At 34.2% G+C, this 57671-nt stretch carries 50 protein-coding genes, 2 tRNA genes and 1 pseudogene (2 of these 53 only partly in view); 29 read left to right on the top strand and 24 right to left on the bottom strand.

Annotated elements, in window-relative coordinates; all coding sequences use genetic code 11:
* From JOOMADRAFT_RS05155 to JOOMADRAFT_RS05190, 8 genes are all read left to right on the top strand, one after another.
* Positions 1 to 436: the 3' end of a 1-acyl-sn-glycerol-3-phosphate acyltransferase gene (locus JOOMADRAFT_RS05155; RefSeq protein WP_008611790.1), read on the top strand. It extends 704 nt beyond the left edge of the window; only the last 436 of its 1140 coding nucleotides appear in the window; its start codon lies off the left edge, out of view; it ends in the stop codon at positions 434 to 436.
* Entirely contained in the window at positions 426 to 1445 is a 1020-nt protein-coding gene (locus tag JOOMADRAFT_RS05160) for an asparaginase (protein ID WP_008611791.1), read from the top strand. Before JOOMADRAFT_RS05155 ends, JOOMADRAFT_RS05160 begins: the two co-directional genes overlap by 11 nt.
* 70 nt (positions 1446 to 1515) lie before the next feature.
* A tRNA-Ser gene (locus JOOMADRAFT_RS05165) sits at positions 1516 to 1603 on the top strand.
* A gap of 76 nt (positions 1604 to 1679) precedes the next feature.
* Positions 1680 to 2483 carry a MotA/TolQ/ExbB proton channel family protein gene (locus JOOMADRAFT_RS05170; protein ID WP_008611792.1) on the top strand — a complete coding sequence of 268 codons (804 nt, stop codon included), beginning with the start codon at positions 1680 to 1682 and terminating at the stop codon, positions 2481 to 2483.
* 24 nt (positions 2484 to 2507) lie between these two features.
* Positions 2508 to 2927, top strand: coding sequence for a hypothetical protein (locus JOOMADRAFT_RS05175; protein ID WP_008611793.1), 420 nt, complete (start codon positions 2508 to 2510; stop codon positions 2925 to 2927).
* Positions 2928 to 2946: 19 nt separating this feature from the next.
* Complete coding sequence (locus JOOMADRAFT_RS05180; protein ID WP_008611794.1) at positions 2947 to 3567, top strand: ExbD/TolR family protein; 621 nt, start codon at positions 2947 to 2949, stop codon at positions 3565 to 3567.
* A 20-nt stretch (positions 3568 to 3587) separates the two neighbouring features.
* Positions 3588 to 4070 carry an ExbD/TolR family protein gene (locus JOOMADRAFT_RS05185; RefSeq protein WP_008611795.1) on the top strand — a complete coding sequence of 161 codons (483 nt, stop codon included), beginning with the start codon at positions 3588 to 3590 and terminating at the stop codon, positions 4068 to 4070.
* A gap of 123 nt (positions 4071 to 4193) precedes the next feature.
* Positions 4194 to 4889, top strand: coding sequence for a porin family protein (locus JOOMADRAFT_RS05190; RefSeq protein WP_008611796.1), 696 nt, complete (start codon positions 4194 to 4196; stop codon positions 4887 to 4889).
* On the opposite strand, the gene JOOMADRAFT_RS20135 is transcribed toward JOOMADRAFT_RS05190, so the two are convergent.
* The 13 genes from JOOMADRAFT_RS20135 to JOOMADRAFT_RS05255 form a co-directional block, all read right to left on the bottom strand.
* The gene (locus JOOMADRAFT_RS20135; protein ID WP_157136655.1) at positions 4884 to 5213 is read right to left on the bottom strand and encodes a hypothetical protein; all 330 of its coding nucleotides are present in this window, start codon (positions 5211 to 5213) and stop codon (positions 4884 to 4886) included. The two genes, JOOMADRAFT_RS05190 and JOOMADRAFT_RS20135, sit on opposite strands and share 6 nt — an antisense overlap.
* Positions 5214 to 5488: 275 nt before the next feature.
* The gene (rpoN, locus tag JOOMADRAFT_RS05200; RefSeq protein ID WP_008611798.1) at positions 5489 to 6946 is read right to left on the bottom strand and encodes an RNA polymerase factor sigma-54; all 1458 of its coding nucleotides are present in this window, start codon (positions 6944 to 6946) and stop codon (positions 5489 to 5491) included.
* A gap of 91 nt (positions 6947 to 7037) precedes the next feature.
* The gene (gene asnS / locus JOOMADRAFT_RS05205) at positions 7038 to 8471 is read right to left on the bottom strand and encodes an asparagine--tRNA ligase (RefSeq protein ID WP_008611799.1); all 1434 of its coding nucleotides are present in this window, start codon (positions 8469 to 8471) and stop codon (positions 7038 to 7040) included.
* A 470-nt stretch (positions 8472 to 8941) separates the two neighbouring features.
* Entirely contained in the window at positions 8942 to 11326 is a 2385-nt protein-coding gene (locus JOOMADRAFT_RS05210) for an efflux RND transporter permease subunit (protein WP_008611800.1), read from the bottom strand.
* A gap of 45 nt (positions 11327 to 11371) precedes the next feature.
* The gene (locus tag JOOMADRAFT_RS05215; RefSeq protein ID WP_008611801.1) at positions 11372 to 13891 is read right to left on the bottom strand and encodes a DUF5686 and carboxypeptidase-like regulatory domain-containing protein; all 2520 of its coding nucleotides are present in this window, start codon (positions 13889 to 13891) and stop codon (positions 11372 to 11374) included.
* Between the two features lie 102 nt (positions 13892 to 13993).
* The gene (frr, locus tag JOOMADRAFT_RS05220) at positions 13994 to 14548 is read right to left on the bottom strand and encodes a ribosome recycling factor (RefSeq protein ID WP_008611802.1); all 555 of its coding nucleotides are present in this window, start codon (positions 14546 to 14548) and stop codon (positions 13994 to 13996) included.
* Between the two features lie 45 nt (positions 14549 to 14593).
* The gene (gene pyrH / locus JOOMADRAFT_RS05225; RefSeq protein ID WP_008611804.1) at positions 14594 to 15301 is read right to left on the bottom strand and encodes a UMP kinase; all 708 of its coding nucleotides are present in this window, start codon (positions 15299 to 15301) and stop codon (positions 14594 to 14596) included.
* Between the two features lie 285 nt (positions 15302 to 15586).
* The gene (tsf, locus tag JOOMADRAFT_RS05230) at positions 15587 to 16411 is read right to left on the bottom strand and encodes a translation elongation factor Ts (protein WP_008611805.1); all 825 of its coding nucleotides are present in this window, start codon (positions 16409 to 16411) and stop codon (positions 15587 to 15589) included.
* Between the two features lie 192 nt (positions 16412 to 16603).
* Positions 16604 to 17401, bottom strand: coding sequence for a 30S ribosomal protein S2 (gene rpsB / locus JOOMADRAFT_RS05235; RefSeq protein ID WP_008611806.1), 798 nt, complete (start codon positions 17399 to 17401; stop codon positions 16604 to 16606).
* Between the two features lie 208 nt (positions 17402 to 17609).
* A complete protein-coding gene (gene rpsI / locus JOOMADRAFT_RS05240) occupies positions 17610 to 17996 on the bottom strand; it encodes a 30S ribosomal protein S9 (RefSeq protein WP_008611807.1) in 387 nt (128 codons plus the stop codon).
* A complete protein-coding gene (rplM, locus tag JOOMADRAFT_RS05245; RefSeq protein WP_008611808.1) occupies positions 17996 to 18451 on the bottom strand; it encodes a 50S ribosomal protein L13 in 456 nt (151 codons plus the stop codon). The genes rpsI and rplM overlap by 1 nt, the downstream gene beginning before the upstream one ends.
* A gap of 265 nt (positions 18452 to 18716) precedes the next feature.
* Positions 18717 to 21548: a DNA polymerase I gene (polA, locus tag JOOMADRAFT_RS05250; protein ID WP_008611809.1), complete on the bottom strand. Its 2832-nt coding sequence runs from the start codon at positions 21546 to 21548 to the stop codon at positions 18717 to 18719.
* Between the two features lie 89 nt (positions 21549 to 21637).
* Positions 21638 to 22633 carry an isoaspartyl peptidase/L-asparaginase family protein gene (locus tag JOOMADRAFT_RS05255; RefSeq protein WP_008611810.1) on the bottom strand — a complete coding sequence of 332 codons (996 nt, stop codon included), beginning with the start codon at positions 22631 to 22633 and terminating at the stop codon, positions 21638 to 21640.
* 114 nt (positions 22634 to 22747) lie between these two features.
* Between JOOMADRAFT_RS05255 and JOOMADRAFT_RS05260 the strand changes: the two genes are divergently transcribed.
* From JOOMADRAFT_RS05260 to JOOMADRAFT_RS05270, 3 genes are all read left to right on the top strand, one after another.
* Positions 22748 to 23470: a copper homeostasis protein CutC gene (locus JOOMADRAFT_RS05260; RefSeq protein ID WP_008611811.1), complete on the top strand. Its 723-nt coding sequence runs from the start codon at positions 22748 to 22750 to the stop codon at positions 23468 to 23470.
* Positions 23471 to 23535: 65 nt separating this feature from the next.
* Positions 23536 to 24777 (top strand): metallophosphoesterase, encoded by a 1242-nt coding sequence (locus JOOMADRAFT_RS05265; RefSeq protein WP_008611812.1) that lies wholly within the window; start codon positions 23536 to 23538, stop codon positions 24775 to 24777.
* Between the two features lie 88 nt (positions 24778 to 24865).
* Positions 24866 to 25162 carry a thioredoxin family protein gene (locus tag JOOMADRAFT_RS05270; protein ID WP_008611813.1) on the top strand — a complete coding sequence of 99 codons (297 nt, stop codon included), beginning with the start codon at positions 24866 to 24868 and terminating at the stop codon, positions 25160 to 25162.
* Positions 25163 to 25178: 16 nt separating this feature from the next.
* On the opposite strand, the gene JOOMADRAFT_RS05275 is transcribed toward JOOMADRAFT_RS05270, so the two are convergent.
* Positions 25179 to 25661: a PIN domain-containing protein gene (locus tag JOOMADRAFT_RS05275; RefSeq protein WP_008611814.1), complete on the bottom strand. Its 483-nt coding sequence runs from the start codon at positions 25659 to 25661 to the stop codon at positions 25179 to 25181.
* Complete coding sequence (locus JOOMADRAFT_RS05280) at positions 25658 to 26425, bottom strand: hypothetical protein (protein WP_008611815.1); 768 nt, start codon at positions 26423 to 26425, stop codon at positions 25658 to 25660. Before JOOMADRAFT_RS05280 ends, JOOMADRAFT_RS05275 begins: the two co-directional genes overlap by 4 nt.
* 36 nt (positions 26426 to 26461) lie before the next feature.
* On the opposite strand from JOOMADRAFT_RS05280, the pseudogene JOOMADRAFT_RS20485 reads away from it, so the two are divergent.
* Positions 26462 to 26569: pseudogene (locus JOOMADRAFT_RS20485) on the top strand (thioredoxin); the annotation flags it as partial.
* Between the two features lies 1 nt (position 26570).
* On the opposite strand, the gene JOOMADRAFT_RS05290 reads toward JOOMADRAFT_RS20485, so the two are convergent.
* Together JOOMADRAFT_RS05290 and JOOMADRAFT_RS05295 are read right to left on the bottom strand one after the other, a co-directional pair.
* Complete coding sequence (locus JOOMADRAFT_RS05290) at positions 26571 to 27209, bottom strand: polysaccharide deacetylase family protein (RefSeq protein WP_008611816.1); 639 nt, start codon at positions 27207 to 27209, stop codon at positions 26571 to 26573.
* 366 nt (positions 27210 to 27575) lie between these two features.
* The gene (locus JOOMADRAFT_RS05295) at positions 27576 to 30956 is read right to left on the bottom strand and encodes a protein O-mannosyl-transferase family (RefSeq protein ID WP_008611817.1); all 3381 of its coding nucleotides are present in this window, start codon (positions 30954 to 30956) and stop codon (positions 27576 to 27578) included.
* Positions 30957 to 31143: 187 nt separating this feature from the next.
* Between JOOMADRAFT_RS05295 and JOOMADRAFT_RS05300 the strand changes: the two genes are divergently transcribed.
* Positions 31144 to 31215: transfer RNA gene (locus JOOMADRAFT_RS05300), tRNA-Gln, on the top strand.
* 62 nt (positions 31216 to 31277) lie between these two features.
* Here the strand turns inward: JOOMADRAFT_RS05300 and JOOMADRAFT_RS20715 are convergent.
* The 5 genes from JOOMADRAFT_RS20715 to JOOMADRAFT_RS05325 form a co-directional block, all read right to left on the bottom strand.
* Entirely contained in the window at positions 31278 to 31571 is a 294-nt protein-coding gene (locus JOOMADRAFT_RS20715; protein WP_008611818.1) for a type II toxin-antitoxin system RelE/ParE family toxin, read from the bottom strand.
* Positions 31564 to 31809, bottom strand: coding sequence for a hypothetical protein (locus tag JOOMADRAFT_RS05310; protein ID WP_008611819.1), 246 nt, complete (start codon positions 31807 to 31809; stop codon positions 31564 to 31566). The genes JOOMADRAFT_RS20715 and JOOMADRAFT_RS05310 overlap by 8 nt, the downstream gene beginning before the upstream one ends.
* 149 nt (positions 31810 to 31958) lie before the next feature.
* Complete coding sequence (locus JOOMADRAFT_RS05315) at positions 31959 to 32912, bottom strand: ISAon1 family transposase (protein ID WP_008611820.1); 954 nt, start codon at positions 32910 to 32912, stop codon at positions 31959 to 31961.
* Positions 32913 to 32925: 13 nt separating this feature from the next.
* Positions 32926 to 33285 carry an ISAon1 family transposase N-terminal region protein gene (locus JOOMADRAFT_RS05320; protein WP_008611822.1) on the bottom strand — a complete coding sequence of 120 codons (360 nt, stop codon included), beginning with the start codon at positions 33283 to 33285 and terminating at the stop codon, positions 32926 to 32928.
* A gap of 14 nt (positions 33286 to 33299) precedes the next feature.
* A complete protein-coding gene (locus JOOMADRAFT_RS05325; RefSeq protein ID WP_008611824.1) occupies positions 33300 to 35768 on the bottom strand; it encodes a S9 family peptidase in 2469 nt (822 codons plus the stop codon).
* A gap of 535 nt (positions 35769 to 36303) precedes the next feature.
* On the opposite strand from JOOMADRAFT_RS05325, the gene rimP reads away from it, so the two are divergent.
* The 3 genes from rimP to infB all read left to right on the top strand — a co-directional run bounded on the left by rimP (position 36304) and on the right by infB (position 41106).
* Positions 36304 to 36765, top strand: coding sequence for a ribosome assembly cofactor RimP (gene rimP, locus JOOMADRAFT_RS05330; RefSeq protein ID WP_008611825.1), 462 nt, complete (start codon positions 36304 to 36306; stop codon positions 36763 to 36765).
* 13 nt (positions 36766 to 36778) lie between these two features.
* Positions 36779 to 38011, top strand: coding sequence for a transcription termination factor NusA (nusA, locus tag JOOMADRAFT_RS05335; RefSeq protein ID WP_008611826.1), 1233 nt, complete (start codon positions 36779 to 36781; stop codon positions 38009 to 38011).
* Between the two features lie 149 nt (positions 38012 to 38160).
* Entirely contained in the window at positions 38161 to 41106 is a 2946-nt protein-coding gene (infB, locus tag JOOMADRAFT_RS05340) for a translation initiation factor IF-2 (RefSeq protein ID WP_008611827.1), read from the top strand.
* A 69-nt stretch (positions 41107 to 41175) separates the two neighbouring features.
* Here the strand turns inward: infB and JOOMADRAFT_RS05345 are convergent, their stop codons facing one another.
* Entirely contained in the window at positions 41176 to 41580 is a 405-nt protein-coding gene (locus JOOMADRAFT_RS05345; RefSeq protein WP_008611828.1) for an SPOR domain-containing protein, read from the bottom strand.
* 212 nt (positions 41581 to 41792) lie between these two features.
* On the opposite strand from JOOMADRAFT_RS05345, the gene JOOMADRAFT_RS05350 reads away from it, so the two are divergent.
* From JOOMADRAFT_RS05350 to JOOMADRAFT_RS05385, 8 genes are all read left to right on the top strand, one after another.
* Positions 41793 to 43079 (top strand): c-type cytochrome, encoded by a 1287-nt coding sequence (locus JOOMADRAFT_RS05350; protein ID WP_040879936.1) that lies wholly within the window; start codon positions 41793 to 41795, stop codon positions 43077 to 43079.
* An 86-nt stretch (positions 43080 to 43165) separates the two neighbouring features.
* Positions 43166 to 46285: a TAT-variant-translocated molybdopterin oxidoreductase gene (locus tag JOOMADRAFT_RS05355; protein WP_008611830.1), complete on the top strand. Its 3120-nt coding sequence runs from the start codon at positions 43166 to 43168 to the stop codon at positions 46283 to 46285.
* Positions 46286 to 46320: 35 nt separating this feature from the next.
* Positions 46321 to 47805, top strand: coding sequence for an NrfD/PsrC family molybdoenzyme membrane anchor subunit (gene nrfD, locus JOOMADRAFT_RS05360; protein ID WP_008611831.1), 1485 nt, complete (start codon positions 46321 to 46323; stop codon positions 47803 to 47805).
* A gap of 4 nt (positions 47806 to 47809) precedes the next feature.
* Positions 47810 to 48334, top strand: a complete 525-nt coding sequence (locus JOOMADRAFT_RS05365) for a DUF3341 domain-containing protein (RefSeq protein WP_008611832.1) — start codon at positions 47810 to 47812, stop codon at positions 48332 to 48334.
* Between the two features lie 9 nt (positions 48335 to 48343).
* Positions 48344 to 48934: a c-type cytochrome gene (locus tag JOOMADRAFT_RS05370; RefSeq protein WP_008611835.1), complete on the top strand. Its 591-nt coding sequence runs from the start codon at positions 48344 to 48346 to the stop codon at positions 48932 to 48934.
* Between the two features lie 34 nt (positions 48935 to 48968).
* Entirely contained in the window at positions 48969 to 50342 is a 1374-nt protein-coding gene (locus JOOMADRAFT_RS05375; RefSeq protein ID WP_040879551.1) for a quinol:cytochrome C oxidoreductase, read from the top strand.
* A gap of 32 nt (positions 50343 to 50374) precedes the next feature.
* Positions 50375 to 51439, top strand: coding sequence for a cytochrome c oxidase subunit II (locus tag JOOMADRAFT_RS05380; protein WP_008611838.1), 1065 nt, complete (start codon positions 50375 to 50377; stop codon positions 51437 to 51439).
* Between the two features lie 42 nt (positions 51440 to 51481).
* A complete protein-coding gene (locus JOOMADRAFT_RS05385; RefSeq protein WP_008611839.1) occupies positions 51482 to 53302 on the top strand; it encodes a cytochrome c oxidase subunit I in 1821 nt (606 codons plus the stop codon).
* A 265-nt stretch (positions 53303 to 53567) separates the two neighbouring features.
* Here the strand turns inward: JOOMADRAFT_RS05385 and ahcY are convergent, their stop codons facing one another.
* The gene (ahcY, locus tag JOOMADRAFT_RS05390; RefSeq protein ID WP_008611840.1) at positions 53568 to 54884 is read right to left on the bottom strand and encodes an adenosylhomocysteinase; all 1317 of its coding nucleotides are present in this window, start codon (positions 54882 to 54884) and stop codon (positions 53568 to 53570) included.
* Positions 54885 to 55079: 195 nt separating this feature from the next.
* On the opposite strand from ahcY, the gene JOOMADRAFT_RS05395 reads away from it, so the two are divergent.
* The 5 genes from JOOMADRAFT_RS05395 to JOOMADRAFT_RS05415 form a co-directional block, all read left to right on the top strand.
* Positions 55080 to 55721: a 4'-phosphopantetheinyl transferase superfamily protein gene (locus JOOMADRAFT_RS05395; RefSeq protein WP_008611843.1), complete on the top strand. Its 642-nt coding sequence runs from the start codon at positions 55080 to 55082 to the stop codon at positions 55719 to 55721.
* A gap of 252 nt (positions 55722 to 55973) precedes the next feature.
* The gene (locus tag JOOMADRAFT_RS05400) at positions 55974 to 56234 is read left to right on the top strand and encodes a thiamine-binding protein (protein WP_008611845.1); all 261 of its coding nucleotides are present in this window, start codon (positions 55974 to 55976) and stop codon (positions 56232 to 56234) included.
* Complete coding sequence (pnuC, locus tag JOOMADRAFT_RS05405) at positions 56218 to 56856, top strand: nicotinamide riboside transporter PnuC (protein WP_008611846.1); 639 nt, start codon at positions 56218 to 56220, stop codon at positions 56854 to 56856. The genes JOOMADRAFT_RS05400 and pnuC overlap by 17 nt, the downstream gene beginning before the upstream one ends.
* Positions 56811 to 57398 (top strand): AAA family ATPase, encoded by a 588-nt coding sequence (locus JOOMADRAFT_RS05410; protein WP_008611847.1) that lies wholly within the window; start codon positions 56811 to 56813, stop codon positions 57396 to 57398. The genes pnuC and JOOMADRAFT_RS05410 overlap by 46 nt, the downstream gene beginning before the upstream one ends.
* Positions 57373 to 57671, top strand: partial view of a DUF4301 family protein gene (locus JOOMADRAFT_RS05415; protein ID WP_008611848.1) — the start only. Its footprint extends 1264 nt past the window's final position; only the first 299 of its 1563 coding nucleotides appear in the window; it begins with the start codon at positions 57373 to 57375; the stop codon falls past the right edge of the window. Before JOOMADRAFT_RS05410 ends, JOOMADRAFT_RS05415 begins: the two co-directional genes overlap by 26 nt.

Raw genomic sequence — 57671 nt, forward strand, 5'->3', positions numbered from 1 at the left:
GCCAGAATTAATGGCGAAGCATAAAGAAATAGAATATATAAAGTCTAATAATGAAGATTTTAATAGTATTTTAAAAGGAATTACTGGTAGGAAAAGACATATTCATATTTCTGCAGGGAAAGTTTTTTCTGCCGAATTAGATGAAATTAAGAATAGTGGAGAGCCAAATAATAAGCAGTTTCAAATGTTGGCAGATACTATTGATGCCGAAATATATAAAAACTATAAGCTATGGCCTTCTAACTATTTAGCTTATGATTTGCTCAATAATACAACTAAGTTTTCAGAATTTTATTCAGACAAAGAAAAGCGTCAATTTAAAAGACGGATTAAACGTCGTGTCCAAATAGGGGATAAAATTGAATTGGAAAATTTTTTAAGAATGTATGCTCACCCAGTTACAAACCATTTAAAATATAAAGTAAGTGCAAGCTAAAATTTTACTTATTTATACAGGAGGAACTATCGGGATGGTGAAAGACTTTGAAACAGGAGCTCTCCATGCATTTAATTTTGACGAATTGTTAAAACGGATTCCAGAGTTATCTCTTTTAGATTGTAATATTGATACCATTTCTTTTGAAGAACCTATAGATTCTTCAAATATGAATCCAGATTCTTGGGTTCAGATTGTAGAAGTAATCGAGAGAAATTATGAAACTTACGATGGTTTTGTAGTGCTTCATGGAAGTGATACCATGAGTTATACATCTTCGGCTTTAAGTTTTATGCTTGAAAATCTATCTAAACCTGTAATTTTTACAGGGTCTCAACTTCCAATAGGAGATTTAAGAACCGATGCGAAGGAGAATTTAATTACTTCCATTCAAATTGCCTCATTAAAACAAAATGGCAGTGCCGTTATTAGAGAAGTATGCTTGTATTTTGAATATAAACTGTACAGAGCTAACCGAACGACCAAGATAAATGCAGAGCATTTTCAGGCGTTTGCTTCTTTAAATTACCCCGCAATTGCAGAAAGCGGAGTTCATTTAAAAGTGCATCATGAATATTTATTGAAGTCAACTCGAAAGAAGTTGAAGGTTCATAAACAAATGGATGCGAATATTGCTTTAGTAAAGCTTTTTCCTGGCATTAATGAAAATACTTTAGGTTGCTTATTAACAAACCCAACTACAAAAGCTATAGTATTAGAAACTTACGGAGCGGGAAATGCTCCTACCGAGAAATGGTTTGACGATTTGTTAAAAAAAGCTATTAAATCGGGAAAAATAATTGTAAATGTTACACAATGTTCTGGAGGAAGTGTGATAATGGGACAGTATGAAACGAGTTCTCACCTAAAAAAAGCGGGTGTAATTAACGGGAAAGATATTACAACAGAGGCTGCAATTACAAAATTAATGTATTTACTTGGGAATAATATTCAAGCTAAAGTGTTCAAAACCATATATGAAACGTCTTTAAGAGGCGAGATGAATTAAAATTAACTACATAAATTTTAAGAACTAAAAAAAAATTCGTTATTTGGCACTCTAAAGCTATATGTAATATAGAGAGGTGGCCGAGTGGTCGAAGGCGCACGCCTGGAAAGTGTGTATACGTCAAAAGCGTATCGAGGGTTCGAATCCCTTCCTCTCTGCTGTAGTTTTTAATGTTTAATAACATTTTTTTTTTATCTTTAACCCTATTAACGAACAAATTTAAGTTTAGAAGAAATGAAAAGACTATTCTCTATGCTGGCAATTGCCGGATTATTGGCTTTTAACGCAACAACTGCCAACGCAAAGGATTTAACGCCAGTTATGGCTGATCAAATCTCAGAAATTGTTGCTATCGACGATGCTGCAACAGCATTAGTACAAGACGACGCAGCTCCTGCTGCAGAAGAAAAAGGCTTCCAACAAGTCCTTAAGGAAAAGTTTATCCAAGGGGGTGCAGGCTTTATGGGTATTGTACTATTATGTTTAATTTTAGGACTAGCTGTGGCTATTGAAAGAATTATTTTCTTGAATATGGCTACTACAAACACAAAAAAGCTTACTCAAAAAGTAGAAGATGCATTAGCGTCTGGTGGAGTTGAAGCTGCAAAAGACGTTTGTAGAAACACAAGAGGTCCTATTGCATCAATTTATTATCAAGGTTTAGACAGAGTTGACGAAGGTGTTGATGCTGCTGAAAAAGCTGTAGTAGCTTATGGTGGTGTGCAAATGGGTCAATTAGAGAAAAACGTTTCTTGGTTGTCTTTATTCATCGCAATTGCACCGATGTTAGGATTCATGGGTACTGTAATCGGGATGATTCAGGCATTCGAAAAAATTAGTGCTGCTGGTGGACTAGATGCATCTCTTATTGCAGGAGATATTCAGGTTGCCTTATTAACAACAGTATTTGGTCTTATTGTGGCTATTATACTTCAGATTTTTTATAACTACATTATCGCAAAAATCGATAGTATAGTAAACAGCATGGAAGATGCTTCAATCATCTTAGTAGACATGTTGGTAGATCACAAAAAATAATAAGCATTTAATTTAATTTAAGATATGTATAAAATAGCTAAAATATTAGCGATAATACTTAGTGTAATTGGATTAGTGCTGTGGGTTTTAATAGTACAATCTGATGACAACGAAGGTGTTATTAGCTTAATGATAAGCCTAGGATTATGGCTAACCGTTATTATAGCAGGAATTACACTTGTACTTTCTCTTATGGGGCTAGCCTCAGACGGAGATAAATTAAAGAAAGCATTAATTTCTGTTGCTGCTTTTGCTTTAATTATAGTAATAAGTTATGTTGTATTTGCTACAGGAAAAGATGTAAATCTTCAACAAATGGCAGATAGAGGCATCGAAGTTACTGAAGGAACTGTAAAAACTGTAGGAGCAGGTTTATGGTCTTTCTATATTCTAGCAATTGTAGCGGTAGTTGCAATGGTAGTAGGAGGATTTAAGAAACAATAATTAAAAAAATAATAATAATATGGCAAGAAGAGGAGCACCGCCTGAGGTTAACGCAGGTTCAATGGCAGACATCGCTTTCCTACTCTTGATCTTTTTCTTGGTAACAACTACCATTGAAACAGATGCAGGATTAGATCGTAAGTTGCCACCAATCGAGCCGCCAGAAAATCCGCCAATTATTAAGCAGAAAAATATTTTTACGGTAGTTGTTAATAAAAATAACGACTTACTTGTAGAAGAAGAAGTGATGGATCTTAAGAACCTTCGCGAAGCTGCTGTAAAATTTTTGGATAATGGTGGAGGTACAGGAGAAAAAGGAGAGTCTTGCGACTATTGTCAAGGCCCAAAAAATCCTGAGTCTTCAGATCACCCTAGTAAAGCTATCATCTCTTTGCAGAATGATAGATTGACAGAGTATGGGACATATATAGCAGTACAGAATGAATTGGTAGCTGCATATAATCAATTGAGAAACAGAGAAGCGCAAAGACTTTATGGTAGAGATTTTACGGAAATGAATGATACTTATTTAGATCCTAAAACTTCAGACGCTATTAAAGATGATCTGAAACCAAAGTTAGAGCGTATTCAGAAAATGTATCCTCAAAAATTATCTGAGGCTGAACCAAAAAATAACTAATTAAATTAGTATAAGCTATTATGGCAAAATTCACAAAGAAAAAGAAGGGGGATTTACCAGCGGTTTCAACCGCATCATTGCCGGATATCGTTTTCATGTTGTTATTTTTCTTCATGACCGTTACCACAATGAAAGATAGTTCCCTTATGATTAAAAATGAATTGCCTTATGCTGATCAAGTTCAAAAACTTGATAAAAAAGACAGGGTAATTTATATCTATGCAGGTAAACCTAGTCCTCGTTACCAAGATAAATTTGGAACAGCAGCAAAAATTCAGTTAAATGATAAATTTGCAGATGTTTCTGAGGTAGCAAACTACGTACTTGCTGAGAGAGCTTCAAAGCGTGAAGAGTTACAAAATGTACTTACAACTGCTTTGAAAGTTGATAACGAAACCAATATGGGACTCGTATCGGATATTAAACAAGAATTGAGAAAAGTTAATGCATTAAAAATTAACTATACTACCAGAGGTGGTACTGCTTTTCAAAACTTGAAATAATCCATTTCAGTTAAACTTATATTTAAAAAGCGCTTCTATCTTTAGATTTGAAGCGCTTTTTATCTTCAATACAATTCCTTTTTCTATTACCTTTACTGCTACATAAGTTTAAATTAGTTTTCATTGAAGCGTATAGTTTTCCTTTTTCTGTTGTTTTTAAACTCTATAATATGGGCGCAACAAGATTCTCTTTTTGTTGTAGAACCAGACGATAAGTATGTAGAAGATCAGTTTTACTTCGGAATTAATTACAATCTTTTAGTAAGTGCTCCAGATAATGCTAGTCAAAGTAGTTTTTCTTATGGTATTATGGGTGGTTTTATTAAAGATATCCCTATCAATAAAAGACGTAATATTGGATTTGGAGTTGGTGTAGGATTATCTTTTAATGCTATTTATAGCGATTTATTAGCTACTCAAGCAGAAAATGGAAGTATATCTTATCAAATAGTTCCAGACGATATTTCTTACAATAGAAATAACCTTACCATGAATTTTGTTGAATTTCCAATTGAGTTTCGTTGGCGATCTTCTAAAGCAGATGATTATAGATTTTGGCGAATTTATTCTGGAATAAAACTTTCTTACTTAATCTCTGGAAATTCAAAATTTGTTGCCGATACAGAAACCATAAAATTTTCCAATAAAGATATTAGAGATATGCAATATGGTGTTTATTTTAGTTTTGGGTATAATACCTGGAACTTCTATGCGCAATATGATCTTTCTAACATTTTTGAAGATAATACCTATACAATTGACGGAGATTTAATGGATACTCAAATCTTTAAAGCAGGATTAATCTTCTATATTTTATAGCCAGTATCCAAAGGTTAAGAATTGGGTAATAACACCTATAAAACATCCTATAATGATTTCTGGATACGTATGAGATTTTAAATAGAGTCTTGCGGTAGCTACTATTCCAGTAATTAAAACTAATAGTGATAACCCTAAGGTAATGTTTATTTCATAATGAAAAGACAAGCCTAAAATAAAGGTTGTTAAGCCGCAAATTCCCATCATATGCATGCTTGCTTTGAAATTGAAGTAAATCATTATTAAACAGCTTAAAAGAGCTCCTAAAATGCCAATAAAGTAATAATACAACTCAATTGAAAAATCAAACGTAGTAATTTTCATTATTGTGATGTAAATTACTATAATGAAAATGTAAAGAGGAATCTTCCGTTCTTTAATATGAGTCAGTCCGTTATTTGTAATCCATCCTAAATTTCTTAGCAGTAAGAAAAATATAAAAGGAATTATTACTGTTAATATTAAAATAGCAAGTAATATTAATCGCTTAGCTTCGGGTGGGTTAAATTTTGGGGTGATAAAAAAATAAAGAATCGAACCTACTAGCGGAAAGAATAAGGGATTAAAAATATGACTAATTAATTTTGAAAATATTCGCATTAAATTTCTTTTCTTAGACGCGCAACAGGGATGTGGAGTTGCTCTCTGTATTTAGCTACAGTTCTTCTTGCAATTGGATATCCTTTTTCTTTTAAAATAGCAGCTAACTTATCGTCGGTTAGGGGTTTTCTTTTCTCTTCTTCATTAATTACAGTTTCTAATATTTTTTTAATTTCTCTAGTGGAAACATCTTCCCCTTCATCATTCTTCATTGATTCAGAGAAAAATTCTTTTATTAGTTTAGTCCCGTAAGGAGTGTCTACATATTTACTGTTTGCAACTCTAGAAACAGTAGAAACATCCATTCCAATTGTATCGGCAATATCTTTTAAAATCATAGGGCGAAGTTTGCGTTCGTCTCCTGTTAAAAAATATTCTTCTTGATAATGCATAATACAATTCATAGTTACATAAAGCGTTTCTTGACGTTGTTTAATAGCGTCTATAAACCACTTTGCAGCATCTAATTTTTGTTTGATAAACTGAACGGCATCTTTTTGAGATTTTGATTTAGTTTTAGTGTCTTTATAGCCTTTCAGCATATTATTATATTCTCTAGACACATGAAGTTCTGGAGCGTTTCTTCCGTTTAATGTTAGCTCTAGTTCTCCGTCAACAATTCTAATGTTAAAATCTGGGACTACATGTTCTACAATTCTATTATTTCCAGAATAAGAGCCTCCTGGTTTTGGGTTTAGACGCTCTATTTCATGTATTGCGTCTCTGAGTTCTTCTTCAGTGATATCGTATTTTTGAATTAGACGGGTGTAGTGCTTTTTTGTAAACTGTTCAAAAGATTTGTCTAATATTTCATAAGCAAGGTCTACACTTTGTGTAGGTTCTTTTCTTTCAAGTTGAATTAATAAACACTCTTGAAGGTTTCTGGCGCAAACCCCAGCAGGATCTAATTGTTGTGTTATATGAAGGATTCGTTCTACTTGTTTTTCTTCTGTAAATACATTCTGAGTAAAGGCAAGATCGTCTACTATGTCTGGTATTGCTCTTCGGATGTAGCCGCTCTCATCTACACTTCCTACTAAAAATTCAGCAATATCACGTTCTTCATCATTCAGTCTAAAAGTATTTAACTGGTTTAATAAATGCTGATGAAAAGAAGTTCCCGCAGCGTATGGAACCGATTTTTCATCGTCATCACTACTGTAATTATTTGCTTGGAGCCTATATTCTGGCACTTCATCGTCACTTAAATATTCGTCTACATTTATATCTTCAGCATTTATAGATTCGTTGTCGTAATCGTCTTGCTGTGAATTATCGATATCGTCATTCTCAAAATCATTATCATCCTTACCACTTTCTAATGCAGGATTTTCTTCAAGCTCTTGTTTTAAACGCTGTTCAAAAGCTTGTGTAGGCAGTTGAATCAATTTCATTAATTGAATCTGCTGCGGAGATAATTTCTGCGATAATTTAAATTGTAACTGCTGCTTTAGCATATATTTTTTAACCTTTATATAAAAATAAAAAAACTAGCTATATGAAATGTGTTCATATGCTAGTTTTATTACTGTTTACTGTTAATTTATTCTAAAATTCGGCGTTTTGTGGTGTTCTAGGGAAAGGAATTACGTCTCTAATGTTTGTCATTCCTGTTGCAAATAACACTAAACGCTCAAATCCAAGTCCGAATCCACTGTGTGTTGCCGTCCCAAATTTTCTAAGTTCTAGGTACCACCAAAGCTCTTTTTCATCAATTCCCATGGCTTCCACTTTTTCTTTTAAAACATCATAACGTTCTTCTCTTTGGGCGCCACCAACAATTTCTCCAATACCAGGGAAGAGAATGTCCATTGCTCTAACCGTTTTCCCATCTTCATTGGCTCTCATGTAAAAAGCCTTTATGTCTGCAGGGTAATCAAATAAAATTACTGGAGTTTTAAAATGTTTCTCTACAAGATAGCGTTCATGCTCACTTTGTAAATCCGCACCCCACTCTTCAATAATATAGTTGAATTTTTTCTTTTTATTAGGCTTAGAATTTTTTAATATTTCTATAGCTTCTGTATAGCTTACACGCTTAAAGTTGTTGTCTATTACAAAATGTAGCTTTTCTGTAAGCGTCATTTCACTTCTTTCTGCTTGCGGCTTTGTTTTTTCTTCTTGTAATAAACGTTGCTCTAGAAATTCTAAATCATCTTTACAGTTATCTAGCGCATATTTAATGACATACTTTATAAAATCTTCAGCAAGATCCATATTGCCGTCTAAATCTAGAAAAGCAACTTCTGGTTCAATCATCCAGAATTCTGCCAAGTGTCTAGAAGTATTTGAGTTTTCTGCTCTAAAAGTAGGGCCAAAAGTATAAACTTTCCCTAATCCCATTGCATATGTTTCGGCTTCTAATTGACCAGAAACGGTAAGATTTGTCTCTTTTCCGAAGAAATCTTCTTTAAAATCAATTTCTTTGTTATCTGTGAGCGGAGGGTTTTTAATGTCTAGCGTAGAAACTCTAAACATTTCTCCAGCGCCTTCAGCATCAGAACCTGTAATAATAGGGGTGTGAACATAATTAAACCCATTCTGATTGAAATATTGATGTACAGCAAACGATAAAGAAGAACGAACACGCATAATAGCACTAAAAGTGCTTGTTCTAACTCTAAGATGCGCTTTCTCTCTAAGGAATTCTAAGGAGTGCTTTTTTGGCTGGATGGGATATTCTTCCGGATTAGATTCTCCTAAAATAGCAATGTCTTTAACTTGGATTTCTACATTTTGCCCTTTTCCTTGGCTCTCAACAAGTGTTCCGTTTATGCTAACTGCTGCTCCAGTATTAAGTTGTTTTAATATTTTTTCTGAAATATTTTCAAAGTCAACAACACATTGAATGTTATTTATTGTGGAACCATCGTTTAGTGCAATAAAACGGTTGCTTCTAAAAGTTCGAATCCATCCTTTAACGCTAACTTCTTGAAGTAATTTCTCACCACCAAGCAGTTCTTTAATGTTATCTAATTTCATTATGGGTTACATCAAATAATTGTGGGCACAAAGATAAAATTTTAAACCTATTAATTATAAGCATTGTAGCTTTGATTCTTAAAAATATTTGTACCATAACATTATTCTTTTGTTAAATGCAAGAAAATTAAATATTAATGATGTAGAACAAATCAAATTTTTTCGTACATTTAACATAAGCTTATAAATTTTAAGATAATTTTTGTAGGATAAAAAAAGGGATAAAAACCCTTTTATGCTATTATATTAATTTGATATATTTGTAGAAAATAGTGCATACGCTGTCTTAAAAGACACAATAAAAATATATAAGAATGTAGGTTTGGGGGAACCTTAAAGTCTGTTCGGAAACTTTGTTTTCGGCAGACTTTTTTTTGTAAATACATTATGATTAAATGATTATCTAAAGTAAAATCCCCATTTGATGCTAATACAAATGGGGATTTATTGGTATAAATTTTTAATATATTTTATTCTTTACTGCTTTTGGGAAGTACATCTATATTTGGCTTTTTAAGCACTTGCTTGTTTGCAATATTTCTTTCTAAAGCCAATAATAATGCAGGAAGAAGTATTAAATTGGCTAGCATGGCAATTAAAAGTGTAAAGGAAACTAAGCCTCCAAGAGCTTTTGTGCCTCCAAAACTACTTAGCATAAATACAGAAAATCCAAAGAAGAGTACAATAGAAGTATAGAACATACTAACGCCTGTTTCGCGTAGGGCATTATAAACAGATTTTCTAATGTTCCAGTGACTTTTTGTAAGTTCTTGTCTATACTTTGCTAAGAAGTGAATGGTATCATCCACAGAAATTCCAAAAGCTACACTAAATACTAAAATAGTTGAAGGTTTAATAGGAATTCCTAAAAAGCCCATCATACCAGCAGTAATAATAAGGGGTAATATATTTGGAATTAGTGAAACAATAATCATTTTAAAAGACCTAAACATATAGGCCATAAAAAGAGAGATAAGGAAAATAGCCAATGCTAAAGACATTACTAAATTCTTTACCAAATACTTTGTTCCTTTCATAAAAACCAATGCTTTTCCTGTTAATGTAACGTCATATCTGTCTTGAGGTAAAACTTTGTGTATTTTTTTCCATAAATCTGCTTCTATGCCTTCCATTTTATCGGTACCTATGTCCTGCATAAAAGTGGTAATTCTAGCTATTTGTCCTGTAGAGTCCACAAAACTCTTAAGTAAATCTGCGTTATTAGCCGATTTTTTTGCGTAAGAAAGGATAAAAGTATTTTCCTGATTATTTGGTAATTGGTAGTAATTTGGATTTCCGTTGTAATATGCCTGTTTGGAGTATTTTACCAAGTTGGTAACAGAAATAGGATCGGAAAGTTCTGGAATTTCTTTTATAAGGGTTTCCAACTCTTCCATTCTACGAAGTGTGGTAAGTTTTAAAACCCCATTTTTTCTTTTGGTGTCTACCATAATTTCAACAGGAAGGATTCCGTCAAATTCTTTTTCAAAAAAGCGAATATCATCAAAAAAGGCAGCATCTTGAGGCATGTCTTCTATTAAACTCCCTGAAATTCTAATTTGGTATATTCCGATAATGCTACCAATTAAAGCTATTAACGATATTATAAACACAGCTATTCTATGGTTACGAACCGAATTTTCCATCCATCCTACAAAAGTGTTGATCCATTTTGTGTTTAGGTGCTTTAAATGCTTCGTTTTAGGTAGAGGCATAAAGCTATAGATAATTGGAATTATCAGTAACGATAAAACAAAAATTGCAAAAATGTTTAGAGAGGCAACAATACCAAATTCTTTTAAAAGTTTACTTTCAGTAATAATAAAAGTAGCAAAACCAGCTGCTGTGGTAATGTTGGTCATTAATGTTGCATTACCTACATTTGAAATTACCCGCTGTAAAGACTTTGCTTGATTTCCATGTTTTTGAACTTCCTGCTGATACTTATTAATGAGGAATATACAGTTGGGAATCCCAATTACAATTATTAAAGGAGGGATCAATGCTGTTAAAACGGTAATTTCATAGTGTAATAAACCTAAAATCCCAAATGCCCACATTACACCTATAATTACAACTATCATGGAGATAAAAGTTGCTCTAAAGGATCTAAAAAAGAAAAAGAAAATAAGAGAGGTAACTCCTAAGGCAGCGCCAATAAACATACTAATTTCGTCTATGATACTTTGAGAGTTTAAAGTTCGGATGTATGGCATTCCAGATACTTTAACATCCAGTCCAGTTTTAGCTTCGAAATCGTCTATTAATGGTTCAAAATCATTAATTACAAAATCTTTTCGAACACTGGTGTTTACTATTTCTTTATCAATATAAATAGCAGTTCTTATAGTGTGTGTTTTTTTATTGAAAAGTAAACTTTCGTAAAATGGGAGTTTTAAGAAAAGTTCATCTTTAATGCTGTCTACTTCAGCTTTATTCTTTAATTCGTTTTTAATTAAAGGTTCTAATTCAAATTGGTGTTTTTCGGTATTTTTTACGAGTTTTTGGAGGCTTTCTGTAGAAATAACTGCATCAACTTCTGGTTTTGCTTGAAGTTGTTTGCTTAATTTATTCCATTCGTTAAAATTTTCTGGAGTGAATAAATTACTGTCTTTTACAGCAATTATAATTAAATTTCCTTCTTCGCCGAAAGTATCTAAAAATTTATTGTACTCAACGTTAACAGGGTGATGGTCTGGGAGTAAATTTGCTTCGGTAAAAGTAAAGCGCATGTTTTTCCATTGCATGGCTAGAAAAACAGTGATTCCAAGAAGAATCAATAAAATAATAATACGATTGCGGAGAATTATTCTCGCCGTTTTCTTCCAAAAGCCTTTACTGATCTTGTTTATCATCAAAAAAAATTTCCATGCAAAGGTAAAGAACCTCTGCGAATGTGCCTAAAAACCTAAAGTAAAATAGTAGGTAAACTTAAAGGAGATATTATCGTCAAAATTTGGTAAATGGTATGCGCCGTATCTATACATAAAGTTTAATCCAAATCCTTTAAGAATTTTATTTACTTCTAGACCGCTCTCTAAGTATCCATTTTCTAAAGAGCTAAACTCAATACCCTCATGTTGTTGTCTTTCAGAAATATTTCCAATTGCAAAGCGGGAGATTAAAACTAATTCTGGTCTAAATTTATCGGTAATATTAAAGCGTTTGAAATAATGTTTTGCTTGAGCAACTGCGTATCTATCCGAAAAGAATTCGTTAAAATACATGGTTTCAAAGCTATCGCGTCCAGCTACCGAAAATCTATTTAAAATATGTTCTCCATCTGGTTGGTTTGGAGAGGTGTTGTATAATTCTGTAATTGGCAAATCTCCAAAGCCAATTCCTCCAACAAATAGGAATGTTGTTTTGCCCATGTTAAGCGGACTAATTTCATGCATAACTCGCATGGATATTTTAGAAAAACTTAAATCGCTATCAAAAATGTTTCTTAACGCTTGTGTAGTTTGGATAGTAAATTGGGGATAGTTATTCTCAATAACTACTTTTCCGGTATTAGTTTGCATGTATTTATTAAACGGATTCCATTGTATGGAAGCTGTAATCGAGCTTGTTTGATAGCTTTCATACGTTTTTCCGTCATTGGTAAATGTATATTCGTAAGTAGGTTTTACATCTTGATGAGATAATTGTAATTTAGAGCTTAATTTTGGGGTGAAATCGTGAGTCATGTAGGTGCTAATATCGTTTACCTTATGAAATTGGCTCAAATTAAAAAGGCGAGGTTCAAATAGGTAAAAGGCTCTTCCGTCTGTTATAAAAGTTAAGCTTCCAGTTTCTACTAAATCGTCTTTGTAATTAATTCCAATTCTAGTATCGTCATATTTGTCTAATCTTCTTTCTGCTCCAAAACCATATTTAAAATTACCATCTTTGGTTCCATAAGCTCCATATCCATGAATCTTATATTTATTAGAAAAATTATTATTTGTAACCGCACTCATCCCTATTCTAAAACCTTCGTAACGGTTAAATTTCAATAAGGATTTATAGTCAAAATCTATGTATTTTGTACTTACGTACCCTACTGCAGCTTTTCTAATAAATGATAATTTTTTCTCGTAATTATTGGCTGCTACTAGGCTGTCAACAGCAGTGTAGGTTTCTTTTTCTTTTTCTGAAATTGGTTTAGTTCTATAGGTTTTCCAGAATTCTTCATCTCGTTCTGAGGCTACATCTACAAGTTCAATTGCAGTGCCTCTTCTTTCAATAGTAACAGGACTGTTTAATCTAATTTCAAAATTGTTGGTTTCTGAAGTTAGATAAATGTGTTTTGTAATATCATCTGGGTTTGTACTAACAAAAGTGGAATCTTCCATTTTAGAGCTGGATGCAATTCTTAGTGTCCCAAAAAGGTTTACTACATTATTGTTATCTCCTTTTCCAACTACCACTTTGTTATTTGTAGGGAACCAAATGTTTTCTTTTGGAAAGTAGGTGTAATTTTGAACCGCTTGTACGTCTATCGAAGCATTTAGTTGTGAGATGGTTTTTTGTAAGGCATAACTTTCTCTATCGATATATAATACCCCCTCCAAGGCTATCTTTTCTTTGTCCTCTTTTGGGTAATAATGTACCAAATAGCCTTCTCTGTTTTGCTCTACAACGGTGTCTAAAATTTTGTAATTATATGTTTTTAATGCAGACTCTCCTAGTGGACTTACAAATTCGGTTCCGAAAACTATATAATGATTTTTATAAAAAGAAAAAGATTGCATTTCTAAAGCAAGCACCTCATAAATAGGTTTGCTTAATCCAGCCATGTGTGTTCCAAGTATAGTTTCTCTTTTTCCTCGATGTTTTGAGAATAAAAAATTTGAAGCTTTTTCTAAAATGTATAAATGAGATTTTTCTAGTTGCTTTTTAAGCTGATAATTGGTGGAATCTATTTTCTTAAACTTCAATCCTTTTTTCTTCACTCTAAAAATAGAATCGATAGTTCCATTTATAGAATCTTTATCGGCCGTAATAATTAATTTGCTATAGCTTCTATAATTGAATGTGTTTAAAACGTCTTCTGGGTTATTTTTCTGCCTATTTACAATAGCTTTTTTAATGATTGTATTAGCATTGTTTACTTTTTGCTGTTGAAGAACAACTTCATCTAACTTTTCAATATTTTTTTCAAGTTGAATAACTAGATTGTCATTCAATTCTGTTACTTCTTTTGGCTTATAACCTACGTAGCTAACTAATAACTTTTGATTATTGTTAGCAATCTCAATTGAAAATTTACCGTCCAAATTAGAAACCGTATTGTTCTCCTTTGCAACTATAGTTGCAAAGGGGAGTGGGGTTTTAGTTTCTTTGTCTTGTATACTTCCATGAATAACATCTTGAGCAAAATTAGATTTTACTAATAATAAAAAGAAAACTAAAATATAGGATGCTAAGTTTTTCATTTACTAGGGGAAAACAATGCTTTTAGAATATCTTGTAATGTTACAAAAAAATAAAGCGACTCGTAGAAGTCGCTTTATTTTTTATTGAAAGTTTAACGATTGTTATACCGTCATAATTTCTTTTTCTTTCACTGCTAATGTAGCGTCCGTTTTTTTGATGTATTCATCGGTTAAAGCTTGAACATCTACTTCTGCATTTGCTTTTAAATCTTCAGAAATATCAAGTTTTTTGATTTCCTTATTAGCATCTTGTCTAGCACTTCTAATAGACACTTTTGCGTCTTCTGCTTCTGCTTTTGCTTGTTTTACTAAATCTCTTCTTCTTTCTTCAGTTAGTGGTGGAACGTTAATAATAACCATTTCCCCATTATTCATTGGGTTGAAACCGAGGTTGGCAATCATAATTCCTCTTTCAATTTCTTGAAGCATTCCTTTTTCCCAAGGTTGAATAGAAATAGTTCTTCCGTCTGGAGTATTTACATTGGCTACTTGGCTCAAAGGCGTAGGAGAACCATAGTAATCTACCATAACACTTCCAACCATAGCTGGACTTGCTTTTCCGGCACGTATGTTTACAAATTCTTTTTCTAAATGCTTTATAGCGCCATCCATTGCTTCTTTGGCACTATCCATTATAAAGTCTACTTCTTCGTTCATAACTATGTATGTTTTCAATAGTTTGGCTAAAATAAGCCAAGTTTATTAAAGATTTACTTTTGTACCAATATTTTCTCCTGAAACTACTTTTAGTAAGTTACCAGGTTTATTCATATCGAATACAATAATAGGTAATTCGTTTTCCTGACTCAAAGTAAAGGCTGTTGTGTCCATTACTTTTAACCCTTTATTTAGCACATCTTTAAAAGTGATGTTGTCAAATTTTGTCGCGTCTTTATTTTTTTCAGGATCTGAGGTGTAGATTCCATCAACTCTAGTTCCTTTTAAAATAACATCAGCATTTATTTCGATAGCACGTAAAACAGCTGCAGAGTCTGTGGTAAAATAAGGATTTCCTGTTCCTCCACCAAAAATTACAACACGCCCTTTTTCTAGATGACGAATAGCACGTCTTCTAATAAAAGGCTCTGCTACTTCATTGATTTTAATAGCCGATTGTAAGCGTGTTTCTATACCTTCGTCTTCCAAGGCAGATTGCAATGCAAGTCCGTTAATAACGGTTGCTAACATTCCCATATGATCGCCCTGTACACGATCCATTCCATTGCTTGCTCCTGCTAGTCCTCTAAAAATATTTCCTCCACCAATTACAACGGCAACTTCTACACCAGACTCAATAACAGTTTGAATTTCTTCAGCATATTCTTTAAGTCTTTTTGGGTCAATCCCATATTGTTTTTCCCCCATAAGGGCTTCTCCGCTTAGTTTTAGAAGTATTCTTTTGTATTGCATGTTTTTCTGTTGAAGATTATTTCTGAAAATTTTCCGAAGCAAAAATAAGCAAAATAATTAAGTGTTTTCAAAAACCTATTTAAAGTAAGGTTGTTTATTTTGAATGAAAGCGAAGGGAGTGTAGGTAATTCTGTACAATGGAAAGCTGTAGTTTCAGATTGCAATTTAATAAGGAACATCTAAAACCTTCTCACAGAAAGAAGTATGAACTATTGCGAAAAAGAAAAACCCACTTTCAAAATAATTTTGAAAGTGGGTTTTGATATGTTTAAAAGTAACTTAGAATTATCCTAAAGCTACTCTTTCAAATGCTACTACAGTAAGTTTTTTGTCAAAAGATTTTACGTATTCAGCAACGCTTTGTTTGCTGTCTTTAATAAAATCTTGGTTTACTAAAGTATTGTCTTTAAAGAAACGCTTTAATTTACCTTTAGCGATGTTTTCCAACATAGCTTCTGGTTTTCCTTCAGCTCTTAGTGTATCTTTAGCAATTTCGATTTCTTTATCGATAACCTCTTGGTCAACACCAGACTCGTCTAAAGCAACAGGATTCATAGCGGCAGCTTGCATAGCAACATCTTTAGCAGCAACATCTACTCCTTCAGCGTTTGCAGATAAACCAACTAAAGTAGCTATTTTGTTACCAGCGTGAATGTAAGAACCTACAAATGGAGCTTCTAAAGTTCTGAAATCTCCAATTTCAATTTTCTCACCAATTACTCCAGTTTGCTCGATTAATTTGTCGGCAACTTTAACTCCTTTGTAATCTGCTTCTAAAAATGCTTCTTTAGAATCAAAGCTTAGCGCTAATTCAGCAAGTTCGTTTGCTAAAGTTACGAAAGTATCGTTTTTAGCAACAAAGTCTGTTTCACAGTTAAGAGAAACAATAACACCTCTGCTGTTTGCATCGTTAACCTTTGCAATAACTGCACCTTCAGTAGACTCTCTGTCAGCTCTTTTAGCTGCAACTTTTTGTCCTTTTTTACGAAGAACTTCTACTGCTGTATCGAAATCACCTTCAGCTTCTACTAATGCATTTTTACAATCCATCATACCAGCTCCGGTAGCTTTTCTTAGTTTATTTACTTCAGCGGCTGTAATTTTTGCCATTTCTTTATCAGTTTTAATTCCTCTTTGAGGGTTTTATTGTCTTGCCCTACAAGTTGGAATAGTTTTTAAATTTATTTTTGAGTAACCTTAAGGTGTAACCTTTGGGTACTTTAACTTAATAAAGTCGTTATCAATTTATTTCAATACAAAAGTAGAGAAGATAAAAAGATAACGACTTTAAGAAATTATTATTTAATCGTTTTCTTCAGTTTCTAAAGCCTTAGCTTTTTTTTCTTTAGCTGCGGTCTCTGCTTTAGTTTCTTCATCTTCTTCAGCTTGCTTTTCAGCAGCCTTATCAGCTTTTCTTTCAGAAAGACCTTCGTTAATAGCGTCTGTTACGTGCGTAAGAACTTTTTCGATAGATTTTGAAGCATCATCATTAGATGGTATAACGTACTCAACTTCTCTAGGATCTGAGTTAGTATCTACCATTGCAAATATTGGAATGTTTAATTTTTGTGCTTCTTTCACTGCGATATGCTCACGCATAGTATCTACAATAAACAATGCCCCTGGTAAACGAGTCATGTCAGAAATAGAACCTAAGTTTTTCTCAAGCTTAGCTCTTAAACGATCTACTTGTAGTTTTTCTTTTTTAGAAAGTGTGTCAAAAGTACCGTCCTTCTTCATTCTATCAATAGCAGCCATTTTCTTAACCGCTTTTCTAATAGTAACAAAGTTAGTAAGCATACCACCTGGCCATCTTTCTGTGATGTAAGGCATGTTTGCTGCTCCTGCTTTTTCAGCAACGATATCTTTTGCTTGTTTTTTGGTAGCTACGAAAAGTATTTTTCTACCTGATGCTGCGATTTTTTTAAGAGCTTCGTTAGCTTCTTCAATCTTAGCAGCTGTTTTGTATAAATTGATAACGTGGATTCCGTTACGCTCCATATAGATATAAGGAGCCATATTTGGATTCCATTTTCTAGTAAGGTGACCAAAATGTACACCTGCTTCTAGTAAGTCTTTAACTTCTATGTTATTTGCCATTTTTGTAATAGTTTACGTTCCGTTGCCCACAATGTGGGTTTGAATATTTAGCAATGTTAAAGTGGTCACGATTGCTCGATTGCCTTTCCCATTTGGATGCTAAACTTATCTTCGCTTCTTTTATAAAGAGGTGAAGCAACGACATGTTTTAAATTCAATAATAAATGAACAATGTGTACGAATACACATATGTAAAAATTGATACAGATTAACGTTTCGAGAATTGGAATTTCTTACGTGCTTTCTTCTGACCAAATTTCTTACGCTCTACCATTCTTGGATCTCTAGTTAATAATCCTTCTGGTTTAAGAGTCAATCTGTTTTCGGCATCTATTTCGCACATTGCTCTAGAGATTGCCAAACGGATAGCTTCTGCTTGTCCTGTTACACCACCACCAAAAACATTTACTTTAATGTCAAAGTTCTCAACGTTCTCTGTTAATGTAAGAGGTTGTTGTACTTTGTACTGTAATGTTGGTGTTGGGAAGTATTGTGCAAATTCTTTTTTGTTGATGGTGATTTTACCTTCACCTTCAGAAACGTACACTCTTGCAACTGCAGTTTTTCTTCTGCCGATTTTGTGAATTACTTCCATTATTTAAGATCGTTTAAGTTAATTGTAGCTGGTTTTTGAGCTTCTTGAGCGTGCTCAGTTCCAACATACACTTTTAAATTACGGAATAACTCAGCACCTAATTTGTTTTTAGGAAGCATTCCTTTAATTGATTTTTCTAACAAACGAGTAGGATCTTTTTTGTAAAGTTCCGTCGCTGTTGTTGTTCTTTGACCGCCTGGGTAACCTGTGTGACGCACGTATTGTTTTGCATCCCATTTTTTACCCGTTAAGTTGATTTTCTCTGCATTGATGATAACAACGTTATCTCCACAGTCAACATGCGGTGTGTAATTAGGCTTGTACTTACCTCTAAGTAGTTTTGCTACCTTAGAAGAAAGACGTCCTAGCGTCTGACCTTCAGCGTCAACTAAAACCCACTGCTTGTTTACAGTAGCTTTGTTTGCTGAAATTGTTTTGTAGCTTAATGTATCCACACTAACTTATTTTAAAAAATTAAACATTCCATTCCCATACCCAAACGTGAATTCGGGATAATGGGGTGCAAAAGTACAATTATTTATGTTATTTACAAATAGAGGATGTAATTATTTGTTGATAAGAAAAAGTTGGTTTCTAGTAAGTTAAAAGAATCTTGTTATAAGTAACTGTTTCATGTTTTGATTTTAAAGAGCAAATTTTATAAAAGCTAATTGTAATTTGGGAGGAAGTATATAAAATCCTCCCATTATTTTGAATAAATTAATGCGCCTCCAGCCAATCATTTCCAGTTCCTACTTCAACATCTAATGGAACACTCATGTTGTATGCGCTTTCCATTTCTGTTTTAATCATCTGTTTTACAGTGTCTAGTTCTTCTTTATATGCATCAAACACCAATTCATCATGTACTTGTAAAAGCATTTTAGTTTTAAAATTGCCTTCTTTTAATTTCTGATGAATATTTATCATGGCAATTTTTATAATATCGGCAGCACTTCCTTGTATTGGAGCGTTTACTGCATTCCTTTCAGCAGCACCACGAACTACTTGATTTCTAGAATTAATATCTTTTAAATATCTACGGCGACCTAAAATGGTCTCCACATACCCATTGTCTTGAGCAAAATGAACTTGCTTGCTCATATAGGCTTTTAATTTTGGGTATGTTTCATAATAGGTTTCTATTAACTCTTTAGCTTCGCTTCTAGATAAGGTGGTTTGGTTGCTTAATCCAAAGGCAGATACCCCATATATAATTCCGAAATTAACGGTTTTAGCATTACCACGTTGTTCGCGCGTTACTTCTTCAATAGGAACTTTAAAAACTTGAGCTGCTGTGGAGGCATGAATATCTTGACCTTCTTGGAAGGCTTTTATCATGGTGTCTTCTTCACTTAAAGCAGCAATAATACGAAGTTCTATTTGAGAATAATCTGCTGCTAATAAAATGTAATCCTCATTCCGTGGAATAAAGGCTTTTCTTACTTGTCTACCTCTTTCTGTACGTATTGGGATGTTTTGTAAGTTAGGATTATTGGAGCTTAACCTTCCTGTGGCGGCTACAGCCTGACTATAAACGGTATGTATTCTATTTGTTTTTTTGTTGATTTCATTTGGCAATGCATCAACATAAGTGCTTTTTAATTTATTGAGTTGTCTCCATTGTAAAATATCAGCAACAATTGGGTGGTCTTTTGCTAAGTAAGAGAGTACATCTTCTGCGGTAGAATATTGACCTGTTTTGGTCTTCTTAGGTTTGTCTACCAATTTTAATTTATCAAATAAAATAGGGCCTAATTGTTTTGGAGAAGCTAAATTAAATTCTTCCCCTGCTTGCTCAAAAATGTCTTTCTCTAATCTGAGAATATCATTATTGAGGTCTTTTGTTAAGGAATGAAGAAATTTTTCATCTAAATTAATTCCTTCTATTTCCATGTCCGCCAACACTTTTACAAGTGGTGCTTCTATTTCTTCAAATAGTTTTTTAGCATTTCTATTTGGTAATTCTTGCTCAAAAATATTTTTTAGCTGAAGTGTAATGTCAGCATCTTCAACGGCATATTCTGTTTGCTCTTCTAAAGCAACGCTTCGCATAGAACGTTGATTCTTTCCTTTTTTACCAATAAGAGTTTCTATAGAAACAGGGGAGTAGTTTAAATAAGTTTCTGCCAATACATCCATGTTGTGGCGCATATCTGGATTGATAAGGTAATGCGCTATCATGGTATCGAAAATCGGTCCTTTAACAGGCATGTTGTAATTGGAAAGTACTTTAATATCATATTTTAAATTCTGACCGATTTTTTCAATTTCTTCATTTTCAAAAAATGCTCTGAATTCTTCTAAGATATTTTGTGTTTCTTTTTGGTCTTCAGGGAAAGAAACATAATAACCCGTTCCAGGTTCCCAAGAAAAGGCACAGCCTACCAATGCTGCATTTAACGATTTTAGGCTTGTAGTTTCCGTGTCAAAACACACGCTACTTTGTTGCATTAACTTTTGTAGTAAAAGCTTTCTGGCTAATGGCGTATTGGCGTGTTGGTATAAATGTGGAACTTGTGCAAGGGTTTTGTATCCAGAAATGCTGGTAGTGGTTGTTTGCTCAGTAGTGTCGTTACTCCCAAAAAGGTCATATTGAACTTCTAAGCTGTTGTTTACCTTGCCTTTATTTTCTGATGGATTACTTTCTTCGGAAGGAGTGTCTTCTTGTTTAAAAGTTTTCATCAGATTTTCAGCAAGCCTTCTAAATTCTAATTCCTGAAAAATTTCTTGGACTTTTTCAATATCTGGAGTGTCTAATTTAAAATCGTTTTCATGAAATTCTACAGGCACATCCAACATAATACGCGCCAATTCTTTAGATAATAATCCTTGTTCTTTATTGGCTTCTACTTTTTCTTTCATCTTTCCTTTCAGCTTATCGGTGTTTGCTAAAAGGTTTTCCATACTGCCGAATTCTTTTAAGAATTTCTTGGCTGTTTTTTCTCCAACACCTGGTAATCCTGGGATATTATCCACAGCATCTCCCATCATTCCTAGAAAATCTATTACTTGGTCTGGGGTTTCTATTTCAAACTTTTTTTGAACTTCTGGAATTCCCCAAATTTCAATTCCATTTCCCATTCTCGCTGGGCGATACATAAATATATTTTCTGAAACTAATTGCGCAAAATCTTTATCTGGAGTAACCATATACACCTTATAGTTTGCTTTTTCCGCTTGTTTTGCTAGCGTTCCAATAATATCATCGGCTTCGTATCCTTCTTTTACAATACAAGGAATATGCATTGCTTTTAAAATATCTTGAATAATAGGAACTGCTATTCTAATGGCTTCAGGGGTTTCATCTCTGTTGGCCTTATAAGCTTCAAACATTTCTACTCGATCCACACTCCCTCCTTTGTCAAAAGCAACCGCTAGATGGTCTGGTTGCTCTCTTTTGATAACATCTAAAAGAGAATTCATAAACCCCATAATGGCTGAAGTATCCATTCCTTTTGAATTGATTCTCGGATTTTTTATAAAAGCATAATATCCTCGGAATATTAATGCGTATGCATCTAAAAGAAAAAGCCTTTTTTGCTCAGCCATATTTTTTTGTTTGAAATTTAAGATTTAGAAAAAATAGATAGTTTGTAAAGTTAAAAAAGTTAAATGAGATTTAAATGGCTCGTAGTTGTTTACTTTTCTTTGACGAAGGATCCTGAAGGATTATTACTTTGTCCTGTGCCATCATATTTGCTATAGCTAAACCCAGGGTGTATGCAGTAAGATCCTGTTTCTCCTTTTTTATTGATGGCTAAAAATCCTATCTGGAAGGTATCATGATTTTTATTTTTTGCTATAATTCTGTTCACAGCTTCTTCACAAGCTTTTTGAGGCGATTTCCCTTGTCGCATTAACTCTACAATTAAAAACGAACCTACAGTTTTAATTACTTCTTCTCCAACTCCTGTTGCTGTTGCTCCGCCAACTTCATTATCTATAAAAAGTCCGGCGCCAATAATTGGGGAATCTCCAACGCGCCCATTTACTTTATAGGCCATTCCACTTGTGGTGCAGGCGCCTGCAAGATCTCCATTTTTATCAATAGCAAGCATTCCAATAGTGTCGTGGTTTTCAATATTAATAATGGTTTCATATTTAGATTCTTCTTTCCATTTTAACCATTCTTTTTTGGATTGTTCGGTAAGTAAGTTTTCTTTCTGAAACCCTTTTTCATAAGCAAATTGTTCTGCTCCTTTTCCTGCTAGAATTACATGTGGCGTTTCTTCCATCACTTTTCTAGCTACAGAAATTGGATGTGCAATATTTTGCAAATAAACTACCGAGCCACAATTTCCATCTTTATCCATAATACAGGCGTCTAATGTAACATTGCCATCTCTATCTGGTCGGCCACCTTTTCCTACGGTTTGGTTGTTTACATCGGCTTCTTCTACCATTACGCCTTGTTCAACAGCGTCCAGAGAGGTGCCTCCATTATTTAAAACTTCCCATGCTTTTGCTGTAGCGTTTTTAAAATTCCATGTGCAAATAGCAATAGGAATTATAGGCTTTTCAATAGATTCTGGAGTCACGTTAATTGTATCTTCCGTCCAAGAAGCTAAAAACGGAACAGATAGTATTCCTGTTGCTCCTAATCCTGTCTTTTTTAGAAATTTTCTTCTTTGCATGGGTATATCTTGTTTATTTTTACTTGATGATGAAGAGGTTTGAATATTTCAACGCTTGCATCATTACTTTTTTTGACAATAAGAAATGGTAAATTTGGGTTAAATATAAGGAATATGATTATAGAAATTTGTGCAAATTCTGTGGAATCTGCGTTAAATGCCGAAGAGGGAGGGGCAAATAGAATAGAATTTTGCGGAGAACTATCGGTTGGAGGAATTACGCCTTCTTATGGAATGTTAGTGCGTGCTGTAGAACAATTATCTATTCCTGTTTTTGTGCTCATTCGTCCAAGAAGTGGAAACTTTACTTATTCTGATGAAGAATTTGAAGTGATGAAAGAGGATGTTCTTTTTTGTAAGAAAATTGGTTGTAGCGGAATCGTCTCTGGAGTATTAGATGCCGATAATAATTTAGATATTGACAGAACTCGGGAGCTAGTGGAGCTTTCAAAACCTTTAGAATTTACTTTTCATAGGGCATTTGATTGGGTTTCTCAACCTGAGGAAGCGCTTAAGCAGTTAATAGAAATAGGATGTAAGCGGGTATTAACTAGCGGACAAGTGGAGAAAGCTATTGATGGATTATCATTATTGAAAAAGCTAAAAAGTAAATACGGAGATAGCATAGTTATAATGCCTGGTAGTGGAGTGAATATTGATAATGTATTGGAATTTAAAAAGGATGGTTTTTCTGAAATACATTTCTCTGCAAGTAGTGCGTATAAAAATCTCACAGCAACTCCTAAAATATCATTTAACGGAAATGCTAGTGATGAAAGTTTTATTACAAAATCCGACTTAACATTAATTAAGCAGATGGTAGATAAAGTTAAATAATCTGTAAAAAAGGGTTATTTGTCTGTATATAAGGTAATTTTGTTAAAAATAGCGAAGAAAAATATATGTCACGTTTTTTTATAGTCTTAGGTATAATATACCTTATTGGAGCCTTTTATGGCTTTCAAGCTTTTAGAACACTAGTTAAAAATCCATATTTACAAATAGTATACGGAATTGTTTTTATAGCAGTTTTAGCAAATGTATATCTGCAGTTTAGTCATTTTGATAGGAGTCATGGAATGACTCATAAAATGGGATTTGCCGTAGGTTTGTTTTTGGCGTTTATGGCTTTAGGGTTTAGCGCTGGAATTTTTATGCTGATAGAAGATGTTGTTCGGGTTTTTACATGGATTTTCGGTAAGGCTTTTCAGTCAGGTGAAGCTGCATCTTCTGGACTTCCATCTCGGAGAAGATTTATGAGTCAGATTGCAATTGGAGTTGCAGCAGTTCCTTTTTTATCGCTTTTATATGGGATGTATAAAGGAAAATATGATTATCAAGTTTTAAAGCACACGCTGGAGTTTGACGATTTACCAGATGCTTTTGATGGTTATACCATTACGCAAATTTCGGATATACATAGCGGAAGTTTTGATGATAAAGAAAAGGTAGCTTATGCAGTAGACCTTATTAATAAACAGGAATCGGATGTAATTTTATTTACGGGCGATTTAGTAAATAATGTTGCTTCGGAAATGCATACGTGGAAAGATACTTTTTCAAAACTTAATGCCAAAGATGGGGTGTATTCTGTTTTAGGAAACCATGATTATGGAGATTATGCCGATTGGCCTTCCGAAGAAGCAAAAAAAGCAAATTTGGATGAGTTAAAGCAAATTCAAAAAGATATGGGCTTTAACTTACTATTAAATGAAAGTAGGTTTTTAGAAAAAGAGGGTCAGCGTTTGGCGCTTGTTGGGGTTGAAAATTGGGGAGAAGGCGGTTTTAAAAAAGCAGGAGACCTTGAAAAGGCTATTGAAAATATAGATAAAAACGACTTTAAAATTTTAATGAGTCACGATCCGTCTCATTGGCAGTATCAAGTTGTGGACCATCCATATCATTATCATTTAACCTTAAGTGGACACACACATGGAATGCAATTTGGAGTAGAGATTCCGGGTTGGTTAAAATGGAGCCCAGTAAAATACAGGTATAAATATTGGGCAGGAGTTTATGAGAAAGCGGGACAGTTTATTAATGTAAATAGAGGCTTAGGTTTTATTGGTTATCCAGGGCGTGTAGGAATTTGGCCAGAAGTAACGGTTATAAAATTAAAAAAGAAATCTAAAGAAATAGTGTAAGTAAAAGCTGGCTAAAAAGCCTTGTTTAGAGCATTTTATCTGTTTTTTTATTACATTTGATTTATCAAGTTGTTAAAATTGAATATTTATGTCAAAGTTTGGTGAGCTAATTCACGGTAACATTCCGGTGTTATTAGACTTTTATACAGAGTGGAATGAATCTTCTACAGCAATGCATCCAGTTTTACGAGATGTTGCAGCAGCACTTGGGGATAAAGCTAGAGTTATAAAAATTGATGTTGATAAAAACAGCGAATTAGCCGAGGCTCTACGCGTAAAAGGATTACCAACATTGATGATTTATAAAGCAGGAGAAATGGTTTGGCGCCAAAGTGGGGAGCAAGATGCAAATACCCTCATTGGTTTGTTGCAAGATTATGTGTAGTTTATATTGAGGAGAATCAAAATAATCGTCCCAATTTGGAGTTTAAAGAAGTAGTCAAATCAATAACTTCAAATTTTAAATTAAATTCTTGCTTTAAAGGTTCAATCATTTTTTTAAGGGACTTTATATCTTTAGTTATATAAGCATCAATCTTTCGATTATAAATTTGAGCGAAAAGTTTAATGTCATTAATAACGACTTTTCTTTCGCCAAAATCACCAAATTTCCCTATGTTCTTAAGTAATGCTAAAAATTTCCCCGAAAATTTAGCATCTGTAAAATCAAACTCTAGCAACCTAAAAGAATTTAAGGAAAGTAAATTTTCAGGGTCATCACCAACAGAATATTCACTTACTACAATTGTTGATAAATACATTTCTATATTATTTTCAATGAAATATTTGAAATAATCAATGCAATTTTGATGAAATTCGTCATCTCTTTTAAGTAAGCGGATACAGAAAGAACTATCTAAAAGAACATTGCTTATCGCTTTCATATTCCTTTAGCTTTTATATCATTTAACCAAGTATCAACATTAGTTATCTTATTTAAATTTACAGAAGCTTTATCTATAACTTTATCTAAAAGGGATTTATTAAAGACAGGTTTGTATTGTATAAATTCTAAAAGGACTAAATCAAATAAACTTTCATCTTCTAAATTTTTTTTACCTCTTACTTTAATACCGTATGGTTTGTAAGTTTTTTTCTCGCCATCCATAATTTGTTCTTTTGTAGCTGAAATTGTAATATTACCATACTTATTAGTGCTCATGTGAAGGTTTGGATTTTTTCCACCCTCTTGATAAATTTCTCCGTATAAATAAAATTCACTTTCAAAATATGTAGGAGCAATCCTCTCATAATTCGTTGACTCATCAATGATTAAAGTAGGGTTGTTGGACATTGAATTGTTAAATTCAATTTTATATCCTTCGCTTAATGCTTTTTTCTGAAATTTATCAATTATTGATTGTCTTTTATAGTCTAAAAAATCTAAACTTTTTCTATTTTTTATTTCGGTAGTAAGACCATTAAATAGAATCACTGCAGTTATGGGTAAAAAGAACTTATGTTTTGCAGAGCCTTCTTCAATGTCGTATGATATATGTGGGCGGTTATGTTTTTCCTTTCTATTAGGGTACAAGAAAGTCTCAATATCTGATATAAAGTCTTTAACTTCATTTATATCAATATCTTTAGGGGATAAAGAGTTATCCCTATTTGTTACTCTTATTTCTATGTAGCCTTGTTCTTCCACTTGCTTAACTAAAATACAAATTTAACTGATTAAAAAAAATTACTGTCAACATTGATGATTTATAAAGCAGGAGAAATGGTTTGGCGCCAAAGTGGGGAGCAAGACGCAAATACCCTCATTGGTTTGTTGCAAGATTATGTGTAGTTTATATTGCTGAAAAGGAATATCCTTGATTTTGTAAGTTTTTTAAGATTTCAGGAAGGGCTTGTTGCAGTATGGGAAAGGCTTTTAGGCTGTCGTGAAAAACTATAATACTTCCAGATTTTACGTTTTTAATAACGTTTTCTATACATTTCTCTGCTGAAATGGAAGTGTCGAAATCGGCACTTAAAATATCCCACATTATAATTTTATATCCCTTTTGTTTAATTGTTTTAGTAGCTTTTTTAGAAATTCTACCATAGGGTGGTCTAAAAAGTTGTACTTGGTTTTTAGGATTATATTTAAGAATAGTTTCTTCCGCTAAAAGTACATTCTCTATATATAAATCTAGTTTATGCTCCTTGCAATTGTAATGATTGTGAGTATGATTTCCAATAGGGTGTCCATCATCTAAAATACTTTTAAAAATTTCTGGATGCTTAGCAACATTTTTTCCTATACAAAAAAAGGTGGCTTTAGCATTGTATTTCCTTAATTCGTCTAAAACAAAAGTGGTAACTTCTGGAGTTGGGCCGTCATCAAAAGTTAAAAACACTTCTTTGTCTTCAGTTTTAAAATCCCAGATAAGGTTTTTAAAAATGAATTTAACTACGCTAGGTGTTTTTGCAAGATAAGGTTTCATTTAAATTAGAGTTTACTATTTGTTAACCCCTCACAGAGGGATTGACTCCTCAACTTCTACCCAGAGTTTGCCGAAAGGCTCTGTGTCGAAATGAATTAAGGTTGTTTTGTTGGAATACTTCGGGTTAGCGCCGAGGTAGTTGATTCCTTACTAAATTAAGAAATTTAGCGTAGCCAAAAATATTTTTTTAACTACGCTGAATGTTGTTAAGAGGCCGTTTAAAAAGTTCCTAAATTCTATATGTCATCCTGAGCTTGTCGAAGGATTCTCTTGAATGTTAGTTGCGAAACTTCGACAAGCTCAGTTCGACAAGCTCAGTTTTGACAGGTGTAAATTGCTTTTTAGTCAGCTTCCTATAGGTTGTTATTAATTATCTAAAGGGATAGAATCTATCTCTGTTTGAGGAATTACCTTTCCATTTACTGGAGCATTTTCTATCACTGCTGAATCCATATTTGCAGGTATTGCATTACCGTCAATAACAGGTTCTCCTTCTGGCATTTCTGTAGGACTTGCATTTCCAGGTCTTCTATAGAAATGACTAAAACGCTCTAAATACTCATTAAAAGTGGTTGTTTCTGGTAATCCAAATTCCTTATCATCATTCGCAACAACAATGTCGAGAAGACTTCTGTAACGCTCAATATCGCTTACTATATCTGATGCATAACTATATTGAGTGTCTATTGGAAGGTTGCTGTAATGATTTAAGCTTTCTTGATATTTTTTAGCAACCTCTTTGTAAAGAGCTCTTGCTTTTTCTTTTTCGCCTACTTTGTAGTAACCTTCAACATAAGGTTCTAAGAATACATAATACCCGAAATACCCAAAAGGCATTTTTTCCATAGCTAAATCAAGTACATCTTTAGCCTTTTCTTCTTTTCCAGTATTAATAAGCTTTCCTGTAAGTCTCGCTAAATTACCACGGTAAGAAATACTATTTTTTCGTGTCTCTGGATCGTGATAAATATCTGGAGATTCAGAATTTCCCCATTCCCAATCCATTACAATGTTGTACATTAAATCTTCGTCAATGCGACCCATTTCATAAGGATTGTTTTTATCTATAGGCGTTTTTATAGGAACTAATTTATAAACAAGTCCATCTAGTTGTAAATAATCTTTCATCCATAGGTATTCCGCAGGATCAAAACTTCCACCAGTAAAGTAAATTGGGCGTTCCCAATCGTTGTTTGCTAATAAATCGAGCATTAAAAGCCTATTTTTAGGCAAAGCACTTTTTGGTAAATCAATGTCTATATAATCTACAATTTCTGCTGAATCCTTTTCTTTTACCAATCCTGTTGCTAAGGCATTTTTCTTGTTTACAGGGACTCTAATTTTATTGGTAGGGTAGAAAGGAAGGTTTAGGTAACTTTCTGGATACTGACTCGTATCTCCGCCTCTTTTTTTGATGAGGTTTCGAATGGTGTTATCGTCATTAGCAATCCAATCCATGAATTTTTTAATATCCCAACGCTCGTCTGTTAGTTGTTGGTAATAAACAGCATCTCGAACTCCAAAGGCATATTTATCATGTGTGAGTTGAGATGGAATTGGAGCACTTTCATAGGCGGCACGTTTCATTTGATCTATATACCAATCTGTAGCAAACAAACTGGTATTGATAGTTCTAACATCGGTACGGTATCCTTCTATCTCTTGTGCATACCAAAGGGAGAATGTATCGTTATCTCCAATTGTAAATAACATAGCACCCGCATCTTCTTCAATAGAATCGAGGTAAGATTTCGCCATCGATTGTGCAGTATATCTGTCGGATCTGTCATGATCGTCCCAGTTCTGGTAAGCCATAACTGTAGGAACGGCTAAAAAGCAAATAACCGTTACTGCAGGAGCCAATATTTTTGGATTTAGATATTTTTTGAATTCTTCAAATAATGCATAAACACCCATTCCAATCCACATAGAGAATACAAAGAAGGAGCCAACGAGGGCATAATCTCTTTCTCTAGGCTCAAAAGGACGTTCGTTTAAGTATATTTTTAAGGCAATTCCCATAAAAAGGAAAAGCGAAAAGAGAATCCAGAATTGCTGTTTACTAGATTTTAAAATAAATAGAAAACCTATGAGTCCTAATATTAAAGGTAAGAAGAAGTAGGTATTTCTTGCTTTGTTGTTTAGTACATCCGAAGGAAGATTCTCTTGAGATCCTAAACGCCACTCATCAATAAATTTAATTCCACTTAACCAATTTCCATGGTCGTCTAGTCTCCCTTGGATATCGTCTTGACGCCCAGTAAAGTTCCACATAAAATACCTCCAGTACATATATCCCATTTGAAACTCAAAAAGGTAATGCATGTTTTGTAGGAATGAAGGCTTTTCAATAACAAGGTATTCATTAAATTGCTTGATAAAGTTTAAATATTCGTCCTCATCAATAACTCCATTTTCAAGGTCGCGTTTAAACTGACTTACAGCATCTGTTAATTGTTTTTCACTTCTATATTCTGGTTTTACGGTAATGTTTAAAGGTCCTGTAATCTTCATGTAGTTAGCAGCGTGTTCACTACTCCACATTCTAGGAAGAAAACCTTCTTGAGCACTGTTTGGAGCAACTCTAGAGTTTTTATAATTGTTTACAATAACATATTTGTTGCCTTTTCTTTCGTATTTAGGCTTATCATCTTTGTAAGGATTATCTGGATCCTGACCAGCAAAGGCATCAGAATACATTGGTCCATAGAAAAGATGTGTCTCAGGGTATTGCTCTAAATTGTAATAAGCCAAAAGTTGTCGTGCATCTGTAGGACTATTTTCGTTAATAACCGTTCCTGCATTTGCACGGATTGGAACCATTAACCAAGTAGAAAAACCTATCAGAATAAATAAAACACTTAAAACAATTGTATTTAGAAGTTTATAATTCTTTTTTCTTGTATAATTTAATCCGAAGTAAAATAATGCAATAATGATAATTCCAGCGATAATCGTTCCAGAATTAAATGGTAATCCGATGCTATTTACAAAGAAAACTTCCAGATAACCGAATACTTTTAGAACATTAGGAAGTAGTAATTTAAATAAGAATAAAAGTACAGCAATGGAAATAATATTTGCTATTATAAAGGATTTAGCATTATAGTTTTTGTAATTTTTGAAGTAATAAATCATTCCTAATGAAGGAATGGTAAGGAGCGCCATAAAGTGAACTCCAAAAGAAAGTCCTACAACAAGAGAGATTAAAATTAACCAACGATTTCCTCTTGGGGTATGCATTTCGTCTGCCCATTTTAATCCTAACCAAACCATCAAAGAAGTCATGAGCATAGCCATGGCATATACTTCTGCTTCCACTGCATTGAACCAAAAGCTATCTGTATATGTAAAAGTTAAAGCGCCTACAAATCCGCTTCCTAAAATGGCAATATATTTTGCAGATGTAAGTTCTCCAGATTTAGCAGCCAATTTTCTTGTAACATTGGTTATTGACCAAAACATAAATAAAATTGTAAAAGCACTAGAGAAAACCGACATATGGTTTACGGTAACTGCCACTGCTTCAGCATCTGGTGAAAACATGGCAAAGAAAGCCCCCATCATTTGGAAAAAAGGAGCTCCAGGAGGGTGTCCTACTTGTAATTTAGCTGAAGTAGCAATATATTCTCCAGCATCCCAAAAACTTGAAGTAGGCTCAACCGTTAAATGATAAGTGATTAATGCGATCAAAAAAACGATCCAACCAAGGATAGTATCCCATTTTTTAAATTGATTTGCAGACATGTAACTGTTTTTCGTATATAGCAGGCGAATTTAATAAATTATAAATGAAAGTACCCCACTTTTGATAAATGTTAACACGGCAGTTTTAAATGATTTAAAAATTATTTAAAAAAATGTTTGCGCATATCAAAGTTTGTCTTAAATTTGCACCTGCTTTTACGGATGAGAGTTCAATAAGCAGGTTTAATGGCCTATGGTGTAATTGGCAACACAGCTGGTTTTGGTCCAGTCGTTCTAGGTTCGAGTCCTAGTAGGCCAACAAAAAAATCCCGATGAAAATCGGGATTTTTTGTTTTTAATAGGTTTGAAAAGAGTTGTGAGCTATTTAGGTTTTTTGTTTGGGTTTTTTCTTGTGGGGAATGTGCGATATATTTTTACAATGTTGTTGTCTATCCTATATACTAAAACGAAAGGGTATTTTTTTAAAGGAACTTGTCTAAAATCTTTATAGGTAATCTTAAATTGTAAGGGATTGACCTCTAAGTAGTCAATAGTTTTTTTTATTTCTAAAAGAAAGTTGTTGGCTAAGGTCTCAGAAATTTTTTTGTACCAGTCATAAGAGTCAGCAATATCTATCTTTGCGCCATCCTCAAATAGGACAGTAAATCTAGACATTATCAGGATTCCTTACATAAGATTCAATTTCTGACCAAGAATGAAACCTAGATTCTCCTTTATCTTCTTTTGCTAAAGCTTTATCTAAATTAGCCTTTTGTTGTTTGGTAAATTCATGTTCTTTTTTATCAAACCATCCTTCAGGAAGTAAATTAAGGAGCTTTATCTTTTCTTTGTTAGATAATTCTTTTAGCGCTTGGGCTAATTGTTCTACTGTTAAATTTGAAGTTGTTGCCATAAGTCAAAGATAATTACATTATTGTAAGTTTTTTTAAAAATGTTTAGAGACAAAAAAAATCCCGATGAAAATCGGGATTTTTTGTTTTTATCTACTTCTTAGTTTATTTGCTGTCTTCAGAAATTTCGGATCATTCCCAAAAGTTGTGTTTATGCAAAAATTGTGGTCAATCTGAATAAGAAGAATTCTACATTTTTGACACCTCTAAACTGGGCTCTAAAAGCTTTTATTTTAGCATTAAAAGATTCTGCTGAAGCATTAGTACTTCTGTTTATAAAATAATTCAAAATCGATTTATAGTTAATAGTTATCGTATTTGCTATGGTGTTAAAGGCTTTAAATCCTGTTTGTTCTACATCCTTATACCAGTGTGCTAACTTAGTGTAAGTAGTTTGTATAGAGGTAGCTGTATTGAATATGTTTCTTAATCCTTGCACTAAATCGTATGCTCTTTTGATATCGGGGTATTGTTCAAAGAGAATTTTGGATCGTATATATTGATTTTGTGTCCAATTGTTTGGCGCTTTATAAAGCAGATACCTACTTCTAGCCAAGAGTTGTTTTCTAGTATCTCCATTAGGAAAGGTCTCTGGAATGAATTCTTTTTGCACACTCTTAGTTTGTTTAATTTGTTCATTTTCTAAGTCTATAGCTTCCCACCGATGTTTGATTCTAATGTCTTGTAGTGCCTCTAGGGCTAGTTTTTGCACATGAAAACGATCTGTTACCTGTATGGCTTTAGGAAAGCATTTTTTAACAATCATTTTCATTGAATGTGCCATATCCAAAGTAATTTCTTTTACCTTATCTCTAAGTGTCTTTGGGATTTTAAGTAGTTGCTCTATAATAGGTTCAGCTTTGGTTCCCGCAAGTATAGCTACAATAGCTCCTTTTTTACCTTTAGCTTTTTTATTAGTAATGATAGTGTAGAGTTCTCCTTTGGATAGAGCGGTCTCGTCAATAGATAAATACTTGCCCATATTCTCAGGAAAGATTAACCAGTCTTTAGCGTGGGACTTTTGCTTCCACTCTTTAAACTCACTTAGATAATCTCGATAGTGTCGTTGTAACTTCTTGCCATTAACTCCATAAAACCCACCTATGGTGTGGCAATCATTAGTCTTGGTACTGACTAAGTACTTTTAAAAAAGCAGCGAACTCTACTGTCATACGAGTCCCCTGCGCTACCAAATCCCAATTTCGATGCACGGCTTGCCCTGTGGTTTTGTCAAGCCATCGACGGCGCTTGATATGTAAATAAACATTCTTGCCACGCAATGGAAAGTCCTGAACAACAAGCTCTTTATGAAAACCATGAGCTATCAAGATCCTGTGCTTTTCTTCTCTAGGAGTATCTTTCTTTTCTTCAAAATACAAATGAAGCGTTCCTTTTTCTATTTCGTGGGAAGCTATGGTAAAGTGACTGACTAATAATTCAGGGAGGATAAAACGTAATAGGTCTAATGATAATTCCAATGCAAGTCTTTTTTTTACAAAGATCGAATTTTACTTCTATTTACACACAACTTTTTGACTTGATCCGAAATTTCTTTCTTATTTTTTACATAAGTATCAAGCCATTGGTCTTGTTCCCAAATAACATGTAAAATACTTTCTTTGGCTCTGTATCCATGACTTTCTTTTGGAAGCATTACAAGTCTTACGGTAGCGCCTAATCCTTTTAAGGCGTTAAAATAACGCTCGCTTTGCATAGGGTAGGTTCCAGAATTATTATCAGCTTCTCCGTGAATTAAAAGGAGAGGGTTATTCATTTTTTCGGCATGCATAAACGGGGACATTGTGTTGTAAATTTCTGGAGCTTCCCAGTAGCTTCTTTCTTCACTCTGAAATCCAAATGGAGTTAGGGTTCTGTTGTAGGCGCCACTTCTAGCAATTCCTGCTGCGAATAAATCGGAATGAGAAAGTAAATTGGCAACCATAAAAGCACCATAACTATGTCCGCCAACGGCTACCCGATTTCTGTCGATATATCCTAAATTATCTACCGCATCAATAGCTGCTTTGGCATTTTCCACTAATTGTTTTCTAAATGTATCATTTGGTTGTTCGTTATTCTCTCCAATAATAGGGAAGGATGCATCGTCTAAAACAGCATATCCTTTGGTAACCCAAAATATTGGTGATGAATACGAAAGGTAAGTAAACTCATTAGGGTTTTGTGTGTTTTGAGATGCACTGTTTTTGTCTTTGTATTCTCTTGGATATGCCCATAAAATCATTGGCATTTTCTCCTTTTTATTCGTGTCGTAACCAACGGGAAGGTATAATGTTCCAGAAAGTTCTAATCCGTCATCTCTTTTGTAAGTAATAACTTCTTTGTGGATGTCTTTTATGCTTGCAAAAGGGTTGTCGAAAAAGGTGAGCTGTTGAGGTCCTTTTCTTAGTTTAATATGTTTGTAAAAATAATTTGGATATTCGCTAGGAGACTCAACTCTTGTTAATAATAGGTCTTTTTCTGGGTTGTATTCTAAAAGATTTTCTTTTTTGCCTTCTAAATTAGAAGTGTATAAAGTTTCTTTCTCAAGGTTTTTAAAATTGATTTTATCTACAAATGGATGTTGTCCTTTATTAGAAAAACCATCGCCTATTAAATAACCATTATTATTTTCATCTATAAATAAAACTCTTTCTTGATTTTCATTTTCATGAGTTACAAAATTTCCAGGATCGCTATAAACGTCTTGGTAATTTCTATCTGAAATTATTTGAGGAGTTTTTGAAGGGTTTTCTGGGTTAAAGAGGTAGGTTTTTGTGTTTCTATTATTCCACCATCTATCATAAGCAATAGCTGTTGTTTTATTTCCCCATAAAATCCCACTGAATCTATTTTTTGTTTTTAAGATGCTTGTTCCTTTTCCTTCAAAAGGAGCTTCAAGTAAGAAAACTTCATCTCTGTATTCAACTTTATTTTCAGGGTCTCCACCATCTAATGCTTCCACATATACTAATGTAGCAGGTTTGTCTTTCCTCCAAGATAAATCTCTTCTTCCTTCTTCCGTAGCCATAAAACCTTTTGGTAATTCTTCTAAAAGAGGAGCGTTAAGAACTTCGTTTACTAAAGAGTTGTCTTTTTTGTAAATAGTTGTAGTTGAAGGGAATCTGTAGTAAGGAACAATGTAAGAAAATGGTTTTTTAACAGTGGTAACCATTACATATTCTCCGTTTGGCGAAAAGCTAATGCTGCGGTACATATTGCTTTCTTTCCATTTTGTAGTTGTTCCGTCTAATGAAATTTTATAAAGTTCTGACAGGGCAAGTTGCTCAAAATTAAACTCATCGTTAGGATTGCTCAGAAGGTCTTGATAGGTTCTGTTTTGAGCTTTCTTTCCGTTGTTGGTAGAAATAGTTGGGCCTGTAGGAATACTTTCTGCTTGATTAATTAATTCCTTGCGAGTATTCGGAATCATTTTTACTAATAATGACTTGCTGTCTTTAAACCAATTTATTACGTCGCCTAAGTTAGCATTCACAGTAGCTTCTGTAAGTTTTTTAGCCTCTTTAGTTTCTAGATCGATTACCCAAAGTTCTACACCCTTTTTGACAGTATTGGTAAAAGCAATTTTTGATTCATCTGGCGACCATTTGTAATTAGAAAGGCGTAATTTCTCTGGAAGGTTTTTAATTTCAGAAGCTTCCTTTTCGTTAGGGTTTTTAACAGTTATTTTATTGTAATAGGTAGTTCTGCTTCCAATATTTGTAGTTGGATTGATACGTAAACCTCCTAAGCGTAATTCAGGTTCAGAGAGTTCTTCAATGCTTTTATAACGATTGCTATAAAGCATAATCATAAATTCTCCATTATTGCTTATTCTTACGCTTGGTGCTAGTTGCACGTCTGCTAATTCTAAAATCTCCGATGGAGGTTTTTGATAAGTTAGTTTCTCTTGCGCAAAAGCTAGTCCTGTTACAAGAAATAGGAGGTGAAAGATTTTTTTCATCTAAAAAAAATTTGAATTTGTTATAAGTTTCGTTAAAAATATGATTAATGAATGGTTATAGCAAGTTGGAATTAAGTTTGTTTAAAATGCTTTTTTTATCATTAATGTCCGAGGGATAATACAAGGCCGCTTGGCTATAAGAAAAAAGAGCAAAGACTGAATTTTAACTATCATAAAATAGGTAGTTTAAAGAAATAACATTACCAAAAACCCTCTTTTCGTTTATTTTTACTAATAGCAAGGGGTCTTATTTTAAAAACCTCATTTAAACCTTGATATAAGTGGAATTTAATAAATTCCGTTAACTTCTATCGGGCAACAATAATTTTTTATTAAAAAGGAGTTATAAATCTAGATTTGCTTTTGGTATTGAGGTTGAAGAAGGGAGGAATAAATTCATTTTTAGAAAGATATGCAGTATAAAGTTGGGTTTAGGTGTTTTTAGGTTTAAAAAAAATTGTATATTTGCACCGTTGAAAGTGAATAATCTATTTCAGAGGGGACATAAAGTCCCCTCTTTTTATACAAATATTAGATGTTGAAGGAAAAAGTAACAGCGCTTTTAAACGAATTTTTTGAAGAGAATAAATCGTTTTTTTTGGTTGATTTCTCATTAACTCCCGATAATAAAATCAAAATAATTGTTGATGGAGATAACGGAGTTACTTTGAAAGATTGTATTGCAGTAAGTAGGCAAGTAGAACATAATTTGGATAGAGAAGAACTCGATTTTTCTTTAGAGGTTACTTCCCCAGGAGCTACAGAGCCTATAATAAACAACAGGCAGTACAATAAGAATATAGGTAGAAAATTTCAAGTAAAAACTGCTGAAGATAAATTTGAAGGAGAACTTACTGCTATTACAGAAAGTGGCATTCAGTTAAGTTGGAAAGCCCGAGAGCCTAAACCAGTTGGGAAAGGTAAAGTAACAGTAAAGTACGAGAAAGAGATCCCTTTTGCGGATATTGTGGAAGCTAAAGTGATGATAACATTTTAATTAAGGAATTGACATGGAGAATATTGCATTGATCGAATCATTTTCTGAGTTTAAAGACGATAAACTCATAGATCGTGTGACGTTAATGGCCATTTTAGAAGATGTATTTAGAAATGCGCTAAAGAAAAAATTTGGATCTGATGATAATTTTGATATTATTATCAATCCAGATAAAGGAGATTTAGAGATTTGGAGAAACCGAATTGTGGTTGCAGATGATGAAATAGAAGACGATAACCAAGAGATTTCATTAACAGAGGCTAGAAAAATCGAACCAGATTTTGAGGTTGGAGAGGATGTGTCAGAAGAAGTGAAGCTTATCGATTTGGGAAGAAGATCTATTCTTGCTTTAAGACAAAACTTAATTTCTAAAATACACGAGCACGATAATACAACCATTTATAAGCAATTTAAAGATCTTATAGGAGATATTTATACTGCGGAAGTGCATCATATTCGTCATAAAGCTGTTATTTTGTTAGATGATGAAGGAAATGAGATTATCCTTCCGAAGGATAAACAAATCCCTTCAGACTTTTTCAGAAAAGGTGAGAATGTTAGAGGAATCATAGAAGGTGTTGAGTTGAAAGGAAACAAACCTATGATTGTAATGTCTAGAACGGCTCCTGAATTCCTTGAGAAATTATTTGAACAAGAAATTCCAGAGGTTTTTGATGGCTTAATTACTGTTAAAAAAGTAGTTAGAATTCCTGGAGAGAAAGCAAAAGTTGCGGTAGATTCTTATGATGATAGAATAGATCCAGTTGGAGCTTGTGTTGGAATGAAAGGTTCTAGAATTCATGGAATTGTTCGTGAATTAGGAAATGAAAATATAGATGTTATTAACTTTACAAACAATCCACAGTTGTTTATTAGCAGAGCATTGAGCCCAGCTAAAGTAAGTTTAGTAACTTTGAATGATGAAACTATGCATGCCGAAGTGCTTTTAAAACCAGAAGAGGTTTCTAAAGCAATCGGAAAAGGTGGTTTTAATATTCGTTTAGCCGGACAATTAACCGGTTATGAAATTGATGTGCTTCGTGAAGGAGTAGAGGAAGATGTTGAGTTAACAGAATTCTCAGACGAAATAGAAGCATGGATAATTGACGAGTTTAGAAAAATTGGTCTTGATACTGCAAAAAGTGTGTTAGATCAGGATGTGGCTGATTTAATTAGAAGAACAGACCTTGAAGAAGAAACAATTTTAGAGGTTGTTAGAGTTCTTAAGGAGGAATTTGAAGACTAATTTTATAGTATAAGTAGCCTTTGTATTTTTGTATAAAGGTATATTGAAGATAATAATAAGGATGTTTTTGGTGTAGCCACTTTTGTAGCAACATTGTAAGCATTAAGCTCACCGAGTGAGTAAATAAAATTTAGGATAACAAATATTGTATGGCTGAAAGCGCAAAATTGAGGCTAAATAAAGTTTTAAGAGAGTTAAATATTTCATTGGACCGAGCGGTAGAATATCTATCGTCCAAAGGTCATGAAGTGGAGGCACGCCCTACCGCAAAAATTACCAATGAAGTATATAACGTGCTCTTAGACGAATTTCAAACAGATAGAAGCAAGAAAGTTGCCTCTAAAGAGGTTGGAGAAGAAAAGCGTAAAGAGAAAGAAGCGATTAGGCAGGAATTGGAAAAAGAGAATGAGCTAAAACGTCAGAAGCAAGAAGAACATGAAGTTGTGAAAGCAAAGGCGAATTTAGCAGGTCCAAAAACTGTTGGTAAAATCGATCTTGATGGAAAGAAAGAACAAGCTGCTCCAGAGAAACCGAAGGAAGAAGTTCAAGCCGAGAAAGTAGAAACGCCTCAGCCTGAAAAACAACCAGAGAAACCGAAGGAGGAAGTTAGTAAACCAGCGGAATCTAAAGTTGAAGAAAATAAAGAGCTTGATAAAAAAGTAGAAGAGCCTAAAGCGGAGGTTGAAAAGCCTGTTGAGGTTAAACCAACAGAAAGCAAGCCTGAACCTAAAAAGGAAACAGAGCCTGCTAAACCTAAGCAAGAAGTTCCTCAGCAAAAACCAAAGCAAGAATCTAAGCCAGAACCAAAACCAGTTCAAAAAGAACCTGTGGTTCCTAAGGAGACTAAAAAGGTTATTGTAGATGGGGAAGAGGTGGATTCTGAACAGGTTAAAACCAAGTACACAAAACTTTCTGGTCCAAATTTTACTGGGGAAAAAATAGATCTTTCTCAGTTTAATAAACCTAAAAAGAAAAAAGAAGATCCTAAAGCTGCTGATAAAAAAGGAGCTAAAGCTGCAGACGATAAAAAGAAACGTCGTCGTAGAATTAGTAAGGATAATAACAATAAAGGGCCTAGACCAAATACAGGTGGAGGAAATAATGCAGGGGGTAATAGATTTTCTAAAGATAGAAATAATGCTCGTGGCAAAGGAAGAAGAAATACTGCTCCTGTTGAAAAGGTAGAGCCTACAGAAGAAGAAGTACAAAAACAAGTAAGAGAAACTCTTGAAAAACTTCAAGGGAAATCTAATAAATCAAAAGGTGCTAAATACCGTCGTGAGAAAAGAGATTTCCACAGACAAAAATCTGAGAAAGAATTAGCACAGCAGGAAGCAGAAAGCAAAGTGCTTAAAGTAACAGAATTTGTTACTGTAAGTGAAGTTGCAACTTTAATGGATGTTCCAGTTACTCAAATTATATCAGCATGTATGTCGCTTGGTATGATGGTAACAATGAATCAGCGTTTGGATGCGGAGACGCTATCTATTATTGCTGATGAATTTGGATATGAAGTTGAATTTATTACAACAGACATCGAAGAAGATGTTGAAGTGGTTCTAGATGCTCCTGAAGATTTAATACATAGAGCACCAATTGTTACGGTAATGGGTCACGTTGACCACGGTAAAACGTCTTTGCTGGATTATATCCGTGAAGAAAATGTTATTGCTGGAGAGAGTGGAGGTATTACACAGCATATTGGAGCGTATGGAGTTACATTAAAAGACGGTCAGAAAATAGCGTTCTTAGATACTCCTGGTCACGAAGCCTTTACGGCGATGCGTGCGAGAGGGGCTCAAGTAACCGATTTAGCAATTATTGTAATTGCTGCCGATGACAATGTGATGCCACAAACAAAAGAAGCTATTAGTCATGCGCAAGCAGCTGGAGTTCCTATTGTATTTGCAATTAATAAAGTGGATAAGCCAACGGCAAATCCAGATAAGATAAAAGAGAGTTTAGCTCAAATGAATCTTCTTGTAGAAGATTGGGGAGGTAAGATACAGTCTCAAGACATTTCTGCTAAAACAGGACAAGGTGTTCCAGAATTATTAGAAAAAGTATTGCTAGAGGCTGAAATATTAGAGCTTAAAGCAAATCCTAATAAGATAGCTAACGGTACCGTAGTGGAAGCATACCTAGATAAAGGTCGTGGTTATGTATCTACCGTATTAGTTCAGGCAGGAACATTAAAAATTGGAGATTATGTACTAGCGGGAACGCATAGTGGTAAGGTTAAGGCAATGCAAGATGAACGTGGAAACGATATCAAGGTAGCTGGTCCTTCAACTCCAATTTCAATATTAGGTTTAGATGGAGCGCCGCAAGCTGGTGATAAGTTTAATGTTTATGAAGATGAACGTGAGGCAAAACAAATTGCTACTAAACGTACGCAGTTACAACGTGAGCAATCTGTAAGAACTCAACGTCATATTACTTTAGATGAAATTGGAAGACGTATTGCTTTAGGAGACTTTAAAGAGCTTAACATTATCCTTAAAGGAGATGTGGATGGTTCTGTTGAGGCACTAACCGATTCTTTCCAGAAATTATCTACAGAAGAAATACATATAAACATTATACATAAAGCTGTAGGTCCAATTACAGAGTCTGATGTGTTGTTAGCTTCGGCTTCTGATGCAATTATCATCGGGTTTAATGTTAGGCCAATGGGTAATGCCCGTTCGGTTGCTGATAAAGAAGAAATCGATATCCGTACCTACTCAATTATCTATGATGCTATTAATGACCTTAAAGATGCTATGGAAGGTATGTTGTCTCCAGAGCTTAAAGAGGAAATTACTGGTACTGCAGAAATCCGTGAAACGTTCAAAATTTCTAAGGTTGGAACTATTGCAGGTTGTATGGTAACAGATGGTAAGGTTTATAGAAATTCTGGTATTAGATTAATACGTGACGGAGTTGTAGTGTATACTGGAGAATTGACTTCATTAAAACGCTTTAAAGACGATGTTAAAGAAGTTTCTAAAGGCTACGATTGTGGACTTCAAATCAAAAACTATAATGATATCCAAGTTGGAGATGTTGTAGAGAGTTTTAGAGAAGTTGAGGTTAAGAAGAAGTTGAAATAACATTCTATATATTCAATAAAAAAAGCGACTCCAAGAGTCGCTTTTTTTATGTCTAAAAGTTAATTTTTATTATGGTTGTAATAAAAATGCACTAGGATATTCATTTTTAACTTGAATAAGATATCTGTCGGCTTCTAAACGTGTTCTAAATTTACCTACTCTTACTTTATAATTTGGAGTTTCAAATGCAATATCAGAAGTAATATCTTTAAATTCATTGCTAAAATTTCGCTTTGCTTTTTGTGCACCCTCTAAAGTTCCGTTGTAAATCTGAATTCTAAAACGTTTTTCATCATCAGTTTTATTCAGTTTTGTTTTGTAAGAAACCAGTTTTTCTATTTGAGCGTCTTGCTCAATAGTTACTTTTCCATCAGTTTTTGAAGTTTTAACATTTGTTTGTGCGTGACTTATTCCGCTAAAAATAAGGGCAAAAACGAGTGCCGCTACTTGTTTTTTATGTTCTAATAATCTCATAATGAATGCTATTTTATGCAAATGTAAATCTATTATTCTTTTTAAGTTTAATTTTTTTTATTTAGAATTGGTATAAATTATGTATTAACGCTTCTCTAACATTTCTAAAATCGAGACTATATCGTATTTTTGTGCTCGGATTAAAAAAACGGTTTATGACTTTTACAGTGTAAAAATCGTGCCAATTTATGATAGAAAATACATATTCTAATATGAAAAAGGTGATACACCCTAATTCAATTTCACGAATTTTAGGTATCGGATTAGCGATTCTGCTAGCATTTACGAGTTCTCTTTATGCTCAGGACGGAGGGGGAGACCCTGCGGCTGGGAAATCTTTATTTAACACTTATTGTGCGGCATGTCACCATCTTGATAGAAAGATGACAGGTCCTGCTTTGAGAGGTGTTGGAGATAAGCATGACAAAGAGTGGTTGCATGCTTGGGTAAAAAATAGCCAAGCTTTAATTAAGTCTGGAGATGAAGAGGCAGTTAAGCTTTGGGATGAGTATCAGCCGTCTGTAATGACAGCTTTTCCTCAATTAAGCGAGGCAGATATAGATAATATCATTGCATACACTATGCAGCCTAAAGAAGAGAAAGCTGCGCCAGCTGCTGGGGCTGTTGCTGCGGACGGAGGTAATGCGTCTTCTAATGGTGTAGGAAACGAAATTATATTAGGTGCGCTTATTTTAATATTTGGCGTGCTTGTGGTAATGCTTTTCTTAGTGAATAAAACACTTAGAAGAATTGCAGAAGCAAACGGTGTTGAGTATGCTGTGCCAGAAAAAAGACTTCCGTTATGGAAAGCTTTTGTTAAGAATCAATTTTTAGTATTGGTTTCTGTGGTTTTCTTGTTATTAGCTTCAGGGTATTTTGCTTATGGTTACATGATGCAAGTTGGAGTTGATCAAGGGTACCAGCCAATTCAGCCAATTCACTTTTCGCATAGAATCCATGCTGGAGATAATGAGATCGACTGTAAGTACTGTCACTCTTCAGCTAGAACATCAAAAACATCTGGTATTCCTTCTTTGAATGTTTGTATGAACTGTCATAAAAGTATTCCAGAAGTTGCAGATGAAACTGGAACTGCGGAACATTCTAAAGAATTTTACGATAAAGAGATTGCTAAATTATACGATGCTGTAGGTTGGGATGTTGCTAACCAAGAGTATACAGGAGAAACTAAGCCAGTTAAATGGGTTCGTATTCATAATTTACCAGACTTTGCGTACTTTAACCATTCACAACACGTAACAGTGGGTAGAATTGCATGTCAAGAATGTCATGGTCCAATTCAGGAAATGGAAATTGTACATCAAGATGCGCCACTTACAATGGGGTGGTGTATTAACTGTCACCGTAAGACTAATGTTAAAATGGAAGGGAATGAGTATTATACAAAAATACACGATGAGCTTTCTAAAAAATACGGTGTAGAAGAATTGACAGCGGCACAGCTAGGAGGAACCGAGTGTGCTAAATGTCACTATTAATTAAGTGATTTCTTAAAAGGAATTCAAAAACAAAAATCTAAGATAAGCCTGTTTAGGCAGGTTGATTTAAAATAGTTATATATAACATGGCATCAAACAAAAAATACTGGTCAAGTGTTGAGGAGCTAAATCCAAATAGCTCTATCGCTGAGACGCTTAAACAGAATGAGTTTGTTGAGGAAATCCCTAACGATGAATTTTTAGGAGATAAGGATTCATTGGGTTCTTCGTCTACCAGTAGACGTGATTTTCTTAAATATGTTGGATTTACTACAGCTGCTGCTTCTTTAGCAGCCTGTGAGGGTCCAGTTACTAAATCTATACCTTACGTAGTGCAGCCAGAGAACATTGTTCCAGGAGTTGCAAACTACTATGCAACTACTATTGCAGATGGGTATGATTTTGCTAGCATATTGATTAAAACTCGTGAAGGTAGACCAATTAAGATTGAAAGCAATACCGACGCTAAGATAAATGGAGGAGCTAATGCTAGAGTTCATGCGTCTGTTTTAGGATTATACGATAGCATGCGTGTACAAGGTCCTAAGGCTAAAGGTGAGTATATTTCTTGGGATGATCTTGATACAAATGTAGCAAGCGGACTTAACGCAGCGAAAGCTAGTGGAAAGCAGATTGTATTGTTAACGCAAACTTTTGCAAGTCCTTCAGTAAAAAATATTATTGCTGAATTTTCTCAGAAGTATGGAAACGTAAAACATATTCAGTACGATGCCATTTCTGAAGATGCAGCCTTGAATGCTTTTGAAGCTTCTTATGGGGTGCGTGCTTTAGCAGATTACGATTTTTCTAAAGCTGAAGTAATTGTTTCTTTTGGAGCTGATTTCTTAGGAGATTGGCAAGGTGGTGGATTTGATTCTGACTACGCAAAAGGACGTATTCCTTCTCATGGTAAAATGTCTAGACATATCCAGTTTGAATCAAATATGAGTTTGACTGGAGCGAACGCAGATAAAAGAGTTCCTTTAACGCCAACACAGCAAAAAGTAGCTTTAGCTAAATTCTATGGTTTCTTAAACGGAAAATCTGTTGGAGGAGAACTTCCAGCTAAAATAGAAGAAGCTGTTAAGAATGCGGCTGCGCAAGTTGCTAGAGCAGGTAAAAATGCAGTTGTTGTAACTGGAATTAACGATATAGATGCACAAAAAGTTGTTTTGTCTATTAACAAATCAATCGGAAGTGTAGTAATGGATGCAGATGCGCCAAGAATGACGCGTCAAGGAAATGCAAAACAAGTAGCCGCTTTAGTAGAAGATATGAAAGCTGGTAAAGTTGGTGCTTTGATTATGAGCGGTGTTAATCCGCTTTATACGTTGCCAAATGCTTCAGAATTTGAAGCTGGATTGGCGAGCGTAGATCTTTCCGTAGCATTCTCTTTAAAAGAAGATGAAACCTCTACAAAGGCAGGATATATTGCTGCCGAACCTCATTATTTAGAATCTTGGGGAGATGTAGAGATGAAAAAAGGTCATTATAGCCTAATGCAACCAACAATTCGTCCTATATTTAATACAAGACAATTTCAAGAGTCTTTATTGAAATGGGCTGGAAATGATGTTAGCTATCATGATTATATAAAACAAACATGGGAATCTACTGTTCTTGGAGGTTCTTCATGGAATACTGCATTACACGATGGTGTATTTGTTGGAAATGGAAATGTAACTGTTGAAACAGATGAAGATGCGGTTCCATTTGCAGCTTCAAATGAAGATACTGAGCCAGTAAATGCTGAAGCAACTGTAGCTTCTGTCTCTTCTTCAGTAAATAAATTAGCTGGAGCTGCTGCTAATGGAATGGAGATAACACTCTATCCTAAAACAGGAATGGGAGATGGTCGTCAAGCAAACAATCCTTGGTTGCAAGAATTGCCAGATCCAATTACTAGAAATACTTGGGATAACTACCTTACTATTTCTATGGCAGATGCTGAGGCTTTAGATCTTGAAAACTATACAGTTTCTAATGGAGCGCTAAATGGAGACTATGTAAAAGTTACTGTTGGTGGTGTTACTCTTGATAAAGTTCCTGCTTTAATTCAGCCAGGACAAGCTAAAGGAACTGTAGGTCTTTCTTTTGGTTATGGTAAAACATTAGGAGTTAAAGAAGAGATGAAAACTGGAGTAAATGCATATCCGCTTTACTTAGGTTTTAATAATACACAAGAAGTTAAGTTAGAGAAAGTTTCTGGTACGCATGAATTTGCATCTGTGCAAATGAAAAGTACTATGGACGGAAGAGGAGATATCTTAAGAGAAACCTCTTTAGAGATTTTCAATACTAAAGATTCTCACGATTGGAATCCTCAACCAGAGGTTTCTGTAAATCACCAAGAAGTATCAGCTGACGAAGCAGATATTTGGGCAGAGTTTGATTCTAGTATTGGGCATCATTTTAACTTGTCTATAGATTTAAATGCTTGTACTGGTTGTGGAGCATGTGTAATAGCATGTCATGCAGAAAACAACGTTCCTGTTGTAGGTAAAAGCGAAGTAAGAAAATATAGAGATATGCACTGGTTGCGTATTGATAGATATTATTCTTCTGAAGAAAGTTTTGAAGGAGATATGGATGTAGTTGAAGCTGCTCCAAATTCAATCAGCACATACCATCAGTTAGAACATCCTTCTGAGAATCCTCAGGTGGCTTTCCAACCAGTAATGTGTCAGCATTGTAACCACGCTCCTTGTGAAACTGTTTGTCCTGTTGCGGCAACGTCTCATGGAAAACAAGGTCAAAACCAAATGATATACAACCGTTGTGTAGGTACTCGTTATTGCGCAAATAACTGTCCATACAAAGTGCGTCGTTTCAACTGGTTCTTATATAGTCAAAACGATGAGTTTGATTTCTATATGAATGACGATCTTGGTAGAATGGTATTAAATCCAGATGTTACTGTAAGATCTCGAGGGGTAATGGAGAAATGTTCTATGTGTATTCAAATGACACAAAAAACAATTCTTGATGCTAAGAGAGACGGAAGACCGATTAAAGATGGTGAATTTAAAACCGCTTGTTCGGCAGCTTGTAGCAGTGGAGCAATTAAGTTTGGAGATGTTAATGATAAAGAAAGTGAAATCGTTGAATTGAAAGAAGATAAACGTATGTATCACTTACTTGGATTTAAAGGAACTAGACCTAATGTATTCTATCACACAAAAGTGAGAAATACAGAAGAAGCATAAAAAAAGAATTAACAAGAATAATTATATAAAGTATTATGGCGTCGCATTACGAAGCACCTATACGTGAACCTTTAGTAACGGGAGAAAAATCTTACCATGATGTTACTGTAGACGTTGCTGCTCCTGTTGAAGGAAGAGCGAATAAACAATGGTGGATTGTCTTTTCAATAGCTTTAGTTGCCTTCCTTTGGGGATTAGGCTGTATTATCTATACTGTATCAACTGGTATTGGTGTATGGGGATTAAATAAAACCGTAGGATGGGCCTGGGATATTACCAACTTTGTATGGTGGGTAGGTATCGGTCACGCAGGAACACTTATTTCGGCAGTATTATTATTATTCCGTCAAAAGTGGAGAATGGCCGTTAACAGATCTGCAGAGGCAATGACAATCTTCTCGGTTGTTCAAGCAGGTTTGTTTCCAATTATCCACATGGGGAGACCATGGTTAGCATATTGGGTACTTCCTATTCCTAATCAATTTGGATCCTTATGGGTTAACTTTAACTCACCATTACTTTGGGATGTATTTGCAATTTCTACGTATTTATCAGTATCATTAGTGTTCTGGTGGACTGGTTTACTTCCAGATTTTGCAATGCTTCGAGATAGAGCAGTTAAGCCTTTTCAGAAAAAAATATATAGCCTTTTAAGTTTTGGATGGAGCGGAAGAGCAAAAGATTGGCAGCGTTTTGAAGAAGTATCTTTAGTGTTAGCAGGTTTAGCTACACCATTAGTACTTTCGGTTCACACCATTGTATCTTTTGACTTTGCTACGTCGGTAATACCAGGATGGCACAGTACTATTTATCCTCCATACTTTGTTGCAGGAGCAATTTTCTCTGGATTTGCAATGGTATTAACTTTACTTATTATAATGCGTAAAGTATCTAACCTAGAAGCATATATTACTAGAGGACATATTGAGTACATGAATAAGGTTATTTTGCTTACAGGAGGAATTGTAAGTGTTGCCTATATTACTGAGTTCTTTATTGCTTGGTATTCTGGTAGTAATTATGAAGATTATACGTATCTTTCTATAGGTGCAGCAACAGGGCCTTATTGGTGGGCATTCTGGGCGCTTATTATCTGTAACTTTATAGTGCCTCAAACATTGTGGATTAAAAAGTTAAGAAGAAATTATATGTGGTCTTTCATTGTTTCGATAGTTATTAATATAGGAATGTGGTTTGAGCGTTTTGATATTATTGTTATCAACTTAAGTAAAGGTCACTTACCATCATCTTGGACAATGTTCTCTCCTACTTTTGTAGACGTAGGTATATTTTTAGGAACCATCGGATTCTTCTTTGTATTATTCTTATTATATGCAAGAACATTCCCAGTTATTGCGCAAGCAGAGGTGAAAACTATTTTGAAATCTTCTGGAGAACGTTACAAACGTTTGCGTGAAGATGGAAATAGCTTAGTAGGTACTGGAGCCGATAGTAGAACTTCTGATATAGTTGGAACTACTAAAGAAAATTTAGATCAAGACACAAAAAATAATTCATAAGACTATGGCTTCGAAAGTTATACAAGCAATATATAATGATGACGACGTTTTGATGTTAGCCGTAAAACGTGTTAAAGAAGCGCATCATCATATTGAAGAAATATATACGCCATTTCCAGTTCACGGACTAGATAAGGCTATGGGATTAGCTCCAACTAGACTTGCAATTACTGCATTTATGTATGGTTGTGTTGGTTTAACAGTAGCTATTACGATGATGAATTTTATTATGATTGAAGACTGGCCTCAAAACATTGGTGGAAAACCAAGTTTTAGTTTTATTGAAAACATGCCAGCTTTCGTTCCAATTATGTTTGAGTTAACTGTATTTTTTGCAGCGCATTTAATGGTTATTACTTTTTATATGAGAAGTAGACTGTGGCCATTTAAAAAAGCAGAAAACCCAGACGTTAGAACCACAGACGACCATTTTTTAATGGAAGTGTCTTTGAATGATAATGAAGACGAGTTAACAAGACTCTTGGTAGATACAGGAGCAGTAGAAGTTAAAGTTTCAGAAAAGCATTAATAATTCGAAATGAGAGTTTTTGTAAAAATAGCGATTGTTTTAGGTGTTGTTACCTTAGTAGCATCATGTCAAAACACATCATCAAGGAATTACCAATACATGCCTAACATGTACGAATCTGTAGGATACGAAACCTACCAAGAAACAAGTGCATTTAGAAATGGTAAAGAAGGGCAGTTGCCTGTAGAAGGGACTATAGCTAGAGGGCATATGCCTTATGAGTATCCAAATACTTTAGATGGATATAATTTGGCAAAAGCAAATCTTCAAAATCCATTACCTTTTGATGCCTATAGAAATGCTGATTCTACAGTTACAGAAGATTATTTAAAGAAAGGGGAAGACCTTTTTGATATCTACTGTGCCGTTTGTCATGGAACTAAAGGAAATGGAAAAGGTATTTTGGTTGATCGAGAAAAGATACTAGGGGTTCCTAGTTATGACGACGCAGGAAGAGCTATAACAGAAGGTAGTGTTTACCATGTAATTCGTTACGGATTAAATGCTATGGGGTCTTATGCAAATCAACTGAATGAAGAAGAGCGTTGGCAAGTTACAGAATATGTAATGACGCTTAAACACGACTTAGAGAATAAATAATTAAAATCAACTATCAAAAAGAAGATATCAAGATATGTATACGTTTTCAAATAAATTAAAGATGGCATCTATCATACTAATGATAGTTGGTATTCTTGGGATAGGATACGGTTTTATTAGTTCTCCTTCTACAGTAGAAGAGGCAAAAGCTATGGTGGCAGCAGATGCACACCATGGAGGAGCTGCTTCACATGGAGAAGAGTCGCATGAAGCTACAACTACTCATCATTCAGAAGCAAGTGAAGATGCTCACCATGAAGCTAGCGCTTCTCATGGAGACGAAGCAGCAGAACATGCTTCTCATGATGCTCACACTTTAAGTAAATTACAAAATCGCCCTTGGGCAGCTTTCTTAATAGCAGGATTTTTCTTTTTCATGATTGCTTTGGGAGCTTTAGTTTTCTATGCAATTCAGCATGTAGCACAAGTAGGTTGGTCTCCAGTACTTTTTAGAGTAATGGAAGGAATAAGTTCTTACTTGTTCCCAGGAGCAGTAATCCTTTATGTGTTTTATGTTTTAACTGCTGGTTTCCACATGAATCACCTTTATATATGGATGGATCCTAATGTAATGGCGCATGATGAAATCCTTCAATTAAAATCTGGATACCTAAACGTACCATTCTTCTTAATAAGATCTTTTATTTTCTTAGCAGGATGGGTGCTTTACAGACACTTTGTAATTAAGAATTCTTATGCTCAAGATGAAGCTAAGGATAATACATACTACAGAAAGAACTTTAAGTTATCTGTCTTTTTCTTATTATTTTTCTTCGTAACTGAGTCTATCATGGCATGGGATTGGTTTATGGGATTAGAGCCACATTGGTACAGTACATTATTTGCATGGTATGTATTTGCAAGTATGTTTGTTTCTGCAATATCTGTTATTGCAATGATTACAATGTACTTAAAATCTAAAGGTGTTTTAGAGTTTGTAAACGATAGTCACTTACACGATTTGGCTAAGTTTATGTTTGGATTAAGTATTTTCTGGACCTACCTATGGTTTGGACAGTTTATGCTAATCTGGTATGCTAATATTCCAGAAGAGGTAGGATACTTTATAACTAGAATTGAACATTATAATTTTATATTTTTCGGAATGTTATTGTTCAACTTTGTATTCCCATTCTTAGTACTTATGAATAGCGATTTCAAGCGTGTAAATTGGTTTGTTATGATAGCTGGAGTTAGTATTCTAGTGGGACACTATATGGATATCTTCCAAATTGTAATGCCATCTACGGTAGGTGAATTATGGAGCTTTGGAATACCAGAAATCGGAAGCATACTTTTCTTCTTAGGATTGTTTATTTTTGTTGTCTTTGGAGCATTGGCTAAAACCCCATCGTTCTTAGCAAAAAGAAACCCATTCGTTGAGGAAAGTAAACACTTTCACTATTAATTAAATTTTAAAAAGTAAACAGGATATATACGATGACTGCTTTATTAACTATAATTGTTCTTCTACTTGTTGCCATTGCCATCTGGCAAATGACTAAAATCTTTGAATTGTCGCAAGTCAATACAGATAATTCTCAGGTTGCTAATGATAAAGACAACAAGCTAAATGGGTATTTGATGTTTGGATTTCTAATCTTCATCTACCTTATTACCATCTATTCATTCTGGGCATGGGGCGATGTTCTTTTAGGAACACCAGCTTCTGAGCACGGACCAGAATACGATAGCTTGATGAACATTTCGATGGCATTAATTTTCTTTGTACAAATTGTAACTCAAGCATTATTGCATTGGTTTGCTTATAAATACAAAGGACAAAAAGGTAAGAAAGCATTATTTTATGCTGATAATGATAAACTAGAGTTTATCTGGACAATTATACCAGTTATTACTTTAGCAGGTTTAATTATCTACGGACTTTTTACTTGGACTAGTCTTATGGACATCGATCAAGAAGAAGGAGATCCTATCATTATTGAGCTTTATGCACAGCAGTTTAACTGGAAAGCACGTTACGCTGGAGAAGACAATGTTCTAGGTCAAGCAAATGTTCGTTTAATTGATATTAACAAAAACAATGTTATTGGTATTGATGAAGCAGATTCTTACGGACAAGATGATATTGTTTCTCAGTCAGAATTACATTTACCAGTAGGGAGAAAAATTATCTTTAAGATGCGTTCTCAAGATGTTTTACACTCTGCATACATGCCTCATTTTAGAGCGCAAATGAACTGTGTTCCAGGAATGATTACTCAATTCTCTTTTACTCCAACAGTAACAACAGAAGAAATGAGAATGGATCCAGATATGGTTCAAAAAGTTCAAAAAATTAATAAAATCAGAGCTGAAAGAAGAGCTAACGGTGATGATAATGCTGATGCTTGGGAATTTGACTACGTATTATTGTGTAACAAAATATGTGGATCTTCTCACTACAATATGCAAATGAAGATTGTAGTAGAATCTCAAGAAGATTTTGATGCTTGGTTAGAAGGTCAGGATACTTTTAAGCAAACAATCGCAAAGGCAGAGTAAAAAGCTATTAATTAAGTTTATAAAAATAAAGGAAATAAGATTATGTCAGCAACAGCACAGACGCACTCAGAAGATCACGCACATGATCATGGACATCATCATAAGGAGACGTTTATAACAAAGTATATATTCAGTCAAGATCATAAAATGATCTCCAAGCAATACCTAATTACTGGTTTAATAATGGGTGTTATCGGTATTGCTATGTCGTTACTTTTTAGAATGCAAATTGCATGGCCAGGAGAATCTTTTAAAATATTTGAAGTTTTATTAGGAAAATGGGCTCCAGATGGAGTTATGGACCCTAATATATATTTAGCATTGGTTACCATCCACGGTACTATCATGGTTTTCTTTGTACTTACACAAGGATTGAGTGGTACCTTTAGTAACTTACTTATTCCATTACAAATTGGAGCTCGAGATATGGCGTCAGGATTTATGAACATGGTTTCTTACTGGTTGTTCTTCCTTTCTAGTATTATTATGATCTCTTCTTTATTCCTTGAAGCTGGACCTGCTGCTGCTGGATGGACAATTTATCCTCCATTAAGCGCATTGCCACAAGCACAAGGTGGTTCTGGAATGGGAATGACACTTTGGTTAGTTTCTATGGCAATATTTGTTGCGTCTTCTTTATTAGGATCGTTAAACTATGTTGTTACAGTAATTAATTTAAGAACAAAAGGAATGTCTATGACAAGATTGCCACTTACAATTTGGGCTTTCTTTGTTACTGCAATTATCGGGATTGTTTCTTTCCCAGTTCTTCTGTCTGCTGCATTGTTATTAATTATGGATAGAAGTTTTGGAACTTCTTTCTTCTTATCAGATATATTTATTCAAGGGGAGGTTTTACATTACCAAGGAGGTTCACCTGTATTATTTGAGCACCTTTTCTGGTTCTTAGGTCACCCAGAGGTATATATTGTAATTTTACCTGCAATGGGACTTGTGTCTGAAATTATGGCTGCAAACTCTCGTAAACCAATTTTTGGATACCGTGCAATGATAGCTTCTATCTTAGCAATTGCATTTTTATCTACTATTGTATGGGGTCACCACATGTTTATCTCAGGGATGAATCCATTTTTAGGTTCTGTATTTACATTTACTACCTTATTAATTGCAATTCCATCTGCTGTAAAAGCCTTTAACTGGATTACAACTATTTGGAAAGGTAATATACAAATGAATCCAGCCATGTTATTCTCTATTGGTTTTGTTTCTACATTTATTACTGGAGGTTTAACAGGGATTATTTTAGGAGATAGTGCATTAGATATTAACGTTCACGATACATATTTTGTAATTGCTCACTTCCACTTAGTAATGGGTATTTCTGCTCTTTACGGAATGTTTGCTGGGATTTACCATTGGTATCCTAAAATGTTTGGAAGAATGTTGAATAAAAATTTAGGGTATATCCATTTCTGGATTACTGCAATTTGTGCGTATGGAGTTTTCTTCCCAATGCACTTTGTAGGAATGGCAGGGGTACCTAGACGTTATTATACAAATACTAACTTCCCAATGTTTGACGATTTAACAAACATTCAGGTGGTAATGACAGTTTTTGCTTTAATCGCAGGATTAGCACAGTTAATCTTTGCTTGGAACTTTGTTTACAGTATTTTCTACGGAGAAAGAGCAACTCAAAACCCATGGAAATCTACTACTTTGGAATGGACTACACCTGTAGAGGCAACTCACGGAAACTGGCCAGGAGAAATTCCAGAAGTTCACAGATGGCCTTACGATTATAGTAAGACTGATGAGAATGGGGAGTACGTAATTCCAGGACAGGATTTTGTTCCTCAAACTGTTCCTTTACAAGAAGGAGAAGAAGAATTACAACACTAGAATATAACTTATATATCAAAAAAAGACCTTCACAATTGAAGGTTTTTTTTTTTGGAGTGAAGTTTTTGTTTGATGCTATTTTTTTATGCAATAAGGATTGCAACGGATAGCTTTTGTAGTGCTTTTGCTTTTGGCACTACAAAACTATGAGTGGAAAGCCTGGTACCGCACATTGGTGCGGTAATTGCCCAATAAGCAATAGACATAAAAAAACTGCTACCCAATTTGGATAGCAGCTTGCTTGTTTTAAGCTGAAATAGTTTTTTTAGTATCTGTAATATTCTGGTTTAAATGGCCCTTCAACAGTTACCCCAATATATTTAGCTTGCTCTTCATTAAGCTCTGTAAGCTCAACTCCAATCTTTTCTAAGTGTAGTTTTGCTACTTTTTCGTCTAAGTGCTTAGGAAGCATGTAAACGTCATTGTCGTACTTATCAGTATAATTCCAAAGCTCAATTTGTGCTAAAGTTTGGTTGGTAAAAGAGTTACTCATTACAAAGCTAGGGTGTCCAGTTGCACAACCTAAATTTACCAATCTCCCTTGCGCTAAAAGAATTACATCTTTACCATTAATAGTATATTTATCTACTTGTGGTTTGATATTTACTTTGTTTGCACCATGATTTTTGTTTAACCAAGCAACGTCAATTTCGTTATCAAAATGTCCAATATTACAAACAATTGTTTTGTCTTTCATTTTCTCGAAATGCTTGCTTGTAACAATGTCTTTATTTCCAGTAGTAGTAATAATGATATCTGCTTTTTCAACAACAGTTTCTAGTTTTTTAACCTCGTAACCGTCCATAGCAGCTTGAAGTGCACAAATTGGATCGATTTCTGTAACTGTAACAATAGAACCTGCACCTCTAAACGAAGCCGCTGTACCTTTTCCTACATCTCCATAACCACAAACAATAACGCGTTTACCAGCTAGCATAACGTCTGTTGCTCTTCTAATAGCATCAACCGCACTTTCTCTACATCCGTATTTGTTATCAAATTTAGACTTGGTAACAGAATCGTTTACGTTGATAGCAGGCATTGGTAGCGTTCCATTTTTTACACGCTCATATAAACGGTGAACTCCAGTAGTAGTTTCTTCTGAAAGTCCTTTTACATCTTTAGCAAGCGCTGGATATTTGTCTAAAACCATATTTGTAAGATCGCCACCATCATCCAAAATCATATTTAATGGTTTTCTATCTTCTCCAAAGAAAAGTGTTTGCTCGATACACCAGTCAAATTCCTCTTCTGTCATTCCTTTCCAAGCATACACAGCTGTTCCAGCAGCAGCAATTGCAGCAGCAGCTTCATCTTGCGTAGAGTATATATTACAAGAACTCCAAGTAACTTCTGCACCTAATGCAAGTAAAGTCTCAATTAAAACAGCTGTTTGAACCGTCATATGTAAACATCCTGCAATACGCGCACCTTTTAATGGTTGCTCGTTTTTGTATTCTTCTCTAAGCGACATTAAGCCTGGCATTTCTGCTTCAGCTAATTCTATTTCTTTTCTTCCCCATTCTGCCAAAGAAATATCTTTTACTTTGTAGGCCACATAAGGAACTGTTTTGGTACTCATATTACTTTTTCGATTTAAATTTTTGTTTCCTTAACGAGTTAAAATCTGTTATTATGAAGGATGATTCCCGAATAATTAAGTTTGTTTAAACTCATTTCTTATTTTTACGTCTGTTAAGCAACAATAGTTGCTTTGTAATAGTAATTTTTTCTGAAAAAAATCAGTGCAAAGTTACATAAATAACTTTTATTATTCATGCCTCTTTACAAAACTATAACGCCCGCTTCTAATACTAAAGTGCTGATTTGGAAGATAGAAGAATCTTATGATGATTTGCGTCAAGGAATTGAGCTCACTGCAAATTGCAAAGACCGTTTGAGTCATATGAAATCTGAAATTCATCAACGCGGATTTTTAAGTGTCCGACACTTACTGAAAGCGGCTGGCTATGTTACTTCAGATTTGTATTATGATGCTCATGGAAAACCGCATTTAAAAGATGGAAATTATATTTCAATAACACATTCTTTTACTTTTTCTGGGATTATAGTGAGTAGCAATACCAATATAGGAATTGATATAGAAAAGCAACGTAATAAAATAAGTGTGATTGCAAATAAGTTTGTAAATTATGAATACAATTTCCTTACAGATGAAGATGTAAGAAAACTAACCGTTGTTTGGTGTGTTAAAGAGAGTTTATATAAAGTTTTTGCTACGGAAGGAATGAGCTTTAAACAACATACGAAGGTTATTTCTTTTGATTTAGACGAAGGGAATACTATTGGTTGGATTTTTTACCACGGAATTATACAAAAGTATAAAGTAGAATTTTTAGAGTTTGATGGTTTTACTTGCGCGTATGCTTTGGAGGTTGGAAGTTTGGGGAGTTTGTAAAGTTGAAAGTTGAAAGTTGAAAAGAAAAGCCGGAAGACGGAAGCCTGAAGTCCGAAAAAGGATTGAAAGTAAAAAGTATATAAAGTAAAAAAGTTAAAAGAGAATTAGGAAAGGAGAAAGGTTTTTGTTGTTTTAACCAACAACCAACAACCAACAACCATTAACGAATAACAATTAACGAATAACAATTAACCAATAACAACTAACACCTTATTCTAAAAAGAAAAGCATTAAAATTAGAAATATTATAACATGAACATATCAGTAGAATTAACATTAACGCCACTTCAAGACGATTTTGAACCAGCAATTATTCATTTTATAAAAAAAATGAGGGCAAGCGGACTCACAGTGTTAGAAAATCCGTTGAGTACACAAGTCTATGGAGATTATGACAAAGTGATGAAAGTAATAACTACAGAAGTTAAAGAAGCTTTTGAAATGATTGATAAAGGCTTGTTATATATGAAAATTGTAAAATCTGACCGAAGCGAGTATGAACCTCATTTTTGATTGGCTTTTCTCGCAATACAACGGTGTTCCTACTCATTATATAGTTCTTGAAATTATTGGAGTTGTTTTTGGTTTTTTAAGTGTGTGGTATTCTAAAAAGGAGAATATTTTAGTCTATCCAACGGGAATTATTAGCACCGCTATTTTTGTGTATTTATTATTGCAATATGGCTTACTTGGCGATATGATGATTAATGCATATTATTTTTCCATGAGTATTTATGGATGGTATGTATGGACGCGCAAAGTAGACGATACCCATTTTATTCCGATAACCAAAACCACTAAAAAGGAACAAATAATATCGGTGTTTCTTTTTATAGGAACTATGATTTTTGTGTTTGCTGTTTATGAGATTTTTGATAAATGGGAGTCGTGGATGTCGTATGTAGATATTTTAACTACCGCCATATTTTTTGTAGGAATGTGGCTTATGGCAAAGAAGAAATTAGAGAATTGGATTTATTGGATTATAGGAGATATTATTTCTGTTCCACTCTACCTTTTTAAAGGATTAGCATTTACAAGTTTGCAATATTTAATATTTACAATTATTGCAATTTATGGTTACAAAGCATGGAAGAAAAACTTAAACAAGAGCCCTCAGACATTATTAAAATAGTAATGTTCGGGCCAGAATCTACTGGAAAAACCACCCTAGCACAGGCTTTAGCAGCTCATTATAACACTAAATGGGTTCCAGAGTATGCACGGGAGTATCTTCAAGAAAAATGGAACAGGGAACAAAAAACTTGTGAGCCTAAAGATTTGATTCCCATTGCTGAAGGACAAATTTACTTAGAAAATAAGCTCACAAAGCAAGCGAATAAAATCCTTTTTTGTGATACCGATTTGCTGGAGACAAAGGTGTATTCAGAAGCATATTACTTAGGGAATTGTGATCCAATTCTTGAAAAATATGCAGTAGAAAATACATACAATTTATATTTTTTGACGTATATTGATGTTCCATGGGAGAAAGATGATCTTCGTGATAAACCCGAGGAACGCGAAGAAATGTTTGATTATTTTAAAAACACCCTCGATACCTATAATAAAAGCTATGTGTTGCTAAAAGGCGATTTTGAAAATCGTATGAAAACAGCTATTAACCATGTAGAAAAACTTATACAAGAAAATGACAACACTTACGGAAACCGATAAGAAGCAATTAAAGCAAAAGGGAATTAAGGAAACTCAAGTAGCTGAGCAGATCGAAATTTTTAAAAAAGGAATTCCATTTGTAAATTTAATAGCAGCAGCTACCATCAATCATGGAATTCATAAATTTTCAGAAAAAGAAAAAGAAAAGTATGTAGCTCTTTTTGAATCTGAAAAGGACAAACTCAATTTATTAAAATTTGTTCCAGCTTCTGGTGCGGCAACCAGAATGTTTAAGGCGTTGTTTCAATTCTTAAATACATATAATCCTGCGCA

The organism is Galbibacter orientalis DSM 19592 (assembly GCF_000260115.1).
Lineage (GTDB): Bacteria > Bacteroidota > Bacteroidia > Flavobacteriales > Flavobacteriaceae > Galbibacter > Galbibacter orientalis.

What these genes read in the sequence shown, in the direction of transcription:
- JOOMADRAFT_RS05170 (WP_008611792.1), top strand. Translation starts at nt 1,680, where the DNA reads ATGAAAAGACTATTCTCTATGCTGGCAATTGCCGGATTATTGGCTTTT.
- JOOMADRAFT_RS05175 (WP_008611793.1), top strand. Translation starts at nt 2,508, where the DNA reads ATGTATAAAATAGCTAAAATATTAGCGATAATACTTAGTGTAATTGGA.
- JOOMADRAFT_RS05180 (WP_008611794.1), top strand. Translation starts at nt 2,947, where the DNA reads ATGGCAAGAAGAGGAGCACCGCCTGAGGTTAACGCAGGTTCAATGGCA.
- JOOMADRAFT_RS05185 (WP_008611795.1), top strand. Translation starts at nt 3,588, where the DNA reads ATGGCAAAATTCACAAAGAAAAAGAAGGGGGATTTACCAGCGGTTTCA.
- JOOMADRAFT_RS20135 (WP_157136655.1), bottom strand. Translation starts at nt 5,213, where the DNA reads ATGAAAATTACTACGTTTGATTTTTCAATTGAGTTGTATTATTACTTT.
- rpoN (WP_008611798.1), bottom strand. Translation starts at nt 6,946, where the DNA reads ATGCTAAAGCAGCAGTTACAATTTAAATTATCGCAGAAATTATCTCCG.
- asnS (WP_008611799.1), bottom strand. Translation starts at nt 8,471, where the DNA reads ATGAAATTAGATAACATTAAAGAACTGCTTGGTGGTGAGAAATTACTT.
- JOOMADRAFT_RS05210 (WP_008611800.1), bottom strand. Translation starts at nt 11,326, where the DNA reads ATGATAAACAAGATCAGTAAAGGCTTTTGGAAGAAAACGGCGAGAATA.
- JOOMADRAFT_RS05215 (WP_008611801.1), bottom strand. Translation starts at nt 13,891, where the DNA reads ATGAAAAACTTAGCATCCTATATTTTAGTTTTCTTTTTATTATTAGTA.
- frr (WP_008611802.1), bottom strand. Translation starts at nt 14,548, where the DNA reads ATGAACGAAGAAGTAGACTTTATAATGGATAGTGCCAAAGAAGCAATG.
- pyrH (WP_008611804.1), bottom strand. Translation starts at nt 15,301, where the DNA reads ATGCAATACAAAAGAATACTTCTAAAACTAAGCGGAGAAGCCCTTATG.
- tsf (WP_008611805.1), bottom strand. Translation starts at nt 16,411, where the DNA reads ATGGCAAAAATTACAGCCGCTGAAGTAAATAAACTAAGAAAAGCTACC.
- rpsB (WP_008611806.1), bottom strand. Translation starts at nt 17,401, where the DNA reads ATGGCAAATAACATAGAAGTTAAAGACTTACTAGAAGCAGGTGTACAT.
- rpsI (WP_008611807.1), bottom strand. Translation starts at nt 17,996, where the DNA reads ATGGAAGTAATTCACAAAATCGGCAGAAGAAAAACTGCAGTTGCAAGA.
- polA (WP_008611809.1), bottom strand. Translation starts at nt 21,548, where the DNA reads ATGGCTGAGCAAAAAAGGCTTTTTCTTTTAGATGCATACGCATTAATA.
- JOOMADRAFT_RS05255 (WP_008611810.1), bottom strand. Translation starts at nt 22,633, where the DNA reads ATGCAAAGAAGAAAATTTCTAAAAAAGACAGGATTAGGAGCAACAGGA.
- JOOMADRAFT_RS05260 (WP_008611811.1), top strand. Translation starts at nt 22,748, where the DNA reads ATGATTATAGAAATTTGTGCAAATTCTGTGGAATCTGCGTTAAATGCC.
- JOOMADRAFT_RS05265 (WP_008611812.1), top strand. Translation starts at nt 23,536, where the DNA reads ATGTCACGTTTTTTTATAGTCTTAGGTATAATATACCTTATTGGAGCC.
- JOOMADRAFT_RS05270 (WP_008611813.1), top strand. Translation starts at nt 24,866, where the DNA reads ATGTCAAAGTTTGGTGAGCTAATTCACGGTAACATTCCGGTGTTATTA.
- JOOMADRAFT_RS05275 (WP_008611814.1), bottom strand. Translation starts at nt 25,661, where the DNA reads ATGAAAGCGATAAGCAATGTTCTTTTAGATAGTTCTTTCTGTATCCGC.
- JOOMADRAFT_RS05290 (WP_008611816.1), bottom strand. Translation starts at nt 27,209, where the DNA reads ATGAAACCTTATCTTGCAAAAACACCTAGCGTAGTTAAATTCATTTTT.
- JOOMADRAFT_RS05295 (WP_008611817.1), bottom strand. Translation starts at nt 30,956, where the DNA reads ATGTCTGCAAATCAATTTAAAAAATGGGATACTATCCTTGGTTGGATC.
- JOOMADRAFT_RS20715 (WP_008611818.1), bottom strand. Translation starts at nt 31,571, where the DNA reads ATGTCTAGATTTACTGTCCTATTTGAGGATGGCGCAAAGATAGATATT.
- JOOMADRAFT_RS05310 (WP_008611819.1), bottom strand. Translation starts at nt 31,809, where the DNA reads ATGGCAACAACTTCAAATTTAACAGTAGAACAATTAGCCCAAGCGCTA.
- JOOMADRAFT_RS05325 (WP_008611824.1), bottom strand. Translation starts at nt 35,768, where the DNA reads ATGAAAAAAATCTTTCACCTCCTATTTCTTGTAACAGGACTAGCTTTT.
- rimP (WP_008611825.1), top strand. Translation starts at nt 36,304, where the DNA reads ATGTTGAAGGAAAAAGTAACAGCGCTTTTAAACGAATTTTTTGAAGAG.
- nusA (WP_008611826.1), top strand. Translation starts at nt 36,779, where the DNA reads ATGGAGAATATTGCATTGATCGAATCATTTTCTGAGTTTAAAGACGAT.
- infB (WP_008611827.1), top strand. Translation starts at nt 38,161, where the DNA reads ATGGCTGAAAGCGCAAAATTGAGGCTAAATAAAGTTTTAAGAGAGTTA.
- JOOMADRAFT_RS05345 (WP_008611828.1), bottom strand. Translation starts at nt 41,580, where the DNA reads ATGAGATTATTAGAACATAAAAAACAAGTAGCGGCACTCGTTTTTGCC.
- JOOMADRAFT_RS05350 (WP_040879936.1), top strand. Translation starts at nt 41,793, where the DNA reads ATGAAAAAGGTGATACACCCTAATTCAATTTCACGAATTTTAGGTATC.
- JOOMADRAFT_RS05355 (WP_008611830.1), top strand. Translation starts at nt 43,166, where the DNA reads ATGGCATCAAACAAAAAATACTGGTCAAGTGTTGAGGAGCTAAATCCA.
- nrfD (WP_008611831.1), top strand. Translation starts at nt 46,321, where the DNA reads ATGGCGTCGCATTACGAAGCACCTATACGTGAACCTTTAGTAACGGGA.
- JOOMADRAFT_RS05365 (WP_008611832.1), top strand. Translation starts at nt 47,810, where the DNA reads ATGGCTTCGAAAGTTATACAAGCAATATATAATGATGACGACGTTTTG.
- JOOMADRAFT_RS05370 (WP_008611835.1), top strand. Translation starts at nt 48,344, where the DNA reads ATGAGAGTTTTTGTAAAAATAGCGATTGTTTTAGGTGTTGTTACCTTA.
- JOOMADRAFT_RS05375 (WP_040879551.1), top strand. Translation starts at nt 48,969, where the DNA reads ATGTATACGTTTTCAAATAAATTAAAGATGGCATCTATCATACTAATG.
- JOOMADRAFT_RS05380 (WP_008611838.1), top strand. Translation starts at nt 50,375, where the DNA reads ATGACTGCTTTATTAACTATAATTGTTCTTCTACTTGTTGCCATTGCC.
- JOOMADRAFT_RS05385 (WP_008611839.1), top strand. Translation starts at nt 51,482, where the DNA reads ATGTCAGCAACAGCACAGACGCACTCAGAAGATCACGCACATGATCAT.
- ahcY (WP_008611840.1), bottom strand. Translation starts at nt 54,884, where the DNA reads ATGAGTACCAAAACAGTTCCTTATGTGGCCTACAAAGTAAAAGATATT.
- JOOMADRAFT_RS05395 (WP_008611843.1), top strand. Translation starts at nt 55,080, where the DNA reads ATGCCTCTTTACAAAACTATAACGCCCGCTTCTAATACTAAAGTGCTG.
- JOOMADRAFT_RS05400 (WP_008611845.1), top strand. Translation starts at nt 55,974, where the DNA reads ATGAACATATCAGTAGAATTAACATTAACGCCACTTCAAGACGATTTT.
- pnuC (WP_008611846.1), top strand. Translation starts at nt 56,218, where the DNA reads ATGAACCTCATTTTTGATTGGCTTTTCTCGCAATACAACGGTGTTCCT.
- JOOMADRAFT_RS05410 (WP_008611847.1), top strand. Translation starts at nt 56,811, where the DNA reads ATGGAAGAAAAACTTAAACAAGAGCCCTCAGACATTATTAAAATAGTA.